This is a genomic window from Microbispora hainanensis (assembly GCF_006874475.1).
Taxonomy (GTDB): domain Bacteria; phylum Actinomycetota; class Actinomycetes; order Streptosporangiales; family Streptosporangiaceae; genus Microbispora; species Microbispora hainanensis.
The window spans coordinates 57,672-112,256 of record NZ_VIRM01000008.1 but is presented as its reverse complement, the minus strand read 5'-3'; the positions used below and the strand labels follow the sequence as shown (position 1 = coordinate 112,256).

The following is a 54,585-nucleotide window of genomic DNA, read 5'->3' as shown; positions in this document are numbered from 1 at the left end:
GTGACCGGCCGTACGGTCACTGCGCCGGTCGCGCTGGAACGCGAGCTCGCGGCCATCCGCGGCGAGGGCGCGGGGTACGCGCGGGAGGAGTTCGCCGAGGGGGTGTGCTGCGTCGCCGCGCCCGTCTTCGGCCCGGACGGCGGAGTGTGCATGGCCGTCGGGGTCGCCGCGCCGGTGGGGGCGGCGGCGCTGCCCCGCCTGGGCGCGGCCGTGCGCAGGACCGCCCGCCAGATCACCGGCGCTCTCCTCCTGTGACCCCCGATCAGGGGATTGGAGTCGCCGGGCTCGGGGAAGGCCTGACGGAGCCGAGCGGCGGGGCCTGTGCGTGTGCCTGTGTTCGGGCTTGGCCTGTGCTGTGTGCCTGGGCTTGAACTTGGGCCCGTGCCTTGGCTTGTGCTTGGGCCTGAGCCGCTCGGGCCGCCGGTGCGTCGGACCGGCGCAGCCGTCGTGGTCTCGGGGAGAGTCATGCGTCGAGGACCGTACGCGTCCCGCTTGATCGGCCGGGCGGGCCTCGTCGCCGTACCGGTGGCCGTGCTGCTCGCGGCGTGCGGGTCGCCCCAGCCGGAGACGCAGCCGCAGACGCCGGCGGGGTCGGTGGCCACGGGCGGCCCGGCGTCCACGCTGAACCCCGTCGCCGATCCGGCGGCCACCGTCTTCGCATCGCCCTCGCCCAGCCCGTCTGTCGTCTCGGCCTTCGACCATCCGGACGCGTGCCGGAACGCCGACTGCGAGGTGGCGGTCCGCCAGGGAGACCGGCTGCGGCTCGACCCGAAGACCGGCCTCGACGAGATCACGATCGCAGGGCTCGACCAGGGCGAGGTGCGGGTGCGCTTCGAAGCGGGCGCGGGCGCCTTCCACGTCGAGGGCATGAACACCGGCGTCAGCCAGAGCTGCTTCAACGGCCGCTGCCACACGGAGGGCGGGCTGACGCTGGCCATGGGACGGCCCGGCAGGATCGGCGGCATCCGCCTGCGGCTCGCGAGCGTGGCGCCCGACCACGCGGTCCTGGTCCTGTCGCCGGCGTGACCCAAGCCCGCGCGCAGTCGTGACCCCGCCCGGTGCGCCCGGCGTGACCTCGGCCGATGCGCCCGGCGTGTCCGTTTCGACTTCGGAAATCCCCAGCCTCCGTTAACCGCGAGGCCACCACGCCTGCCTACGGTCGCGGCCATGGCATGGAAGAGCAGGGTCAACGCCGCCGTGGAAGGGATGACCGGTTACGTCATCACACGAGCCAGGCCATCGGCCGCATCGGCCGCGGGGCCGAGAGACGAGCCGCGCCCGCCCACCGATCCCGCCGCCGACCGCCTGCTGCGCGCACCCGTCTTCGTGCTCTCACCCGTCAGGTCGGGCTCCACGCTCCTGCGCGTGCTGCTGAACAGCCACAGCAGGATCCACGCGCCGCACGAGCTGCACGTCCGGCGGATCGCCGTGATCTTCACCACCGATCCCGTACGGCAGGCCATGGAGGCGGCAGGACACCGTACGAGCGACATCGAGCACATCCTGTGGGACCGCCTGCTGCACCGGGAGCTGGTCCGGAGCGGCAAGGAGGTCATCGTGGACAAGACGCCCAGCAACGTCTTCGCCCACCGCCGCATCACGACCTGCTGGCCGGACGCCCGGTTCGTCTTCCTCCTGCGTCACCCCGCGTCGATCGCGCGGTCGTGGCACGAGGCGGATCCGCAGGCGCGGCCGATGGACGAGGCCGTACGGCACACGCTGCAGTACATGCGCCACCTGGAGGAGGCCAGGCGCCGCCACGAGGGCATCGACGTCCGCTATGAGCGGCTCGTCGACGACACCGAAGGCGAGCTGCGGCGGGTGTGCGCCTGGCTCGGCGTGGAGTATGAGCCCGCGATGGTCCGCTATGGCGACAAGGACCACGGCGACTTCGTGAAGGGCATCGGCGACTGGCGTGACAAGATCCGGAGCGGGCGGGTGCAGCCGGGCCGTCCGCTGCCCGCCCCCGACGAGGTGCCCGAGGCGCTGCGCGAGATCGCGGCCGCCTGGGGCTACCTGTGATTTCCGATCACCAGTGGAACCAGTGAATGCGCCGGCAACCGCTGCACACGAAGCAGGTGGCGTCGCGGTTGGCCCAGTCGAGATTCATGAACGTCATGCCCGTGGTCTGGAGTTTCCACCGGCGCATCTCGAACAGCTCGTTCTCGCACGTGTCGCATTTCAGGTTGCGGCCGTTGGGGAGCGCGACCGGCTGTGGCTCGTCCATGACTTCGATGCTAGGCGGGTTTGATCGGGTGTGGTCGTTCCGGTGATCGACCGGGTCGAACGGCCGTTACGGTGGCCGTTGTGGATGTCTATGGCGCCATCGCCTCATTCGCCGCCATCGTGCTGCTGCTCACGCTCACGCCCGGTCTGGACACGGCGCTGATCCTGCGTACGTCGCTGCTCGCCGGCCGGAGGCCGGCCTGGGCCGTGGTGCTCGGCATCCAGCTCGGCACCCTGCTGTGGGGCCTGCTCACGGCCGCCGGACTGTCGGCTCTCCTCACCGCCTCCCAGGTGGCGTACGAGGTGGTGCGGTGGGCCGGTGTGGCCTACCTGATCTGGATGGGCGGCAGGATGCTCTGGCACAGCCGTACGAGCGGGGCGGACGACGCGGTGCCGCCCGACCCGGCGGACAGCGGGTGGGGGCGGGCGTTCCGGCGGGGCCTGCTGACCAACCTGCTCAACCCCAAGGTGGGCGCCTTCTATGTCGCGGTGCTGCCCCAGTTCATGCCACAGGGGGTGTCGCACGCGCTGATGGGCGTGCTGCTCGCGGGCGTCCACGTCTGCGAGGGGCTGGTGTGGAGCGCCGTGCTCATCGGGTTCACCGGGATCTTGCGCGGCTGGCTGCGCAGGCCGTCGGTCAGGCGCGCCCTCGACCGGCTCACCGGCGTCATCGTCATCGGCTTCGGTCTGCGCCTGGCGGTCCAGCAGTCCTGACCGCCCCCTCGAATCGGTCGCCGACGCAGATGCTCTCTAATCCGGGCGCCCGGTGTAGTGGCCGATCCCGCACACCTCGGGGACGGCGCTCATCGGGACGTCCTCGGTGAGGGCGCGGACCAGCAGGGCCTCGACGCCGCGCAACATCGCCTCCGCGATCCCGGACGGCAGGTAGGCGGTGTCGACGATGAGGCTGAGCTTTCCGGTGTCGGGCGCCGAGACGACCGTGAAGAACGCCTTGAACCGGACACCCGGCCAGGCGTTCGTCACGTACGTCCTGGTCTTTTCGGTGAGGGGGGCCACATCCTCGTCGCGGCCGACGGGAGGCAGGCCCGGCCAGGTGCCGGAGGTCCGCCTGTCGTTGAAGAACGCGTCGAGGTCCGGCTCCTGGCCGCGGCGGCGGCCGATCTCCTCGCGCATGGCCTGCATCTCGAACGGGTCGTAGTGCGCGTTGCGGTACGCCCTGAGTGCCCCGCGCTGCGAGGCCCGGCAGGCGGCGGCGAAGTCCGTGTCGGGCAGGTCCAGCACGAACAGGCCGTCCTGTTCCACGGTGCCGACCATCGCGCGGGTGCGCGCATCACGGCGGTTGCTGTGCACGAGCTGCATGACCGCGCGCGGGCGGCCGCTCGCGACGGCCAGCACGGTGGCGCAGGCGGCGAGCAGCACGTTGGTCGTCCGCATCGTCCAGCGCTCCGCAAGCCGCTCCGCCGCGACGGCGAGCGCCACCGACTCCATGCCGACCTCGATGAACCGGGGGTCCTCCGCCTCATGCGGCGGATGGTCGAACACGTCCAGTGGTCCGTCCGCCAGCACGGAGTGCCAGTAGCGGACGGACTTGGCCGAGCGGGCGGGGTAGGGCTCCTCGCGCTCCGCGGCGGCCTGGTCCATCGGCTGCCACTCGGCGGGCGGCAGCTTCTCGCCGCGCAGCAGGGCCTTCCACTCCTCCGACAGCGTGTTCAATGCCTGGAAGTCCACCGCCAGATGGGAGAAGGCGAGCGCCAGCGCCGTCGGGCGGCCGTTCTTGAGGACGACGGCGCATCGCAGCGGCAGGTCGCGGTCGTGGACGAAGGCCGTCCGGCCCAGCTCGCCCGCGACCCGTTCGGCGACCCGCAGCGCCCGTTCTTCTCCCGCCTCCACCAGGTCCACGGTCAGCTCGCCGCCGCGGCCGACCCGCTGCACCGGCCCCTCCGGAGTGGGGGCGAAGGTCGTACGCAGGCTCTCGTGGCGTTCGAGCAGCACGCGCAGCGCGTGAAGGACGCTGCCGAGGTCGCGTCTGCCGTACACCGGGAGCACCCACGGGCAGCTCAGGAACGTCTGGCTGTCGCCCATCAGGTGGACCGCGCGCCACATGAGCCGCTGTCCCCAGGTCAGCGGCGCCCGGCCCTCCCGCCTGCCGCTGAACGTCACCGTCACCATGAGCGCGTCGTCCCTCGGAAGGCCGGCTCGTCACCGAGGCGGATCTCCCCACTGTCACCGAAAGGTTTCGACACGATGCTCGCTCCATGATCGGCACAGAAATGCCAGTTGGTCCGGTTTTGGTCACGCCGGAAAGTCGCCGTGCAACGGAAGAATAGGCAACGAGAGTCGACGGGCGACAGTGAAAGTCTAAAGTCTCCTGCCGAAAGCTTTCGACGCGTTTCGGGCGAAGCGCCGGCCTCCCTCGTGCCCGCGGAGAAGCAGCCTTGTCCGCGGAGAGGCGGCGCCCGGCATCCGCATGACTCCCGGCCGTGCTTCGGGTGCCCTCGTTCCCGGGCTCCGGTGCGGCCCGCAGAAGATCGTCTGTCGGTTCTGCCTCGTACGATGAGGCCCATGACCAGGCACGGCTTCACAATCACGGCGGAAGGCCCGTTCGACTTCGGCGCCACGTTGCGCTTCGTCGAGGACTGGCCCGTCACCGGCGGGCTGCCCTCCGATGGGAGGGCGCTGCGCTTCGCCTACTGCGCGGAGTCCGACTGGCTGCCGATCGGCGTGACCGTGACCGCCGCGCCTGACGGGGTCGCCGTCGCCACGACGCGGGCCGCGGGGCCGCGGATCCGGGCCGAGGTGGCGCGCATCCTGTCCCTCGACGTGGACGGCTCCGGCTTCGCCGCGGCCGGGGAGGCCGACCCGGTGCTCGGCGACCTGCAGCGGAAGAGTCCCGGCCTGCGCCCGCTCTGCTTCTGGAGCCCCTGGGAGGCGGCGTGCTGGGCGGTGATCGTGCAGCGGTCGTCGATGCTCATCGCCGCGCGGATCAAACAGCGCATCGCGGAGCGATACGGCGCGAAGGTCGTCGTTGACGGGGAGACCTACGCCGCCTTCCCTCCGCCCATGACGCTGCTGCAGGCCGGCGGTCTCGGTCTGCCCGCGCAGAAGGAGGAGTGGCTCCGCGGGCTGGCCCAGGCGGCGCTCGACGGCGTGCTCACCGCCGAGCACCTGCGCGCGCTCGACCCCCAGGAGGCGTTGGCGGAGCTCCGGGCGCTGCCCGGCGTGGGGCCGTTCTCCGCCGGCCTGATCCTGATCCGCGGCGCGGGCGCGCCGGACGCGTTCCCGGGCGACGAGCCGCGCCTGTTCGCGATCCTGCGCAAGGCATACGGCCTGCCGGAGGACGCCTCGCCCGCCGTCTACCGGAAGGTGGCCGAGGCGTGGCGGCCCTACCGTTCCTGGGCCTCCTTCCTCTTCCGCGCCTCCGGCTACGGAGCCGCGGACGAGGCCCGGCCTTGACCCTGACGCTGCGGGAGGCTCGACGATCGGGGGCATGAGCGAGTACATCAGTCCCGTTCCCATGCCCGCGCTCGACGCGACCGCCCCGGAGATCTACCGGGACTACTACGGCATGCCGATGTTCGTCACCATCCCCACCCGGGATCTCGCGGCGTCGACGGACTTCTGGACCCGCGGGCTCGGCTTCGTCGACCTGTTCTCCGTGCCGGATCGCCTGGTCCATCTTCGCCGCTGGGCCTTCCAGGACGTCCTGCTCGTGCCCGCGGAACACGTGGGCGAGGTCCCGGCGATGAGCGTCAGCTTCGCCTGCGTCCTCAGCCAGATCGACCAGGTCGCCGCCCGGTGCGAGGAACTCGTGCCGGGATGCACCACCGGCCCGCGAGAGATGCCGTGGAACTCCATCGAGCTGACGGTGGTCACGCCCGAGAACGCCCGGGTCGTGATGACGGCCGCCCAGCCGCTCGATCCGCACAGTGCGCGGGCGGACGACCTGCGGGCGATCGGCATCGAGATCCCCGCCGGGTGACGACCCCGTACGCCGGTCTCAGACCGTGGGCCTCCCGGCCCGATCGGCGATACTGGGCCGGTGACGAGCGCCCCCGAACGCGAACCGGCCGCCATGGGACCGGACGGCTCCGACGGCCTCACGGTCGGCCGGGCCGCAGCGCTCGTCGGCGTCAGCGTGAAGACGCTGCATCACTGGGACGCCATCGGCCTCGTATGCCCGAGCGAGCGCACCTGGGCCGGATATCGGGTCTATTCGAGCGACGACGTCGCGCGGATCCACCGCGTCCTCGTCTACCGGGAGCTCGGGTTTCCGCTCGCCGAGATCGGCCGGATCCTCGACGACCCCCGCGTCGACGCGCACGATCATCTGCGCAGGCAGCGAAAGCTGCTCGTGGAGCGCATCTCCCGCCTGCGCACGATGGTCGACGCGGTCGACCGCATGCTGGGCGTGTCGAGCACCGGCATACGGTTGACCCCGGAGGAACAGGTCGAGATCTTCGGCGACGACTGGCACCCCGACTGGGTCGACGAGGCCGAGGAGCGCTGGGGCGACAGCGCGCAGTGGGCGCAGTACGCCGAGCGGGCCGCCGAGATGACGCCGGACGATTGGAAGAGGATCGCGGCCGAGACCGAGGCCCTGAACGCCGACCTCGCCGCCGCGAAGCGGGACGGCGTCATGCCCGGGTCCGCCGGCGCGAACGCCCTGGCGGAGCGGCATCGCGCGTCGATATCGAGATATTTCGACTGCACCCACGCGATGCACGCCTGCATCGCGAGGATGTTCGCCGCCGACCCCCGGTTCGCCGCCCACTACGACGCGATCGAGCCGGGCCTGGCCGACTGGCTGCGCGACACGATCCGGGCGAACACCGAGGCGCACGGCGTCGACCCGGACTCCGCCACCTGGCAATAGCCCCCGGGTGTCACGGCCGCGCTTGAGGGTTCCGGCGGCCGCATCGGGTGCGACCGTGCTGTCACGCATCGGGAGGCTGTCTTGTCTGAGCTGGTGTACGGCCGGATCGAGCCGGCCACCGTCTCACGAAGGAAAGCCGATGAGCACCGATCACGCGCACGTCCACCACCTGGACAACGCCGACAAGAGCGGCCCGCCGCCGAAGATCGACCTGGTGGGCTCCGTGCCGGGGGCCCCGCTCGCGCCGGAGGGGGCCGAGGCGATGACGATCCTGGTCACGTTGCCGCCGAACAGCCCTGGCGCGCCCCCGCACCGGCACTCCGGGCCCGCGTACGGGTACGTGATCAAGGGAGCCATCGACTTCGAACTCGAGGGCGAGCCCGCACGGGTCGTCCGGGCCGGTGAGACGTTCTGGGAGCCCGGCGGGGACGTGATCCACTACCAGGACGGCAACCACCTCGCCGACGAGGAGTCGGCGTTCGTCGTGACGATGTTCTGCGCACCCGGGCAGCCGATGTTGACCGTGGTCAGCCCGGAGGAACTGGAAGCCCGGAGAGACCGGCGGGCGCCGCGGTCATGACCAGGGTCTCACTGGCCGCGCTCGCCCGTGACCTGCTCGCGCTCGCCCGCGCCGCGGACACCGGTCGCATCGCCACCACCGTGCACGGCGGGTGTGACCGTTCGCTGCGGCAGACCCTCATGGCTCTGCGGCAGGGCGAGCACATCCACGAGCATCCCGGTGAGGTCACCGTGCACGTGCTGCACGGGCGGCTGCGGCTCGTCGCCGGGCGCGACATGTGGGAAGGGCAGCCCGGCGACCTGCTGGTCATGCCGGAACGCCGCCACCGCATGGAGGCCGTACAGGACTGCGCGTTCCTGTTCACCACCGCTCGGTGAGAGCGAGGAAGGCGGGAACCGGCTTCGGTTCCCGCCTTCGGCCTTGGCGCCCGCCTCGCCCGCCTTGCCTTGCCGTGCCCGCTCGCCTCGCCGGGCTCCCGCTTCGCCGACTCGGCGGTCTCGGGCCGCCGCGAGCCGCCGTACACCCATGAGCCGGGCCAAGCGATGTGCGCGCTGCCTCCCCAGTCGTGGGCGCGGCCGTGCAGAGGCGCTCGTCAGCGTGACTCGGGCGGCACGTATGCGAAGGTGGGGCCGGCCGTGGTGCCGTCCCCGTCGGGCATCAGCAGCAGGGCGTCCGCCTGGGCCTTGACCGCGTACATCGTGCCGACGGCGGCCCCGAGCAGTTTCGGCTCGCCGTCGAAGGCCTGCTCCAGCTGGTTCAACAGCATGCAGTAGGTGCGGTTGAACTCGTCCTGCGCCGTGCGGATGGCGCTGCCCGGCGCGTGATCGGACAGCCGCGGATTGGGGCGCATCGGGCGTACGGCGGCCGGGTCCACCGAGACCGGCTCGCCGGTCGGCCCGGACTGCGGGGTGTCGCCGCGCCGGTAACGCCGGCCGAGCTGGAGCTCCCGGAAGCGGTAGTAGTGGGCGACCTCGTCCCGATCGGGATGGAAGACATCCTGGTCGCCGTCCCAGACCTCGCCCCGGGCCGTGCCCTCGCCCTGCTCGACGATCTCCTTCAGCGCCCCCAGCGCCGACTCCAGATCCTCCACCGCGAACAACCACCCCGCGGTGTGCCGGAAATGACCGCCGCTCACCTGCCGTGCGGGGTCGCCGCAGAAGACCTCCCGCTCGCCGAGCCGCTCGCACAGGTGGCGCAGGCCCTGCTCGATCGCGGCGTAGAACTGCCCGATCGTCTCGTAGCCGTCGCCCTCCGCCGGGGCGCCGGGCGGGGCCGGCCGTTCCAGGCGCAGGAACATCTCCAGGGCCTGCGGGCCGAACGGGAGCAACGACAGCTCCAGATCGCTGTGGGGCAGCCGCCGGGGGTACGGCGGCAACATCTCCGGCGCGTCGAGGCGCGGCCGGCCGCCGACGGCGTTGAGCAGGTTCGCGGCCAGCGCCAGGTGCAGCATCTCCTCGGCGAAGACGCTGCCCACCACCTCCACGGCCTCAGGGTTGCGCTCAGGATCCAGGGAGTACAGCGCGCACAGGTATGGAGGCAACGTCGCGTGTTCCAGTTCGACCGCCCACTGAAGGTGCTCACGCAGGCTGTCGAGGGTGTCGATCGGCGCCGGCCCGGGCGCGGCGACGGTTCCCTGCGGTTCCGATTCCTTCGTCAAAGTCCTACCTCTCCGGCGACCGTGCTGTTCGCGTCGCCTCCGGCGACCATGCTGTTCGCGTCGACGACCGCCCGGCGGCTCAGGGCAGGAGCGATGGTCGAACCCCTCGTGCCGGCCGGTCGCACGGTAAGACCGGACAGCCACCGGGCTTGTGACAGCCGCCGGGAGTCTCCGCGCGATCCACACAACTCCGCATCCGATCGACCCGTTGACGGACCGTGCCACATTTCGTACGTTCCGCGTAGGCCGCACCCCGGGCGACCCGGACCGGAAGGGGTTGCAGTGACCGCCGAGCTGGATCCGAACGGGACCGAGCCGACCGCCGAGCCCGTCATAGGGCCGGATATCGTGCCGGGTCCGCTGGGCACGCCACCACCGGAGTTCGCCCGCAGACGCGAGTGCGGGCCGCTGGATCCGGCGACCATGCCCAGCGGCGACCGCGTCCCGATGGCCGTCCGATATGAGGACGTCCGGGCCCTGCTGGCCTCGCCCACGTCCAGCCGCAACCTGCGCCTTCCCGGACTGCCGCGCTTCGTGAGCGGCGTCGGCATCGACGACGACCCGGACGCGCTGATCAACCAGGATCCGCCGGAGCACACGCGCTACCGGCGGATCATGCAGGGCACCTTCACCCCGCGCCAGACAGAGCCGTGGCGTCCGCGCATCGCGGCGATCGCCGGCGATCTCCTCGACGGCCTGGGCGACCGCTTCGAGCTGGTCGAGGATTACGCGCTGCGGCTGCCGGCCCACGTCATCTGCGAGATGCTCGGCGTGCCGGTGGACGACTACGAGCGGTTCGTCCAGTGGACGGACATGTTCCTGACCACCTCGACGGCCACCGAGCAGGCGCGCTACGAGGGCTACGGCGACTTCTTGGCCTACGCCGCCGAGCTGGTCGCCCAGCATCGCCGTTCGCCCGGCGACGACCTCATCGACCTGCTCATCCAGGCCAGGGACGCCGACGACCGGCTGACGGAGGGCGAGCTGGTCAACACGGTCTTCTCACTGATCACGGCCGGTTATGAGACGACCGCTTCGATGATCGCGCGTGGCGTGTTCCGGCTGCTCCTCCACCCACGCCAGTGGGACGAGCTGGTCGCGGACCCGAGCCTGACGGCCGTCGCCGTCGAGGAGGTCCTGCGCTTCGACGGGCCGCCCGCCAGCGCCTTCATGCGCCGCATCACCGAGGACACTGACCTGCCCGGCGGCTCGCTGCGCGCGGGGACGGTCGTCATGCCGAACCTCAACGCGGCCAACCACGACCCGGAGGCGTTCCCCGACCCCGGCCGGTTCGACATCCACCGTTTCACCGACCACCCGCCCAACCCGCATGTGGCGTTCGGTTATGGCGCGCACCGCTGCCTGGCCGCCAGTCTCGCCAGGGTCGAGCTCACCGAGGCCGTCAGAGCTCTGGTCACCCGCCGTCCCGCGCTCCGCCTGACCGGTTCGCCCGAGTCGGTGGCCTGGACCGACGGCCTGGTCCTCCGGCCGGTCGCCCTGCACGTCACCTCGGCGCCCGTGACCACCTCGCCGCCGGCCGCCGCACCCGGGTGAGCACGACCGGGCACCGGCGCCTCGTACGGACGTTCCTCTCCGCAGACCGGCGACCTCGCCGAACTGGAAGAACTGCCGGCCGCCGGTGTCGCCCGTCAGTCCGCGGCCCTGCTACGCGGCGGGGTCGCCGGGCCGGAGGTCGTCCTCCAGCACCTCGACCGCGGCGAGCAGACCCCGCAGGCCGATTTCCTCGCGCTCGGCGTCCGCCGGGTCGAACAGCCACTCGGTGACCGGCAGGTCGGCGGCGTCCTCGGGACGGCTGAGCTCGACCTGGACCACCTCCGCCTCGACCTCGATTTCGAGCTCGTGCAGGAATTCGTTGTCGTCGCCAGGAGCGATCATCGTTCTTCTCTCCGTGTCGTGGGGGGGACGGCCCGGCCGGGGCGGGACGCGATGGCCGCGCCGACCCGCGCGCCGCGGGCCCGCGGCGAGGGCGGACACCGGCGCGGCCATGCCGGTGACGGTGGTCATCGCGTACGCGCCCGGGGGATGAACGGCCTCGCCGGCCTACTTGCCGGTGGCGGCGTCGCCGAGCCAGTCGAGGTAGCGAATGGTGCCGAGGGAGGCGTCGCCGATCGGAACCAGGGAGTGCTCGCTCAGCTCGCTGCCGAAGTAACGCGCGTGCGGGTCGACGACCACCTCGCGCGGGTCGCCCCAGGCGGTCAGCGCCTTCCGGAAGAACTCGTCCATCCGGACCTGCTCGGGCCCGGCGATCTCGACCCTGCCGTTCAGCGGCGATCCCGTCGCGGCCCGGCCGACCGCCGCGGCGACGTCGTCACCCGCAATGGGCTGGAAGAGCACGGGCGCCATGTGCACCTTGCCGTCCACCGTGGCGTCGTCCGCGATGCCGCGGGCGAACTCGAAGAACTGGGTCGAGTGCACGAGCGAGAACGGGATGCCCGACTTCTCGATAAGCTGCTCCTGGGCGATCTTCGCCGCGAAGTAGCCGTTCTCCGGCATCCGCTCGGTTCCCACGATCGATACCGCGACGTGGTGACCCACGCCCGCGTCGGCCTCGGCCGCGAGCAGGTTGCCCGTGGAGGTCTCGAAGAAATTCAGCACCGCGGCCCGCTCGAACGACGGCGAGTTCGACACGTCGACCACCACGTGCGCACCCTCCAGCACCTCGGCCAGCCCCTCGCCGGTCAGGGTGTTGACGCCGGTGTTCGGCGAGGCCGCCACCGCCTCGTGGCCGTGCTCGCCCAGCTTCTTCACCAGCTTCGACCCGATCAGGCCGGTGCCGCCGATAACCACGATCTTCATCGCGCTCTCTTTCTGTCCGCCGGGCCACCTGGTCGCCGCCCGGTCGCCAGCTAAGACCGGACAGCCTCCGGGGTTGTGACGGCGGCGGCGAAGTTCAATTCGATTCGTCACCGGCCACGTGACTCATGTCACGCGAGCGGGACCTGAGGGCCGCCGTCCAGATCGTGACCGCGACCAGCACGACGCAGACGGCCGCGATGGCCGCGACCGTGCCGGCCACGCCGATCCAGGGCGTCGCGAGCGGCACCGACAGGACGATGACGATGGACGCCACAACCGCGGCGGGGGACATGACGCGCTCTCGGACGACGAGCACGTGCACCGCCCACAGCAGGGCGAGACAGACCCCTACCGGGACGGCGACCGCGTAGCCGAGTGCCGGCGACGACGCCGCGAGGCCGTGCCCGTTCTGCTCCACGGCCACCTCGAGCCCGGCGCCGAGGGCCGCCAGGGCCGCGAAAATTCCGTAGTGGCCATATCCCCACAGGTAGGACCGATGGCGGCGGTCGGTGAGACCGTCCCCGGCAGGCCCGAGGAAATAGAGCCACCACAGAGCGAACAGCAGGATGAGACCGGCGATGGCGATCACGACGAAGGAGCCGCCGACGGCGTCCGCCTCCAGTGCTCGTCCGACCCCTCTGCTCGCGGCCAGCACGCTCTCCCCGAGCAGGATGATCGTGAACAGGCCGTACCGCTCGGCGATGTGGTGCGGGTGCCAGTTGGTGGCCCTGGCCCGCTCCGCCCACCACGGCACGGCGAGTTCCAGGGCGGCCAGGCAGACGAAGTACGGCAGGCCGGAGGACGAGGGCAGCACTCCCGTCTCCACGAGGACGAGCCGCGACAGCCAGCCCAGCTGCAGGGCGGCGATGCCACCGGCGTAGCGGAACGCGGTGCGCCGCCGCGCCGGGTCTTCGAGACCGGCCCGCAGCCATTGGGCGACGAGGCCGATCCTCATCACGAGGTAACCCAGGGTGATGACGCCATATTCGGAGCGGCTCGCCGCGGCCGGCACCCCGGCGGCGAGCACCAGCACGCCGGCCATCTGCACCATTGTCAACAGCCGGTAGGCGACGTCGTCGGTGTCGTAGGACGAGGCGAACCACGTGAAGTTCATCCACGCCCACCAGATCGCGAAGAACACCTGGAGGAACGGCACAAGCCCGGCAAGGCCGTGACCCTCGGCGATGTCGTGGGCGAACTGCGCGGTGACGGCCGCGACCGCGACCACGAAGGTGAGGTCGAACAGCAGCTCCAGCTGACTCGAAACGCGGTGCGGCTCGTCGATGGCACGGGCGCTCATCCGGACCCGGATCCGGATCGTGGTGCCTGATGGTGGCAAGGTCCTGCTCCTGTCGCTGGCAACGTACGGTCGCCTCGAAGACAGGGCAGAGTATTCGATCTGTGACAACGCGGGGCAGAAGCGCGCGCCGGCGGGTCAGCGCGCGAGCCACTCCCGATAGGTGGTCGTGGCGATGACGGCGCCGTCCTTGGCAAGGAGGGCGCGGCCCGGCGCCGCCGCGTACATGCCCGCGCCGTCGTCGGTGACGACCGTACGGTGGTCGCCGCGGGCGGCGAGGGTGATCCTGCCCAGCTCGTCGAGCGCGAAGACCTCGGGGCCCGCGATGTCGAGGGTGCCGCCCAGCGGGACGCCCACGCTGACGTCGGCCACGGCCCGGGCGACGTCGTCGGCCGCCATGGGCTGCATGAGAGTGGAGGGCAGGCGGACGGTGTGCTCGCCGGAGGTCCAGGACAGCACCGTGTCGACGAACTCGAAGAACTGCGTGGAACGCACGATCGAGTAGGGCACCGGGCCCGCCTTGAGCAGGTCCTCCTGCAGCACCTTCGCCTGGTAGTAGACCAGGCCGGGCACCAGATCGGCGCCCACGATCGACAGGATGACCACGTGCCCGACGCCGGCCGCCTCGGCGCCGGTCAGCAGGGTGTCCATCGTCCTGCGGAAGAAGGCGGGCGAGGCGTCGTCGAAGCGCTGCGGCTTGGTCAGGTTGACGACCACGTCGGCGCCTGCCAGCGCCTCGGGCAGGCCCTGGCCGGTGAGCAGGTCCACGCCGGTGGACCTCGAATGGGGCACCGCCTCGTGCCCGCGCGCGTTCAGAATCCTGACCAGCCGGGATCCGATGAGGCCGGTTCCCCCGATGACGGCGATCTTCATGTCCTGGCCTTCCTGCTCCTCGGACACGACGATATGCGCCGGCTCACCTCCGTACGCGGCAGGTCCCCCTCGCCTCCCGGGACCGGAAAAGCGCCTTGGCCCCTCCGATCCCGATGTCACGGCTTGGGGTGACCGTGTTCAGCGAGTACTACGCCGCCAGCAGCGTGGTGATCAGCACGAAGGCGGCGAAGGCGGCGACGACGACCACGAGCCCGGTCAGGAACCGGGACATTCCCGGCGCCTTCATGCCGGGGGCGGACACGTCCACCACGACGGTCCCGGCGACGACGTCGTGCAGGCACCGTCGCCGGGGATCAGCAAAGATCCACAGGGCGTCGACGAGGTAGAGAACCGATCCGAGATACGGGACCGCCGAGCTCAGGAAGGGGTGCACGAGCGTCCGGACCCCGACCTGACGGCGGGTGGGCATCGCTCCCGTCGCGGCCGACACCACCTTCAGGCGATACAGCCGCTTACCGAGCGTCTGGCCCCACAGCGCGTGTTGCACCCAGAAGTAGGCGGCGCCCACGACGGCGATCGCGATCTGCAGCGGCCAGTCGGTGTCCGCGTACGGATTGAGCAGAGTGGTGAGGTAACCCGGATCGTCGGCCCGGGGCTGAGCAGGCGGCTTCAGCACCAGCCCGATCAGCGCGTTGGCCGCGAGAAGGATCAGGTTGTCGACAAGGAAAGCGGCGAAACGGTGGCGCCGTGCGGCGGTGGTCCACGTCGCCGCCTGGGGGGCGATTGTCATGCCCGCAAGTGTGGCCCCCGCGGTCCGGTTGTGAGGAACGCCCGACTCCTCGGCGTTCGGCACGGAGGGCTCGGCCGTCGCCCCGCTTCCGTCAGGCCCCCATGGGGAGGGGCCGGTGACCTCGCCGGAGTGCGGCCATGCTCCGGCGAGGTGGTCACCGCGTCGCGCCGCTCAGCCGGCGGCGACGAGCGGAGAGGCCGCGGCCGGCGACGGCGCGGCGGCCCGCGGCCGGGTGTAGCCGGCGGGCCGCAGCGGGCCGGGGTCGTCGTGCGTCACCGGCAGCAGCGGCATCACCTGCTCGCCGAACCGGTACGTCTCCTCCAGCAGGGGATTGCCCGAGACGATGAACGAGTCGATCCCCAGGGCGTGATACTCGCGGATGCGCGCGGCGACCGACTCGGGGCTGCCGACCAGCGCGATGCCGGGGCCTCCGCGGATAAGGCCGAAGCCCGACCAGACGTTCGGGTAGACCTCGAGCTCCTGGGCGAAGCGCGGCTTGACGCCCTTGTGGAAGGCGAGCTGCCGCGCCTGCCCCACGGACTCCTGCTTCGCCGACTCGGCCTGCACCCGCGCGACGACGCTGTCGTCCACGTGGTCGAGCATGTCCTGCGCCGCCGCCCAGGCCTGCTCGTCGGTGTCGCGGACGATCAGGTTCAGCCGGATCCCGAAACGGATCGAGCGGCCGTGCCTCGCGGCCCGGGCGCGTACGTCCGCGATCAGCTCCGCGGTCTCGGCGGGCGGCTCGCCCCACGTGAGGTAGTTGTCGATGTGCTTGGCCGCCACGTCGCGGGCGATCGGCGAGGCGCCGCCGAACCACAGCGGCGGGTACGGATCCTGCCGCGACAGGAACGCGGCCTCCGCCCCCCGCACCTTGAGGTGCTTGCCGTCGAAGTCGACGCGTTCCCCGCGCATCAGCGCCCGGTAGGCGGTGAGGAACTCGTCGGTGTGCTCATACCGCTCCTCGTGCTTGAGGTGCACGCCGGCGGCCTCGAGCCCGATGTGGCCGCTCACGATGTTCAGGATGACCCGGCCGCCGGAGTTCTGGTCGAGCGTCGTCGCGAGCTTCACCAGCGACGTCGGCGTGTACACCGCGGGGTGCACCGCGATCACGAACTTCATCCGGCGGGTGGTGGGCACCAGTGAGGCCGCCGTGATCCAGGGGTCCATGCCGCCGGTCGGCTGGGTGGCGAGCAGCGCGCCGTAGAAGCCGTTGACGTCGATCGACTTCGCCCATGCCTGGACGTACTCGAAGTCGACCGGCCGCTTCCATTTCGGGTCCCACGGATATCTGCCGTCGTTGGCGACCAGATACCAGAGGATTTCCAGCCTGCGTTCCGGGAGCGGCGGGAGAAGGTCGGTCTCGGTCATCGGCGCGCTCCGTCGGTCGTACTCATGCTCATGGTCGTCGTCGTTCTCACGGGACGATCGGCTTCGATCCGCCCAGGGCGGCGGCGTGGATCTCGAGGGTGGCCGCCTCCTCGATCGTGGCGACGAGGCGGGCGGTGCTCATCGGGCCGTCGTCGAAGGCGAGCAGCCCGTGGTTGGCCAGCAGGACGGCCTTGGTGTCGGGGTGCTCGGCCAGCAGGCCGGCGATGGACGCGCCGAGCTCGCCGTTGTTGCGCGCGCGGTAGGGCGCGCAGGGGATGTCGCGGGTCTGCCCGCGGTTGACCAGGGGCTCGTAGTTGGCCGGGATCGGCCGGTGGGCCAGGGCGAACGCGGTCGCGTGCGTCGAATGCGTGTGGATGACGGCGTTCACCTCCGGACGGGTGTAGGCGAGGATGTGCATCTGGAGCACCTGCCGCACCCCGGGGCCGAGCCTGCCCGCGACCAGGTCGCCGTCCAGGGTGATCACCCCGAAGTCCTGCTCGCCGATGTCTGCGGGCAGCCCCTTGGCGTTGATCAGCAGGTGGCCGGGGGAGTCCGGCAGCCGGACGCTCGCGTTCGCCGAGTAGGGATTCTGCAGCGCGCCCAGCTGGTGCAGCACGCGCACCGCCTGGACGAGCTCGGCACGTACGGCCGCGTCGGCAGGGGTCAGAACGGGCTCACCGGCCTTCAGCCACTCGCCCTCGCGTACGGGGGCGGTCAGGGTCGAGGTCATGGTCTTCCTTCGTCTCGCAGGTCGGGCAAGTCGTGAGTCGGGGTCAGTCGGGAGGAGGAGGGGATCAGTCGTGGGTGCGGGTCGCGCCGAAGTGCCAGTGCAGGACCCGCCGTTCGACGAACAGGAACGCGGCGTTGAGGGCGTAGCCGAGCATCGCGATGGTGACCGCGCCGACGATCAGGTCGGTCACCTGGAAGCTCTGCTGCTGGATCATCAGGAGGTGTCCGAGGCCGTCGTTGCCGGCGATCATGCCGACGACGACCGAGATCACCAGCGAGGCGGCGAGCGCCGAGCGGAGCCCCACGAAGATCGAGGGCGCGGCGGCCGGGATGACGATCTCGGCCATCGTCTGCCGCCAGGTCAGCCCGAAGGTGCGCGCGGTGTCCATCATCGTGCGGTGCGTGGAGCCCGCGCCCGAGTAGGCGTTGAGCAGGATGTGGAAGAACGCCGCCAGCGCCACCACGCTGATCTTCATCGCGTCGTCGATGCCGAGGTAGAGGATCAGCAGGGGGATCACCGCCGAGATCGGCATCGGCCGCAGCAGTTCGAGCGGTGGTTCGAGCAGCACGTAGACGAGCCGCACACGGGCCATGAGCACGCCGATCACCACGGCCAGCACGGCGGCGACGCCGTAGCCGATCAGCATCGTGCGCAGGGTCTGCAGGGTCGCCGTCAGCAGCGGCCCGCCGAGGATCTGGTCCCACCACTGGACGGCGACGTCGGTCACGGTGGCATACCTGGGCGAGGGGTTCGCCGTGGCGTACCGCTGCCAGGCGACCAGGGCGGCGGCGAACACCAGCCAGCCGAAGGCCCTGCTGCGCAGCGCGCGCAGGATCCACGGGCGGCGCTTCGGCGCCCCCGCCGTCCTGGAACTCTCGTTGGAGATCGCATCGGGTGTCGCGGGGAGCGGCACCGCGCCGGTGGTCCTCGTCACTGTGGGGTTGGTGGTCATTCGCCGGAGTCCTCTCAGTCCAGGACCAGCTGCAGCAGTTCACGCCGGTGGTGCAGGAACTCCGGCAGCTCCCGCGTCGTCACCTGGCCGCGCGGGCGGGGCAGGCCGGTCCGTACGTCGGCGAGCACGCCGCGTCCTTCGGGATGCAGCACCACGACCCGGTCGGCCAGGTAGACCGCCTCGTCGATGTCGTGGGTCACGAACACCACGGTCAGCCCCTCCTCGGCCCAGGCGTGCAGGAGGACGTCCTGCAGTTTGGCTCGGCTCAGGGCGTCGACGCCGCTGAACGCCTCGTCCATGAACAGCAGTTGCGGCCGCGCGGCCAGCGCGCGGGCGATGGCAGCGCGCTGCTGCATGCCGCCGGACAGCTCCCACGGGTATCGGTCGGCCGCGTGGCCGAGGCCCACCAGGTCGAGGTAGTGCGCCACCCGCTCGTCGTGACCGCCCTCGGCCGGTTCGTACGCGTGCCGCAGCCCGAACCGGACGTTGCCCGCCACCGTCTTCCACGGCAGCAACGACTGGGCGTAGTCCTGGAAGACGCAGCGCGCCTGGCGCGGCGGCCCGTCGATCGGCTGCCCGGCCACCCGGATCTGCCCCGCCGTGGCGGGGAGGAGACCGCTGAGCAGCCGCAGCAGCGTGGACTTGCCGCATCCGGACCGCCCGACGAGGGCGACGAACTCCCCGGCGCCGATGTCCAGGGACAGCCCGCGCAGGGCGGTCACCTCCCGCCGGCGGGTGCGGTAGGTCATCGCGACGTCGTCCGCCGTCAGCAGGGTCGCGGCGCTTCCGGTCGCGCTGTGCTCGGTCCCGGCCGCGGTGGGCGCGGCTGATGTCGCCATCGAGGCTCCCGGCGTTCGTGAGGTCAGGGGTTGGCGGTCGTGGCGGTGGGCCACAGGTAGGGCGTGAGGTCGAAGGGCTTCTTCAGCGCGCCGAACCGTGCGCCCGTCTCGATCCACGCGTTCTCGGCGGCCACGTCGAACGGGCCGCTCAGCTCGCCGCTGGTCGCCGCCGACGCCTTGTCGAGCGCGCCGGGGTATTTGGCCTCCAGCTTCGTGACGTCAGCGCCGCCGTACTTCACCAGCAGCGTGTTCTGCTCCAGCGGAGTGGCCGACTGGAACACGGTCACGCCCTGCCGTACGGCCCGGACGAAGCGCTGGACCAGGTCCGGGTGCGCCTCGGCCCAGCTGCGCAGCGCGCCGTAGCCGGACGTCGCCGCGCCCTCGGGCACGCCGGAGTCGAAGGTGCCGGCCACGGTGAGGCCATACTGCGCCTCCCACGCGGTGACGTACGCGCCGCTGGTGGCCGCGGCGTCGAGCGTGCCCTGCGCCACCAGGCCGCCGGAGGTGGTGCGGTCCTGCACGGTGGTGTAGTTCGGGCCGTTCGGGTCGAGGCCCTGGTCGGCGAGCCACTTCTTGATCTGTACGGTGGTCAGCGCCTGCGCCGGCACCCCGAGCTTCTTGCCGGCGAGGTCCTTCGCCGAGGTGATGCCGCTGCCCGGCTTCGTCACGATGACGTTGACCGGCTGCCCGGGCTTCAACGCGTTGGCCGGGTTGATGATCGTCAGCTTGAAGCCCTGCTCGATCGCGGCCGCCCAGGCGAAGATGTCGGCCCACGCGATGTCGATGGAGCCGCCCTCGGTGGCCGCGACGAGCGCGGGGCCACCGCTGAGCGTCACGAGCTCGACCTTGATCCGCTGCTTGTCGAAGAACCCGTTCTCGATCGCGGAGTAGACACCCGGGGGCGAACCTGCGATGACGCCGACGCGGACGGTGTCCACGCCCTGCGCGCCGGACTCGTCCTCCGACGACGCCGCCGATGTGCCGCAGGCGGCCAGCAGCAGCGCGCCGACGGCGGCGACCGCGGTCAGGAACAACGGACGGCGGACGCGAGCACGACCGGCGGGCCGGGCCGAGGGGCCGCGGCCGCCGGAGGGGGATGTGCTGATCAACTCAGGGCCTTTCGACATGGCAAGGGGGGCCTGCGGGCACGGACGGCTCACGCGGGCGTGGTGATGAGAAACGACGGGCGGCCGGGGGTCAGCGCCGCGCGGCCAGCCGCTCGTACGCGAGCCGCAGCGGCTCGGGGTCGATCCACGAATCGAGGTCGAAGTCGGCGCTCAGGAAGCCGTAGCGCAGCAGGAACGCCTTCTGGACGCGCAGCAGGTCCACCCGCTCCTCGTCCAGCGTGGGGTGGAGCGTGCGGTGGAATCCCTCCCGGTAGGCGAGGAGCACGCCCTCCGCGCCAGAGCCGGTCTCGGCCGCCAGCACCTTGCGTACGCCGTCGAGGTCGCCCGCCGCCCAGTCGGCCGCGCGCAGCGTCTCGACCAGGAACTCGACCACCAGTTCGGGGTGCGACCGCAGCAGCTCCTCGTGCACGGTGATCGGCCGCGGGGTTCCGTTGTTGACCCTGGACCGCCGCCAGGGCACCGCGTCCAGGTCGATGCCGACCACCAGATCGCGGGCGCGGGCGGCCTCCAGCGCCGCGGCGCCCTTGGCGTAGACCGCGTCGACCCGTCCGGCCGCCAGCGCGTCCAGCTCGCGGAACCGTGGCGCGGCGCGCTCGGCGCGTACGCGGCCCGGGGGCACGACGCGGAGTTCGTCGAGCGGCACCTCGACGAACTCCACGTCGTCGAGAGTCAGCCCGGCGAGCCCGAGCGCGCCCTTGAACCCGTGCAGGGCCATGGCGCGCGCGTGGCTGGTGTCCCTCGTGGCGGCCCAGCCGGGTACGGCGATCCGCGCACCCCGCAGGGCGGCCGGCGACGTGATCGGCGAGTCGGGGCGGACCACGATCGACTGTCCCTCGTCGATCCAGGTGAGCCCTACCAGGCGGGTCCTGGCGCCCTCGGCCCGTGCCGCGATGGCGGGCACATTGCCCCCTTCGCGGATCAGGCCGACGAGGTCGTGGTCGTAGTGGTGCCGGGCGATCTCCAGCGGTGCGTCCTGGAGGATTCCGATCTCGACGCCCAGGTCCGCGTACCGCGTGGCCAGCCGGCCGAGCGCGTAGGCGAGCCCACTGGCCGTCGGGACGGGACAACGGGTGAACCAGATGGTGTCCACGGACTCGGCCGTCGCGGGCATGCTCCGCCCCTTTCCGCACCGTCTCCAGCGAAACGGTGCGTATTCCTAGTAACTCTGTAGGAATAGTAGGAGACGTACACGAATGGGGCAAGGTCCTGTGACGCGCGTCACGATCAGGCGCGGGCCCGGTCGCCGGGTTCGGGGTCAAGGGCGTCCTCCTTCCGGCGGACGGCGATCGCGATCAGGTTGTGCGAGCCGCCGACGGCGGCCACGAACGCGACAGTGCTGTCGACCGCGTTGGCGTGATCGCCCTGACGATCAGCATCGAACCGGTCACGCTGGAGGCATGTATGCGAGGGATATGGGGCGCTCCGCCCTTACGCCGTTTCCGCGACTCTGGAAGAGCTCACCGGGCTGGTGGAGGGCGTCGTCGTGCTGCCCACACATCTCGACTGGGGGCCGGAAGCTCTCGCCTATTTGGTCGGCCATGAAGACTGCGCTTCCCGCGCTTTCTGGCCAGTGATGCATCGCAGCTTCCAGCGCGTGTGCGCGATCTTCAAGGTAGACGGCGACTACTTCCGGAATGCCGCGCAGACGATCCAAGATGGTCCGCTTCTGATTGGCGGTTATTCCACCGGTCATGCGGCCCGCACATACCTCGATCGAGGAGTTGCCGCACAAAGTCACTGCCACATTTGCCTTGCCCTGCCTGTGTTGACGGGCACCACGCCTACGTGAGGATCTACTTCCCCAAGCACCTGAGCCGGTTCAATGATGGCGGCTGGCCTATCGATTTCATCATCGAGATCCTCGACAGCACTGCCCCTGGATGGGACATCCGTTGCCACTGATCGCCGCATGACCGGGGGCGGCCGGCGCTCTCGGGGCGGCTCTCATCCCGCAGAGTCACGGAAGCGGTGCGACGAGTTCACCCGCACCTGCGACTGGCTGAACGTTCGGCCCGGAAGGCTCTGACCGCCAGGACTGAGGGAATCGGGTTCCTGAGCGGCTCGGTCACCCGGTCGATGTCCAGTCCTGCGCCGATGAACGCGTTGATCAGGTCGGGCAGTGGCACGTGGCTCATGCCGACCCGGTCGCGGACTCCGCCCTCGCGCCACCATGGGGAGCGCTTGTGCCAGCCGCCCAGACGGTATGTGGGGTGAATGATCACCGCTCCGTCCGGGCGCGGCTCGATGTGAGGGCCGTTGAAGCACGGGTGCACGCCGTAGAACAGCAGCATCCCACCTGGCAGCAGCACCCGCGCGGCTTCCTTCACCAGGCCTGCGAAGTCATCGATGTCGGTGGAGACCCACAGCGCGGTTACCGTGGCGAAGGTGCCTGGGGCGAACGGGAGCACCGTGGCGTCGGCCTGTAGAAGTGGAGCGTGGTCCCTGTTGCGGGCTCGGCGTAGCTGGTCGGCCGAGCGGTCCAGGCCGATGACGGTGCGGCCGGTGGAGCGGATGGCCTGAAGATACAGGCCGGTACCGCAACCGATGTCCAGGCACAGACCGTCCCCAGGCCCGAGAAGATCGACGATCCAGGAGATGTTGGTGCTGGCGCTGGGCCCGATGTAGTCGTCGTACCATTCGGCCTGGCCGTCATATCGGGCGGTCACGATTCATTCATACACGCGATATGTAGGCTTCGCGTGGCTTTGGCGTTCCTGAGCGGGAGCACACCTATGGCATAAAACGCTTCACGGCCGGGCTGGGGCATTGCGGTGAATCTACGGCGGCCCTCTGCTACTCCTCGCACGGTCCACCCTCGGTCGAGGCTGCTGAGCAGTTCCCGAACCAGTCTCCGTGCCTGTGCGTCGTGCTCTGCGATGGTAGGCCTGCTCTCGGCTGCTTGCTCTACTCGCTCCATGATGGCGGGGACGACCTCGACTCGACGTTCGCCCTTAAACCAGGCGTCTATTCGCTCTGAGCCGGCTTCCGCATTGTCTCGGGACTCACGTAGTGGTGCAGCAAAGCGTTTTCGCCTGCTGCGTTCAGCCACTCGGCGCGGGTGGTTGCCACACGTTGCCATCCGGCGCGTTCGTAGAGGGTGATGGCCCCGTGGTCGTCGTCGGACACGTCGAGCACGAGAGGTATTCCCAGATCGGCGGCCTTCTTCGCGACCACGTCGAGGAGGCGGGTGGCGTGGCCGTGGCCTCGCCCCGGAGGAGTGACGAAGAGCCGGGTGAGCGATCCGACCGGACCGGCCGGCATGCCGATGGCCTGGGCGAGGAGTGGTTCCAGCGTTGCCGCGTCCGGCTGTGAGAGTCCCACGTGTCCGAGGACGTCAGCGCCGTTGACCACCACCCAGGCTGCAACAAGGTTGGAAGGTGTGAGCCATCGCCCGGGATCGGCGGGCCAGTTCACCGGGTAGCGATCGGAAGCATGCACGGTGGCGAGAGCATCGACGCAGGCAGGCAGATCCTCGATGGTTCTCGGACGGATCAGGGGGCTCGTCACCCGGCGATTTTCTCAGGGAGTGCGCTTGATCAAGTATCGCAGGTAGGCGGCCCTGGGTCTGTGTCGGTGGGGAGTTCCTCGCCGTGCGGGGCGCACATGGGGCGGCTCGCTCGCGCTAAGCGCCGATCTGCTGGAAGTTGAGGCGGGCCTGGGTGAGGCTCAGTCCATGGTTGGGGCCGCCGCGCCGGATCTCGTCGGCATCGTGGTCGTCCTGCCCGTCGTCCTCCCAGAAGCAGACGGGGCAGATCTGATACCAGCCGCGCGAGTCGAGCGTGAGATATCCGCAGCAGGGACAGGCGTGAGGACCGCTTCCTTCCGGAGCGTGTACCGAGCGGTTGGCGCCGACTTCGACGTACTCCTCGAACGTCTCAATACCCCGCTGGACTTCCTCGGGAGTCGGTTCACGTCGTCCACGAGCGGAGATGATCTCTCTCCCCGGCGGCGCGGCCCAGCTCGGTCGCCTCGTCGGGCGGGTCAGGCGGACGCTGCCGTTGCAGGGGATACATGACTGCTCCTCGTCGTACGACGTATCGCTGCTCGTACGCTGTAGCGGCTGGACGAGTGACGGCCGCAAGCGCCTCCGCTGCCGCCGGCCCGGGGCCTGCGGCAGGCCTGCTCATGCGGAGACGCGTCTCCGCCGCCAGTAGGAGAGGGTGAGAGCTCCGAGCAAGGGCCCCCACAGCAGCAGTGGCGCGTAGGCGGCGATGGCCAGCACGCCAGTCCAGTCGCCGAATCCCAGAGGGAAGTCGGCGGGCAAGGCGTGCCCGTGGATCGTGCGACCGCGGGCTACGGAGAGTCCGGCCCATGTGCACATGAGCGTCAGCACGATCGCCCCGAGCGCCGCGGGGATGACGGCGGACGGCGTCGGCACCCTACGGCCACGCAGGCCCGGTATCCAGCGCGGGAACACCTCGCCCCACCTGGCTATCAGGCCGATGGCGGTGAACGCCGCCACCTCCGAGAGGATCGACAGCAGCACCACGTAGAGCTCCATCGGAAGCCACGGCGGCACCTCCCCGCTGCCGTGCCCGCCCCGGGTGATCGGCAGGTGGAAGGTCACTCCCGCGATCCGCCAGAGGCTCGCCGGCAGCGCGGTGAGCGGGACGGCGTAGGCCGCCCACCGCGCCCACCGCGGCACACCGGGAACGGGCGCGTGCGCGGCCGTCCATGCGGCCCGCAGCCGGCTGGTGGCGGGAGAGGTGTCCGCGAAGCTCATCATGGTGATTCTCCGAGTCGGGGTGGGGGAGCTTGACCAGGACGAGGATCGCGCGGTCGTCGGACCCGAACATCACTCCGAAGAGGGAGCCGGCCCCATGAGTCCCGGCGCTGAGCGCCCACCGCGACGGCCCAGCCGATGTAGCCGAGTGGCGCATGCCGTGCGCCGGGGCACGCTTGCCGGACCCGATCTCCCCGTCCCGGCCATCGCCGCCGAGGTGGGCCTGTCGGCGGCGCGGCTACGCACCTTGGTCCGCACGTCGGTGGGGGTGCCGCCGGCCCGGCTGCGTCGATGGGGGCGGTTGTGGGCGGCGATCACCGTCCAGCCCGGCCGGTCGGTGGCCGTGGCCGCGGCCGACGCGGGCTTCGCCGATCAGGCCCGTCTGACCAGGACGGCACGCGGCCTGCTCGGACGCACACCGCTGTCCCTGACCACGGGCGCGCCGACAGCGCGGCATGGCCATCGCCGCGCCCATGATGCGCGACGGTCAGGTCACCAAGGACAAGGGCCCGCCGGCATGACAGGCCCTCCGGCGCCGGGGAACAGCAGGCCGAGCTCGTAGGCGCGGACCGCGGCCTGGGTGCGGTCACGGGCACCCAGCTTGTCGAGCACGTGACGAACGTGCGTCTTGACCGTCTCGATCGACACGTAGAGGCTCGCCGCGATCTCGGCGTTGCTCTGCCCGTACGCGATGTGCCGCAGCACGTCCAGCTCGCGCGCGGTCAGCTCGATCGGTATGCGCGGCTTCGAGACGCCGTGATGGGGGCCGGCGATACGACGCAGCGCATCGGGGAAGAGCACCGCGTCGCGGGAGTGCACGAGCCGTACGGCGTCCACCAATTCATCGGCGGGCGCGCGTTTGAGCACGTACCCCGCGGCGCCCGCGCGCAGCGCGCCCCAGACCAGCTGGTCGTTCTCGAACGTCGTCACCACGACGACCCGCGTCGCGGGGGACCGGCGGGCCAGCTCCTGGGTGGCGGCCAGGCCGTCCAGCCGGGGCATGCGGATGTCCATGAGTACGACGTCCGCGCCCACGCCGGCCGCCACGGCTTCGCGGCCGTCGGCCGCCTCGCCCACGACCTCGATGTCGTCGTGCAAGGAGAGCACCGTCGTCCACCCCGAGCGGATGAGCTGCTCGTCGTCGGCCAGGACGACGCGGATCACAGCGGCAGCGTGGCCTGGACGCACCACCGGCCGTCCACCTCCTTCTGTACGCACTTCCCGCCGGCCAGGCGGGCCCGCATACGCATTCCGGCCAGGCCACGCCCCTCCGCGCCGGGGCGCGAGGCGACGCCGGTCACCGTTCTGTTCTCCACGGTGACCACCAGGTCGTCGCCGGTGGCGATGTCGATGGTGATCGGCCCTTCCCCATGGCGCAGTGCGTTGGTCAGCGCCTCCCTGGTGATCGCGAAGGCCGCCCGCGAGGAGGCGGCCGGGACCCGGTGCAGGCGGCCGACGCTCGCGCGCACGTCGAGGCCGCCGATCAGCGCGCCGAGCGAGTCGAGGGTGGGGGCCTGGGCCGCGCCGTCGTCGTCGAGCACCCGGAGCAACACGTCAAGGTCCTGCTGCGCGTCCCGGGCCGTGCTCACCAGATGGCCGAGCGACGCGTCGGCCTCGGGCGCGCGCGATGCCCGCAACGCCGCCTGCGCGGCCATCGCCTGCACCAGGACCACGCTGAGAGCGTGGCCGACCGAGTCGTGCAACTCCAGCACCAGGCTTTGGCGGTGGCCGAACTTCTCGATCACCCGGGACGGCTCGGCCCGCAGCAGCCGGCGCGCCGCCCAGCGCTGGCCCAACCCGCCCGCGACCATTGCGGTGAGCACGGCCACCGTGAGGACAGCCACCTCGACCAGCTCGCCGGGAGCCGCCCGCCAGCGGGCCGCGTCACCCAGCCGGACCAGCCCAGGAGACAGCAGAAGCACGCCGGCGCCGAGGGTGGCGCCGCCGTGCAGATGGAGGCTTGTCAGCACGATCAGGTAGAGCCGATCGGCCCGCGCGGGCACCTCGATGCCGAGCAGTTCGGACAGTGCGGCCTTCTCCAGACGCCGCATCAGCGGCATCGCGGCCAGCAGGACGGAGGCGGGCAGGCAGGTGGCCCACAGCACGAGCACGCGCGCCGGGGTCGGCTCGGCCAGGATCAGCAGGCCAAGGGCCACAGCCGCCGGGGTCAGCAGCGCGGCGCCCAGCAGTAGGTAGACCCCGGCCTTGACGGCGCGAGCGAAACGGCCTTGCACGAGGATCGACGGTAGCCGACGAGGCCACGCATGGCCTCCCTCCGGCGAGGGAGACGACGGTCCCGCGCCGCATGCGCCTGGAGTGATCACGCATGTGCGAGGTCCGGGTCCGTCGAACAGCATGGGGACTCTCCTGGTCCGCGCCTCACGAAACCGTGCCGGGGAAAGGCAGATAGGTGGCCCGTGACGGCGGGCTGCGGTCATGATCAGCCTCGGCCTGACGATCACCGGTGGACACTCGGGGTGATCACGCACGGCTGCCAGACGGTGATCTTCCACGTCATGCACTGGCGCCGGAACCGCAGCGCGACCTTGGCAAACGCGACCAACGTCATGGCGCGTACATCCCGTGACTGGCGACAAGCGGCGGCTCGCGGCGGCGTACGGCTGCGCATGCGATTACAGCGCGATCAAGGAGAAGCCCAGGTCAGAGGCCGAAGAGGCTGAGGAGAGGAGCGCGCCCTGAGGGATTCGAACCCCCGACCGTCGGATTAGAAGTGGATCGCCGTTTCTTGACTCGATGGCACGCTGACCTGCTGCTGATCTCTCGGTTCTCGCCGTCAGAGGGAAGATCATTCCGAGTATGTTCCGGATCTTCTCCTGAACGACATCAGGGAAGGATCACGTCTACCCCAGCCGCGCTCACGATCCAAGGTCCGCCCTGGGTTCCATTGTCTGTGACCCGTCCTGAACAGGGCGGCACGGCCTGGTACTGCAACGTGGACTGCAACCGTCGCTCGGCGGCAGGGTGATCACCGTCGTGATGATCTACGGCACGCTCGTCGAAGCAGGAGGCTGCTCCAGGACCAGGCTGACGCGCTCATCCACCGAGAGCAAGGTTCGGCGACACACCACTGGCCTCCGGTTCGGAGATCCGCGAAGCCACAAAGTCGGTGAACCGGCCCGTGTCCGCGAAGTAGTTCGGGTACGCGTCGCGCAGCTGGCTGATCCGCGCGATGTTGATGAGCACCGCGTCTAGGTTGTCGTCGTCCTGGGCTTCCAACTCGGTCAGCCGTGCTTCGGCCTCGGCCAGCGTCTCGTGGACCGTCACCGTCAGAAGGCCTTCACTCCGCCGGAGTTCTAGCGTCAGGGTGTTGCGGCGGTCCGTCTTGGAGTGCTCGCTAACGATCGAGGCGTAGCCGCGCAGCCGATCTAGGACGCCAACGCTGGCCTCCAGCCGTCGCAGCTCATCGGCTAGCTCCTCGGCTGACCCGTGGGCGCCAGGCACCGGGGCGGTCTCCTCCTCGTAGGCCATGAGAGAGCCGACCAGGACGAAGAACCGGAGAACATCTGGGTCGCCCTTGCCGTACTTCAACTCGCTCCCCGAGAACAGGTCCATCGTCTCGACTGCGGTCGCCCAGGCGTGCTGCAGCAGCGTGCGCACCTGCAGTTCGATCCGGAGGCCCTGGTACTCCATCTTCGAGGCCCCGTACTCGTACACCAGATGGATACCCCGATAGCCGGAGTTGCGCGGTCCCGGCTCGTCGCGCAGGTAGTCGTAGACCCGCTTGACACGGTTCTTGCTCCTCGGGAGGTCACGCAGGATGCTAACCAACTCCTCGACTTCAGCAACACTCTCGAGGACCACGCGGCACCCTCCAAGGTCCTGCATGGTCGTAACGCTCATCGTGGGGTGGCGCCTGAGTTTGTCGAGGATGGTAGGAAGTCGCTTGCGCCGCTCAGCGACGACGGCGTTCGGGTTCACATTGAGCGCGCGCTGCCGCACGGTCACGGTCACGGCATTCAGGGGGAAGGCATGCGCGAGGCGGTAGTTACTCAGGATGTCCCGCGCCGCCTGGATCTCTTCGGGCGAGCCCGTTCCCTTGCCGATCGTCCGACTCGCCCGCTGGACCGCCTTATTGGAGTGCTCCGGGATCACCCATGTCTTCATGGCGTGACCGTATCGGACCCCACCGACGGTTTGGTCAATCATGATCGTTCCGGATTTTGCTCCCTGACCAACTCGGCCCGTCAGGGCATGCCACCTCGCCTGATCGTCCCGTCGTCGTCGCCCACCCGAAGGGAAAGCGGGCCGTGAGGAGGGCGCCAAGGTGGAGCGCCCTACTGGACGAACGACCTTGGCGCCCTCCTCACGGTCTGCTAGGGCTTTGTCCTGGGCGATGGCGGCGGGACGATCAGGTCCCCACCCCAGCCGACGCGGACCGAAGCTGTTGGGGATCATCCCGGAGTCCGAGCCCCCTCCGGAGGATGTCTATCTCCGAAGAGGCTGCAGGAGCGGTGGCGCGTCGCTGACGACGGCGAGTGCGATGAGTACGGCGGCCATGCCGGTCGGTGAACGGCCCGGGTCGCCGTCGGCCGGGACCGGCGCCCACGCCGCACGCCCGGCCGGCGTGCGGCAGAGGGCCGGGTACGGCGGCGCGCCGCGCCGCCGCTTGATCCCTATGAGACCAATTCAGCAACAGAAGCTATTCGCCAAGCATCTCCGTTACGATGCTAGCGATTTCCTCGGCGTAGCTTCCAGAGGCAAGAGCTTCGCGGGCCTTCCTTCGAAGAGTGACAAAGTTGCTCTTCTCGTCAAGATCCAGGCCAGCAACCAAGTTCGCTTCCGCTCTCCCCAGTTCTGTAAGGCGTTGATGAATAGGGTTATCAGCGTTGTAGAGCGGGATGGGTAGCTTCCATAGATGCTTGTCGATGTCCCGTTCGTCTTTGCCATAAGACATCAAGGGCCTTACTAGCTGCGTAAGTACTGGGCTGTTAAGTATTGCGCACAGATAAAAGCCCTCTGCTTTACTGGCAACTGCGGCCCAGTAGAGCTTGTGTTCGCATACGGCGAATTGGTCCTCTACAAGAGCCGCTACCACATGCATACCTGAAGCTCCATAGACGAGACGGAGCGGAGAAGGCGGAAGTTGCCCAGTCAATCCTCTGCGGAAGTCAATCCGCTCTCGCAGAGTCATCCGTTCACTGGATCGATGTTGTTCCCACTGCTGTTCCACACCTCTCCACCACTCTGCGACTCCGGGATATAGGTCAAGTCGCGGATTCGCCGAGTCCAGCAGCTGATTTCCCTCAATCGGCAGGACGGCTTCACATGCGGGGAGGACTCGGTAAGGAAGGATGCTTTCACCGAGCAGCACGGGTCGCACGAATTCGCTTTCTACAACTCCAGTCATGTCGGGAAGATTCTTCCAGGGTTTTTTCTCAGTGCTGCTGCGCTTCGATTGAAGAGCGCGCCGTCCCGCGCCGAACCCCAACGGGCTAGAGGGCTGCGACTCAACAAAGAACAGGACCTTCGGGAAGATTGTTGCGCCAGCGGAGAAGCGAGGTCCATAGGGCGACGGTCCCTCAGCTTCGATGTTGCTGATTGCCAAGACGGCCGGTTCGCGATTGAGATGAGGTGCAGCGGATTCCCAGGAGTGAGCAGTACGCGGAAGAGTCCCCGTCCAGCGAATCGTCTCAGAGGAGAGTGCATGGGGGGCATTTTCGGTTCGTTGGCCGAATACTACGGCTCCACCTCGTGGGAAGAAGTGCGGCCGGATGCGGCGCAGATCCCACGATCCGGTAAACGTCGCCGTAACCTCCTCTGAGCCATCGGAGAATTTGCCTGATCGGAATCCGGCGAAGTAACCACGATCAAGCGCAGCGTTGGGTAGGACGAATGCAAACGTTCCGCCGAGCTTGAGGTATTGCTGAACTGCCCTGGCAACGAATAGACCGGACAGGTCCTGATGGGTAGCAACGGTCTTTCCATGCCACAGCCCACGCGCCTCGGACATTTCGCGGAAGACGTCTTGCATTTCGGCGGGCATGTGTCGATAGGAGAGCCACGGTGGGTTACCCACCAAGACGTCAACACGGTTTTCCCCACGCCCGAGCCAGACGGGCCGCACGAGGTTGCGGATGTAGTAGCTCCAGATATGGTTCCGTTCTTCGTCCTGCAAGCGGCAGAGCACGTCGAAACTATCTTTGATCGCTGGCTGGTCGGCCTCAGCGATGGCAAGTCGCTTGAACAAGGCTGTGAGGGGTGGGACTGTGCCAGGGGCGCGGTCCCTGCTGGCCAGGGAAGCCAATTCGGAAATGAGCCGGTCGAAGCGTGCAGCGTTGGAAAGAAGGTGGTCCGGGAAGCGTAGTTCGTCTTCAAAGAGCTGACTACCGGTTCCGGTGGAGATGAGTAGATGACCTTCGGTGAAGAGGTCGACTCGTTGGGTCCATTGGACGCTATCGCCAAGGTAGACCGGGACCGTAATCGGGCCTCGCCGCGAATCAATGAGTCGGTCTCGGCCTATGGCAAGTAAGTAGGTGACCCTGGCAAGCGCGACCGCCACCGGGTGCAAATCGATGCCTAGGACGTGGTTGGTTAGGCCGGACAGTGCGGTGGCGAGTGGGACACCGGCCTCATCGGCTGCTGAGAGATGGCGGCGGACCGCGTGGAACAGGAAGGTTCCGGAACCGCATGATGGGTCAAGGACACGCTGATTAAGCGGGTCGGTTACGGCCTCAGCAACGACTTGATCAGCAAGCCAATCAGGGGTGTAGTACTCGCCGAGCTTCTTCCGAGTCTCGGTCCCGATGACAGACTCGTACAGTACCTTGAGAACGTCGTGTTCCACGTCGGCCCAGTTGAACCGGGCGAGACGACGAGCGAGGGTCCGGATAAAGGAGTCCCCATCGGGAACCTCTAGAACCCAGTCGAAGAAGTCCGCTTCGACCACACCATAGATCTGGGCAAGGTCGAAGCGCTGGCCGCCAAGAAGGCTGGCGGGCTGCATGTCGGTGACATCGAGGCCGAGGACGAGATGCGCGATCACCTCCGCACTGTTGACGAGCAAGGTGTGTTCAAGGAACAGTTCGTCATCGTCGGCGAACTGCGTTCCGAGGGCGCTGCGCAACAACTTGGACCAAAGCTCACGCTTGAGCTGAACTGTGGGCGCATCCCGGTTCTCGGCATACAGCGCCCCCAGTACCGCCCGATCGAGGGCATATGAAGCGCTATCAGCGCCGAGGCGAGCGGCGATCTCGCTGGGGGTTGGAGGAACGCCCTTGCGGGTGGCGAGCACACCTTCGAGCCAGGCCAACAATGAGATCAGGTCAGGACGGGAGGGCTTTAACTCGAAACGTGTGGCTTCGTTCAGTTCGTCGTTGTGCAGGTGGTAGGCATGCCATACGGCACCGTCTGTGAGGACACCGACGTAGCGCTGTCCAGTCTGCTGGCTTCGGGTCCTGACATAGCCGGCGAGCTGCTTTTCGGCGGTCTTGAGGACTGTGGCGCTGCGGAGGTCCTTCTTGACTTCGATGACGGTGAAGCCGAGCTCGATGTCTATGCGGCGACGGTCACCGACCTGGGTTTCCAGTTCGACATCAAGATCGTGATCGGCGAGTCCAAGGCCCCCAGTGAGCAGTAGTTGCCGGATGTCGGATTGGAGGGTTGCCTCGCTTCGCACTCGATCGCGGTTGGCAAGTCGGCCGAGGAGATCCTCAAGCTGGTTCTCGATCACTGAATCAGACGCCACCCCAGACATCTATCACGCCAAGCGCAGGTAAGCGGCTTGACGACATCGCGCTCAGGTCTCGGTTATGCACCGGAGAGCCCGGATGACCGCGAGGTTCCCGTGTACGTGGGTGATGTTGGGCGGTAGCTTCGCTGTGTGGCTACCAACGAAGAGCGGTCGCGGTGGGTCGTGCATGGTGAGCGGCTGATCTATGACAACCGGTGGATTCGGCTGGGCTTGGTGGACGTCGAGATCCCGGACGGGGAGCGGTTCGAGCATCACGCGGTGCATCTGGACCGGGCGGCCATCGCTGTGGTGGTCGACGAGCACCAGCGGGTGCTGATGATGTGGCGGCACCGGTTCCTGTTCGACCGGTGGGGTTGGGAGCTGCCTGGCGGCCTGGTCGACGCGGGGGAGGACCCGATGGAGACGGCGGCCCGTGAGGTGGAGGAGGAGACCGGGTATCGAGTGAAGGAGATCGAGCACCTGGTGACATATCAGCCGATGGCCGGCATGGTCGACTCCGAGCACAACTTGTTTCTTGCCCGCGGTGCCGAGCTGGTGAAGGAGCCCAGCGGGGAGATCGAGGCAGACCTGATCGAGTGGGTCCCGATGAAGGAGATCCCGGACATGATCGCCCGAGGTGACATCTGGACCTCGGGAACCTTGGTCGGTCTGTACGCAGCCCGAGATCGCCTCAACGCAGAGCGCGGGTAAGTCGTCGGCTGAGTTCGTCGATGCGCTTGCGCTGGCGGCGTGAGCCGGTCATCGTCGCCAGGTGCTTCGCGCGCTGGATGTGTGGTTGGGCGGCCTCCGGGTCGCCCAGGGCCAGCAGGGCATGCCCCAGATCGCAGCGAAGTGCGGCTTCGGCGCGGTTGTACGTGCCGTCCATCCCGGCCAGTGCTGACCGTAGGTCCTCGATGGTGCCGGGGTCACCGAAGCGGACGAGGCAGTTGCCGCGCCACCGGGCCAAGTGGTGAATGTCGAGCGACAGATACGGCATGTCCGGGTCGCTATTCCCGTCCGGGAGTAGCGCGGCGGCCTGGTCGAGTGCGGCCCGGCAGGTCGCCTCGTCGCCGAGGACTGCGGCGGCTTCGGCTTCGGCCGCTGACAGCCACGAACGCAGCCGGCCGGGGATGCGGTCGCGGTGGGTGGCATGGACGTACTGAAGGAGTTCGGTCGCCTGCGCGGGCTGTCCCAGGTCCATGAGGACATATGCCTGTTCGGCGGAGACGTGGGCAATGACGGCCGGGTCATCGGCTTCGCGGGCGGCGGCCTTGGCGTTCTCGTAGTGGTTCCAGGCGTCGTTGAGGGCGCCGGTGTTGATAGCCTGCCATCCGGCCAGTGACTCCGTTTGCGCGAGGACGTGGGCGAGCTGCGCGCGTATGCCGGGCCGTACGGCATGACGCTGTGCGCGTTCTATTTGGGTGATTTGGGCGCGCATTTTGTCGGCGATGGCGGCGCTGCCGAGTCGGCGGTCCAGTAGGCGCAGATTGTTGGTGTCGGTGTTGAGGATCATCACCATCGTGGGGTCGATGGCGGCGGCGGCCTCGATGCGGGCGGTGAGTTCCTCGGTTTGCTCCTGGTGCTCGTCGCCGTGGTCGCCAGTGGGCGAGGCGATGTCGAGCGGGGCCAGGCCGAGCAGCATGCGGGCGTGGTCGGGCAGGGCCAGGCCGGCGGCGATGCGCTCGTAGACTTCAAGGTCGCTGACCTGGCGTTGGCCGCGAATGTGCTGGCTGATGCGGCCCTGGGCGATGCCGGTGGCGGCGCTGAGGCGGACCTGGCTAGCTCCGGCGTACTTGACAGCGAGGTTGAACAACCCCGCCATGTCGCGCTTCTTTAGGATTTCGCGGCTTTCATCGCGGTCCCACACCCATGCGGGCATCTGGATCGGTTCGAAAGCGTTCCCGTGCATTCCGGCCTCCGGTCGTTTCCCCAGGCTGGTGGTGCATGGCTCCTGCTGAGAACTCTATATCTCACAGTGATATATCCAGAGGGAATAGGACTGGATTCGTCTGCGATCCATTCTTTCCGGCATGACCACACCAGTTAAGTGCACCGCGTGCGACGGTCGCGGCTGGAAGATCGTCACTCGACGCGGGCAGGTTGCCGCCGTGGCGCTCGGCATGGAGACCTCCTCACGGGAGGACTGCCTGTATTGCGACGGCGGACAGGTGCTCGTGGAGATGTTCGAGTGGGAGGTCTTCGTCACCGCTGACGGGACCGACGAGCTCGGGCCGTGCGGGACCAGCGCCGGACAGGCCACCTCGATGGACGAGCTGCGCAAGGCGCTGCGCCGGATGGACCCGGCACGGCAGCCGTGGGGGAGGATCACGCACCGGGTCTACGACTTCGGCACCGTGCCGGATGACTGGTCCCGCCGGATCATCTTCCGCGCCATCCTCGACGCGGCCGGACAGGTTCGCTTCGAACGGACAGACCGGTGAGCAACAGGACCCCGGCATGGGGCGGACCGTGCCCATCCCCGCATCTCCCACCGTTGCAGAACGGGGCCAAGCCGCTCGACTGGCACAAGCCGGGGCGGTTCGCCTGGTCGCGGGTGCTGGCCTGGACCTGCCACGAGCACCGCAACACCTGGTACGAGTTGTGCGCGGCCGGCGGCCTGGCCTACATCCGCCGGTTGAAGGGGGATGAGTTGAAGCCGGAGGTAGCGCACACCCATGCCTGGCGGGTGGCCGAGGCGCGGGCGGTGTGGCTGGCGCTGCTGTCTGGGCGAGCTCAATAGCCTTCCCGCTGGTGGCTGAGGTCCTGACAGGCCTGTGCTTAGCCGCTACTGTGCTTATGCAGACAAGTGGAAAAGTGATTGGGCGCTTAACATGAGCATGGACTTCGCCCCGCCGAAGTACGCCCAGGTGATGACGGCGATTCAGCAGCGTATCCGGGACGGGGAGTACGCGCCCGGCGACATGCTGCCCTCGGAGACACAGCTCGTCCGGGAGTTCGGCGTCGGCCGTACAACGGTGGTCCGCGCGCTTCAGACCCTTGCCATGCAAGGCTGGATCGAGCGCGAACACGGCCGCGGGTCGTTCGTGAAGGGCCGCCCGGAGAGCCCGGCCGAGCGCGTGCGGCCCGGCCTGTCGACGGCTGAACATCCCGAGAGCGCCGAGAACATTGTCAGCGTTGCCCGGGTGCCGGCCCCCCGGCATGTCGCCAAGCTGATGGGCGTCGACGAGCGAACCCCCGTGATCGCTCGTCACCGCGTGACCAGACAGGGCGACCGGGTCTCGGCGGCCGAGACTCTGTGGTTCCCCTTGGAGATCGCCCTCGGCACTGACCTGGACAAGCCCGATCCGCTTCGGCATGGCGTGCGTCAGCACCTCCAAGCGGTCAAGCATCTGCGGATCGACCACGTCACTGAGCGCCTGACCGCACGGAAGCCGACCAAGGAGGAAGCCGAACTCCTCGGCTCCTCCTCCCCGGTGCTGGGTGTGCTGGCGACCGTCCATGACCCGGCGGGGAGCGTGCTCCTGGTGCTGAGCGTGGCCCTGCCCGGTGACCTGCACGAGCTTGAGGATGTCTATCAGGTGAGCTAAGTCTTACCCCGCTCGTTTCGCTCGGTTACTTGTGCGGACGAGTGGGCAAGACTTACAGTAGAACTCAATCGGACAAGTGGACGAGCGCATGAGATGCTCGTCCTGAGAGTAAGGATCACGCCTCATGGCCATTGCAGGACCCATCCCGATCGCCTTCGAGCACGTCTTCCCGCACGGCTGCTACCTGGTGGGGGAGGTGGAGCAGGTCAAGGACTTCACCGCCTCGACCGGCGGGCGCACCGTGTTCGCCAAGGACAAGACCACCGGCGAACTGGTCTGGCAGGTCGCCGTCATGGACGCCGACCCGGCCGCCAAGCTCGCCCAGAAGACGGTCGCGGTGAAGATCATCGCTCCGGTGCAGCCGGTCCCGCCGCCCTCCACGCCCGGCCTGCCCATCACGCCGGTCGAGTTCGAGCAGATGACGGTCACGCCGTATGTCCACCAGACCACCGGACGCCTGGCCTACTCCCTCCGGGCGAGGAGCATGCGCGCTCCCCGCACCGTCGCCGCCTCGACCAAGCAGACCGGCGCGGCCGGTAAGGAGGTAGCGGCCTGATGCTCCGCGACCCCTACACCTACGTCACGCTCTCGCTCAGCCCCGGCAACCCGGCCAACGTCGGCATCTCGTTCTACTCGCCCGAGCTCCGGGCCGGGGCCTCGGTGCTCGACTCCGGGCGGCCCTACTTCGCCATCACCAGCCCGAGCGTGGACGTGACCGTCTCGACCACCGCAGCCGGGCCGGTCACCCCCAGGGACGTCGAGATCGCCCGGCAGATTTTCCAGGCCGCCTCGCGCTACCTCGCCGACTGCGAACGCCTGGTCACCCAGCAGCCGGCCGACTCCGACCAGCTCGCCCTTCCCGGCGTCGACGGCTCGGCGGCCTGACACGCAAGCGGGGCCGCTGGAAGCGGGAACTTCCGGCGGCCCCTCGGATCTCCCACGCACACCGAATGCTTGAGAGGACTCCAGCCTAATGCTGAGAAGACTGCCCGGAGACGAGGCACGTAACCTCGTCTCCACCACCCCGGACACGGCCGTCGTCTTCCGCCCGGCCGTCATGCAAACCCCCGCCATCGTCACCATCGTGATCTGGCTGGCCCGCCTGCTGCGCGGGCTGGTCCGGATGGTCTGGCGGCACCCGATCGCCTGCACCGCCGCCCTGGCCCCGGCTGTGGTCACCCTCGTCTACGGCTGGCGCATGGCCGTGGTCCTGGCCGGTTTCCTGCCCACGGTGGGCCTGTCGTGGGTGCTGCTGGAGCGGGATTCGTTCCTGCGCGTGGTCGGCTGGCCGCTGCTGGCCTGGTGGCGACTGGTATGGGTCTACCGGCGGCACTGGCAACCAGTGATGATCGTCTCCGGTCTCGGTCGGCACCTGCGCGGCCGGGACTACCTGCCCCGCCTGGTCAAGGTGCGGTGCACCTCGTGGGCCGACCTGGTCACCGTGAAGATGCTCAACGGGCAGGCGGTCAAGGACTGGACCGACCGGGCCGACCACCTCGCCCACGGCTTCGGCGCCCGAAGTTGCCGGGTGTCGATCGCGCGGGCCGGTCGCCTCGTGCTGACCCTGCCCCGGCATGACCCCCTCGCCGAGCCGTTGCCGGCCGTTCCCATCCCCGAGACGCCTTCGGCGGGGCCAGTTGAGATCGGCAGGTGTGAGGACGGCACGCCGTACCGGCTCAAGGTCCACGGCACGCATGTGCTGATCGCGGGGGCCACCGGGGCGGGCAAGGGCTCCTACCTGTGGTCGGCGATTCGCGGCCTGCTCCCCGCGATGTGGGCGGGCCTGGTGCAGGTGTGGGCGCTCGATCCGAAGCGGATGGAGCTGTCCTTCGGTCGGGCGCTGTTCGGCCTCCGCTATGCGGCGACCCCGGCCGAGTGCGTCGACCTGCTGGAGGCGGCCGTCTCGGTGATGCAGGAGAGGGCCGACCGGTTCGGCGGCAATCAGCGCTCCCACACACCCACTGTGGCGGACCCGTTCGTCCTGGTCGTCGTCGACGAGGTCGCCTTCCTGACCGCCTACCAGTCCGACAAAGGCCTCCGCGAGCGAACCAAAGCGGCCCTCGCCACGCTCACCACGCAGGGCCGGGCGGTCGGGGTCGGTGTCATGGCCGCACTCCAGGACCCGCGCAAGGAGGTCATGAACATCCGCAACCTGTTCCCCGACAAGATCGCGCTCCGGCTCGACGAGTCGGAGCAGGTGGACATGGTCCTCGGCGACGGCGCACGCGACCGGGGCGCGCTCGCTGATCACATCTCACCAGTCCCCGAACTCGGCGCGGGCATCGGCTACGTCCGGCTCGAAACCTCACCCGCCCCGATCCGCGTGCGCGCCGCGTACGTCTCCGACGAGGACATCCGCGCCATGGTCGCCACCTTCTCGACCGGCAGGACGGGGGCGGGCGCCCGTGGTTGAAATCTCCCACCTCCTGGACGAGCTCACCTGCGCGGCCTGCGGCACCCGCAACGCGCTGTGGCTCTACCCAATCCGGGGCGTCATCGAATGCCGCGAGTGCGGCGAGAAGGCAACCGTGATCGTCGAGCCCTCCGGCGGTGACCAGTGACAGTCGCCAACGACAGGGCTACCCCTCGCGCCGTCCGCATGGCGATGCCACTCGCCCGGGACGTCGTCGAGGAGATCGCCAAGCAGTACGGGGTGTGCATCCGCCCGGTTCCGCTCCGGCGGCAGGACATCCTCACCGGTCAGGTTGAGGTCATCGACGTCCCGTGCGGGGCCACCTTGGAGAGCAAGTGCCCGCCATGTGCCAAGCGCAATCGGCAGCTTCGGCGGGCGCAGTGCCGTGAGGGCTGGCACCTCGACCACGAGCCCGTGAACCTGCCCGACAACGCCGACGACTATCAGCGCCACCTCGTGGAACTGCGGGCCGACGCCCAAGCCTGGCGGGATGAGGTCGAAGTGGCCGGCGGCGACACCACCGACCTGGACGCCGCGATCGAGGACCTGGAGGAGGAGATCAACCGGGCGGGCGTGCGCGGCAACGTCCTCGGCCGAACCTCCGGCAAGCGCACGCGGTCCACCAAACGGCGGCAGGACGCCCCGGATCTGCCCAAGCGGCAGATGACCAAGACCACGCTCGGGCGGACCTTTACCGGATCCGACGGCAAGGTCTACCGGCCGTCGATGTTCGTCACGCTCACCCTGCCGTCCTACGGGCGCGTGTTGGAGGGTGCGCCCTTGGACCCGGATCGGTACGACTACGGCCGGGCGGCTCGCGACGCGCTGCACTTCTCCAAGCTCGTCGATCGCTTCGTGCAGAACCTCCGCCGGGTCGCCGGGTATGACGTGCAGTACTTCGCCACCGTCGAGGCTCAGAAGCGGCTCGCGCCGCACCTGCATATGGCGATCCGCGGCACCCTGCCCCGTGCGGAGCTGCGGCAGATCATCGCCGCCACCTACCACCAGGTGTGGTGGCCCTCGACCGACGCAATCCGGTTCGAAGGTGACCACCTGCCGGTCTGGGAGAACGGGGCCGGCTACCTCGACCCCGACACCGGCGAACTGCTGCCGACCTGGGAACAGGCCCTCGACGCTCTCGACCAGGACGACGAGGCCGAACCCCTGCATGTGCTGCGCTTCGGCGACCAGATGGACGTCAAAGGCGTGCTCGCTGGGACTCCGGACGCTGACCAGCTCATCGGGTACCTGTCGAAGTATCTGACCAAGTCTCTCGGCGACGCCCTCGGCACCGACGACCCACGCCGCAGGGCACACGCCGAACGGCTCCTCGACGCCCTGCGGTTCGAGCCCTGCTCGCCGACCTGCCCGAACTGGCTCCGCTACGGCGTGCAGCCCAAGGGCGCCAAACCGGGGTTGGCTCCGGGCCGGTGCAAGGGCAAGGCGCACAAGCCCGACCACCTCGGCTACGCGGGCCGCCGCGTCCTCGTCTCAAGGAAGTGGTCCAACAAGACCCTGACCGAGCACAAGCAGGACCGCCGCACCTGGGTCCTGGAAGCCCTCGGCGTCGAAGACGAGCCGGTCGACCCCCACCGCTACCTCTGGAAGCCCGTCAAGCCCGGTGATCCCGACCTCGCCCCGATCGGCGTACGGCTCCTGCGCTCGATCCACGAACGCCAACGCTGGCGCAACCACCTCGACCGGCTCCAGGCCGAGGCGGACGGACAAGTTCTTTCGGCAACTGAAGGGAGGGCGGCATGAGAAGGGACGACAAGCTGATGACGGTCCCCGAGATCCTCGACGAACTCGGCGTGTCCGTCCGCACCTTCTATCGGTGGCGCGAGATCGGCAAGGCACCCCAGGGCTTCAAGCTCCCCAACGGCGAGATCCGCATCTACCGCAGCGAGTTCGCCGCCTGGTTGGAAAGCCTCCGGGAGGCGGCGTGAACCCGACCTACAACGTGAAGTTCTGGGAGATCCGCGCGAACAAGACCTCCCAGGGGCCAGGGAAGCCGAAGCGGGTCGTCTCGCACACCGTGCGGTGGACAGTGGACACCCGCGAGAAGTCTTCGACGTTCCGAACGAAGGGCCTGGCCGAGAGCTATCTGTCGGACCTGCGGCAGGCCGCGAAGCGCGGGGAAGCTTTCGACCTGGAGACCGGGCTCCCTGAATCCATGATCAAGGCGAAGAACGCTCGCACGTGGTTCGCCTTTGCCGTCGCCTACGTTGAGACCCGCTGGCCTCACTCGGCGGCGAAGAGCCGGGAGGGCATGACAGACGCGCTGGCCAACGTCACGCCCGTGCTCACCAGCGACCGGCCGGGCCGACCCGATGACGAGACTCTGCGGCGCGCTCTCCGAGAGTTCGTGTTCGTGCCGGCCGACCGTCGTCCGGCTCCTACGCCTGAGATCGCGGGCGCGCTGCGCTGGCTGGAAGCGGCCTCGTTGCCTCTCACTGCCTTGGAGGACGCGAAGCACGCGCGGGCGGCCCTGGAGGCTCTTGCGCTCCTCCTCGACGGCTCCGCGGCGGCGGCCTCGACCTACCGGCGCAAGCGGGCCGTGTTCCATCACGCCCTGGACTATGCCGTAGAGCTGGAAGAGCTTTCGGCAAATCCGCTCGACAGGGTGAAGCTACGCCGTCCCAAGTCGACGGATGAAATCGATCGGCGCGCGGTGGTGAATCCCGCCCAGGCGCGCGAGCTGCTGACGGCCGTGACCTACTGCGGCCGGACGCGGGGGCTGATGCTGGCCGCGATGTTCGCCTGCATGTACTTCGGCGGCCTGCGACCGGCTGAGGCGGCTGGGCTGCGTGAGAAGGACTGTCGCCTTCCCGAATCCGGCTGGGGCCTGCTCACCCTGGAGAAGACCAAGCCGCAGAGCAACAAGCGCTTCACCGACTCGGGCAAGACCCACGACGATCGCGGGCTCAAGCACCGCAGCGAGAAGGACACGCGGCAGGTACCGATCCCGCCCGAACTGGTCGCCTTCCTCCGCGAGCACATCGAGCGGCACGGCGTCGGTGACGACGGACGGCTCTTCCGTACGAGGACGGGTGGTCTCATCTCCGGCTCGGCCTACTCGAAGGTCTGGAAAGAGGCACGGAGCTACGCCTTCACGCCCGAGCAGGTCGCCTCGCCCCTGGCCGCTCGGCCGTACGACCTGCGACACGCGGCCGTCTCGTTGTGGCTGAACGCAGGAGTCCATGCGCCGGAAGCCGCCGAGCGGGCCGGCCATGGCATAGACGTGATGCTCAGGGTCTACGCCAAGTGCATCGACGGCCAACGCGACGTCGCCAACCAGCGCATAGAGAGCGCGCTCGTCGGGTGACCCTGTCAGTCGCCGTCCAGATGAAGCTCCAGCGCGGGATTTGCTACGCACTCTCGGGCAAGGTCCTCGAACTCCCGGATCACCCGGACGTCTTCCGCTGTCACGGCGAAGGCTCGAAGCCGAGCAAGCTCTTCAATGAACTGCGGCATCTCGGCCGATGTCAGGATCACGCTCCCGTACGGGTCGATCCTCTCCAGCATCGGATTCACGCTGCGCCCACGGATCTGATCGACGAGGCGAACGAACGAATCACTGTGATCCAACGCCACGGCAGCAGGCGTAAGCCTCCTGCTCTTGGGGCTGGACCCTGGTTGTTCCACCTGCATCAGCACGGCGTCGACGCCCATGATCACACATTACTCCGGGCCCGGTTCCCCGCCGGGCCCTTCGGCGTGCCTGGGCCTCGGGATCGTTCCGGAGAGCGGCGGAATCCGCCTGGCGACCTGCGGAAACTCGGCCAAGATCATTCCGGATATATTCCGGGAGTGGCCGCCTGGGGCTGCATCTGGTGGCGTCCGGCTGCATCCTCGGCGAGAGCCCGATCATGTGAAAGCCCAGCTCAGAGGGGAGATGGGCTGATGAGGGGAGCGCGCCCTGAGGGATTCGAACCCCCGACCGTCGGATTAGAAGTCCGATGCTCTATCCAGCTGAGCTAAGGGCGCTCGTGCCTAATTCTGCATGATCTGGGGACCGGGTACACACCCGGTTTCCCGGACATGGGCTGGCGCATGCCTCGTACGGGCCTGCGGGCCTGGTCACCGGGGCCGCCCGGCCTGCGTCGATGCCACTCAGGCACGTGCCCGTGCCTCCTTTGATCGACCACTCCTCACGTGCAGGAAGCCACGACATCGCCTGGCTTCTCGTCAGGTGGACGATCGTCCGTCTGGCGAGACGTTTTCCTGTTCTTCGTGCTTTCCGGCGGAAATGTGATCGCCTGCAGGGCTAAACTCCTGCGCCATGTCCGTACGCGAGATCCCGCTCATCGGAGACGTCTCCGAGGGGGTCGTACGGGTGGGGGCGACGGTGCGGCGGCCGATGCGTCCCACGTCGCCGTCGGTCCACGCGCTGCTGCGGCACCTGGAGGGCGCAGGGTTCGACCGGGCGCCGCGGGTTCTCGGCACCGACGAGCGGGGCAGAGCGATCCTCACGTACGTCGAGGGCGTGGTGCCGGGGCATCCCCTGCCGGCGTACGCGGTGAGCGACGAGGCGCTGACAACTCTCGCCCGGCTGCTGCGGCGCTTCCACGATGCGGCGGCCTCGTTCGTCCCGCCTCCCGGCGCCGTCTGGGAGAACGGCTCGGCGCCGGAGGGCCCCGCCGAGCTCGTGGGCCACTGCGATGTCACCCCGGCCAACGTCGTCTTCCGGAAGACAGGGCGGGATCTCCTGCCGTACGCGCTGATCGACTTCGACATGGCCAGGCCGACGACGCGGCTGTTCGACGTGGTCACCACGTTGCGGCACTGGGCCCCGCTGGCCGATCCCCTTGACCGCGACCCTGCGCAGCGGTCACTGGACGCGGCGGCCCGCGTGCGGGCGTTCTGCGACGCGTACGGCCTGCCGCTGCGGGACCGGCTCAGGCTGGTGGACACGGCCAGGATGCGGTTCGGCCGCTCCTACACACTGATGCGCGACCGGGCCAGGACGCTCGGCGGCGGCTGGGCGCGCATGTGGGACGACGGCGCGGGCGGACGGATCAGGCGCGCCGCCGCCTGGCTCGACGCCAACGAGGACGCGATCCAGAGCCGCCTCCTCGGCTACGAGGGCTACGAGGGCTACGAGCCCATCCCATGACAGATGGGCACGTACGGCAGAATGCCTGCGTGACCCGGATCATGGACGGTGCCACGGCGGCGGGGCTGCTCGCCGGGGCCGTGATCGACGCGGCGGTGGGAGATCCCCGGCGCGGCCATCCCGTCGCGGTGTTCGGCAGCCGGGCCGCCGCCCTCGAAAAGCGCATATATCGCGACTCGCGGTTAGCGGGCCTGGCCTACACCGCCGTCTGCGTCGGCGCGGCGACGGCCGCGGGGCTGCTCGCCGAGCGGGTGACCCGGTCGAGCCCGATCGCACGGGCCGCGGTCACCGCCGCCGCCACGTGGGCGGTGCTCGGCGGCACGACGCTGGGCAGGGAGGGCATGCTGATGGCCCGCTCGCTGGAGGAGGGCGACCTGGCCGCTGCCCGCGCCCGCCTGCCCCACCTGTGCGGACGCGACCCGTCCGGCCTGGACGCCGCGGAGCTGGCGCGGGGCACGGTCGAGTCCATCGCGGAGAACACCTCGGACGCCGTCGTGGCCCCGCTCGTGTGGGGCGCGATCTTCGGCGTGCCCGGCCTGCTCGGCTATCGCGCGGTGAACACGCTGGACGCGATGGTGGGCCACCGGTCGCCGCGCTACGCGAGGTTCGGCTGGGCCTCGGCGCGGCTGGACGACGTGGCCAACTACGTGCCGGCCCGGCTGACGGGGCTGCTCACGACGGGTCTCGCCGGTCTGGCGGGCGGCTCTCCCCGCCGCGCGGCCGCCGTGTGGATCAGGGACGGGCACCGCCACCCCAGCCCCAACTCCGGACGCTGCGAGGCGGCCTTCGCCGGCGCTCTCGGCGTACGGCTCGGCGGGGCCAATGACTACGGCGGCAGGGTGGAGCACCGTCCGGAGCTGGGCGACGGCCCCCGCCCGGCCGTCTCCGACATCCCCAGGTCCGTACGGCTCGCGCGCGCGGTGTCGTACGCCTCGGTGGGCATGGCCGTCGCCGCACGCCTGATCAGAGGACGGGCGCGCCTGGTCAGCGGCCGGGCACGCCGGAGGGATCGGCCATGAGCGCGCTCATCCTGCTGCTGGCGGTCGCGGTCGTCTTCAGTTTCGCGGTCGCGGTGATCCTGCTCGTCGTGCTGGCGGTGCGCGCGTCACGACGGCCCGCGCCACCACCACCACCACGCGACCGGAGTGATCCGTCCCAGGATCGGTAGGTTCGACAGCATGGGCCAAGAAAACGCAGAGAACCGGGTCCTGCTGGTCTTCGACGGCGACTGCGCCTTCTGCCAGGCGTGCGTGGACGCCGGGCACCGGTTCCTGCCGTACATGCCCTCGGTGCGGACCTGGCAGGGCGTCGACCTCCACGCGGCCGGCCTGACGCGCGAGGAGGCAGAGACGTCCGTGCGGCTCCTCGGGCCCGACGGGCTGCGCGCCCACGGTGCGCGCGCCGTGGCGCTGCTCCTCGCCCTGCAGCCGTGCGCGGTCTGGCGCGCGGCCGGCCGGGTGATGCTGACGCCGCCGGTGAGCTGGCTGGCGGAGGCGGGCTACCGGCTGGTCTCGCGCTACCGCCACCTGCTGCCCGGCTCCGCCGACTGCGGCACTTGACCCCCGCTTTGCCGAAGGTGCGAACGAACACGACCGGCAAGTGTCCGGAAGCGGGCATACCCCGCGCCTGACGGGAGCGCCACCATTGCGGCATGACAGCAGTGGTGGAGACCGAAGGACTGACGAAGTTCTACGGTGCGAGACGGGGTCTCGAAGACCTCACCCTCGAAATCCGGCCGGGCGAGGTCTTCGGCTATCTGGGCCCCAACGGCGCGGGCAAGACGACGACGATCCGGCTGCTTCTCGGCGTGATCCGGCCGACGTCCGGCCGGGCGACCGTCTTCGGCGCCGACACCCGCGATCCGCGTGTACGCGCCCGGATCGGCTACCTCCCGGGCGAGCTGGCCCTGGAGGGCAGGGAGCGGGCCCGCGACTACCTGCAGTTCCTCGCCGACGTGCGCGGCGGGGTGAGCCGCGGCAGGATCGACGACCTGGCCGAGCGGCTCGACGCCGACCTGTCCGTCAGGATGGGGGAGCTGTCGAAGGGCAACAAGCAGAAGGTCGGGCTCATCCAGGCGTTCATGCACGAGCCCGAGCTGCTCATCCTGGACGAGCCGACGAGCGGGCTCGACCCGCTGGTGCAGCAGGAGTTCCTGGCCATGGTCAGGGAGGCGCGCACGGCCGGTCACACCATCCTCATGTCGTCGCACGTGCTCGCCGAGGTGGAGCACGTGGCCGATCGGGTGGGCATCGTGCGGGCGGGCCGCCTCGTCGCGGTCGAGGACATCGCCGCGCTGCGCGAGCGGGCCGTACGCCACGTGGAGCTCCACTTCGACGCGCCCGTCCCGAAGGAGTCGTTCGAGGGACTCCCCGGCGTACGTGACCTGGTCGTGCAGGGGGCGAGCCTGCGCTGCACGATCGATGGCAGGCCCGACGCGCTGATCAAGGCGGCGGCCCGCTACACCGTGGTCCACATGGTCAGCGCGGAGCCGGACCTGGAGGAGATCTTCCTGACCTACTACAGCGAGGAGGAGGGCCGTCATGCCCACGCTGGTGCGTAAGACCCTGGGAGAGTATCGCCGCGCCCTCATCGGGTGGACGGTCGGGCTGTGCGCGTTCCTCACCATGTACATCTCGATCTACGCGAGCATGATGAAGGACCCCGAGACGTTCAGCGCGCAGGCGATCGCCAAGTATCCGGGCGCGTTCCGGGACCTGATGGGCGGCATGTCCGACATCGCGACCGGGCGCGGCTACCTGCACGCGGTCGCCTACCAGCTCCTCGGCCCGCTGCTGTTCACCATGTGCGCCGCGATCCTCGGCAACCGGGCCATCGCCGGCCCGGAGGAGGCCAGGACGCTGGAGCTCACGCTGACGCTGCCGATCGACCGCAGGCGGCTGCTCCTGGAGCGGTGGGCCGCGCTGGCGCTCGGCCTGCTCGCTGTGGCGCTGGTGACGCTGGCACTCGTCGCCGGAGCGTCGTCCGCCGCCGACATGGAGGTGCCGTTCGGTGACATCCTCGCCGCTCACACCGGGCTCTTCCTGCTCGTGCTGTTCTTCGGGACGCTGACGCTGTGCGTGGGCGCGGCGTTCGGGCGCAAGCAGGTCGCGCTCGCCGTGACCGGCGTGTGGGGCGTCGCCGGATACATCGTGGAGACGATGGGCAGGAACCTCGACGCGATCTCCTGGCTGCGCTGGGTCTCGCCCGTCCATTACTACCTCGACGGCAGGCCGCTCTATCAGGGCTGGCCGTACGGTGACTACCTTGTGCTGCTGGGTGCGACGGCCGTCCTCCTCATGACGGCGCTGCTCGCCTTCGAACGGCGTGACGTAGGAGTCTGATGGACAGCGTTCTCGCTCGCGTGAGCGAGGCGACCGGGGTGCCCGCCGACTTACTCGGCGGGTTCCTGTCGGTTCTGGCCGCGTCGGCCGCCACCGGCAGGCTGCCCGCCCGCGCCGACATGGACGCCCTGCGCGAGTGCGGCGCCCTCGCCGCCGAACGCGGCATCCCGCTGCGGGTGCTCGCCGACGCCTGCCTGCACGCCGCCGAGATCACCGCAGGCGGGGCCTTTGGCGCCGTACGCCGCGGGATGGCCGCCTACATCGAGGGATACGAGGAGGCCCAGCGCGCCGCGCTCCGGCAGGAGGAGGAGGCCCGCCGCCTGTTCGTCGACGACCTGCTGCAGGGCAGGGCGGACGCCGAACGGGCCGAGCACTTCGGCCTGCGGCTCGCCGGGGCGTACGTCGTGACCGTGGCCAGGCCCGGAACCCCGGTGGCGGCGGGGGACCCGCTGGCCGGGAGGATCGAGCAGGCGCTGGTGGCGAGGTTCGGCTCGCACAACATCCTGGTCACCGTCCGCGACGGCCTGCTGGTGTGCGTGGCCCCGGGCGCGCTGACCGCCGCGAGCGGTGAGTTCACCCACCACGTGCGCTCCGCGCTCACGGACTGGCGGGCCGGGGTGGGCCGCCCCCACCAGGGCCCCGGCGGCATCGTCACGTCCTATCGCGAGGCGGTCAACGCGATCGAGCTCGGCGAGCGGCTCGGCCTGCGGGCCCAGGTGCTCAAAGCCTCCGATCTGCTGGTCTTCCCGGTTCTGCTGCGGGACAGGGACGCGATCGTCGACCTCGTCTCGACGGTGCTCGGGCCGCTTACCTCCGCCCGCGGCGGCCCCGAGCCGCTGCTGGAGACGCTGGAGGCGATCTTCGCCTCGCAGGGCAACCACACGGCGGCGGCGCGCAGGCTCGGCGTCAGCACCCGGGCGATCACCTACCGGCTGGAGCGGATCAGGAGGCTGACCGGCTTCTCGCCGAGCGATCCCACCCAGCGGTTCACGCTGGAAACGGCCGTGCTCGGGGCCCGCCTCCTGGAGTGGCCGGCCCACCCGCTCGCCTGATCTGCTCCCGTGCCCGTCTGGGGACAGGCGCCGGCGCACCCGACCGCCGCGCCGACCGCCGGGTCGCTGGCCGAGGCTCTCGGCCGGGCTCTCCACCCCGGCGTGTGGCGGCCCGCGCCGCGTCCCTCGCGGGCGGGATGCGCACCGACGGCGCCGCGATCGCGGCGCAGCGCCTGATCGACCGCATGGCCGCCTGAGGACGGCTCATCGGCAGGTCAGGGGATGAGCAGCAGCTTGCCGGTCGTCCGCCTGCCTTCCAGGTCGTCGTGGGCGCGCCGGGCCTCGGCGAGCGGGTAGCGCTGCGAGATGTGCACCTTCACGGCGCCGGAGGCGACCCAGCCGAGCAGGTCGTTCGCCCGCGACAGCAGCTCCTCGCGGGTGGCCGTGTAGTGCCCCAGCGTGGGCCGGGTGAGGAACAGCGAGCCGCCCGCGTTGAGCCGCTGCGGGTCGAACGGCGGGACGGGACCGCTGGCCGCGCCATACAGCGCCATCATGCCGCGGGGCCGCAGCGACGCGAGCGACCCGTCGAACGTGGCGGCGCCGACCCCGTCGTAGACGACGTGCACCCCGGCGCCGTCGGTGATCTCCTTGACGGCCTCGGAGAAGCCCTCGTAGCCGACGACCTCGTCGGCCCCCGCCTGCCGGGCCAGCTTCTCCTTCTCGTGGCTGGAGACCGTGCCGATCACGCGGGCGCCGCGGAGCTTGGCCATCTGGACGAGCAGCAGGCCCATGCCCCCGGCCGCCGCGTGCACGAGCACGTCGTCGCCCGACCGGATCGCGTACGTGGAGTGGGTCAGGTAGTGCGCGGTCAGCCCCTGGAGCAGCACCGCCGCCGCGAGATCGGGCGCCAGCCCGTCGGGCAGCCGGACCACCTTCTCCGCCGGGATCACGGCCTTGCTCGCGTACGCGCCGACCGCGGCGGCGGAGCCGACCCGGTCGCCGGGCACGATGTCGGTCACGCCGGGCCCGACGGCCGTGACGGTCCCGGCCGTCTCCGAGCCCGGGATCAGCGGAAGCGGCAGCGGATAGCGGCCCTCGCGGTGGTAGACGTCGATGAAGTTGACGCCCGTCGCCGCGACGTCGACCAGCACCTCCCCGGGACCGGGCTCGGGGTCGGGCCGTTCGGCGTACTCCAGCACGGAGGAATCACCGTAAGTGGGGACGACGATGGCATGCATGCGCGACTCCTGGTGTTCTTGGGCTCGGTTCCTCTCGTCCCCAACCGGTCGCGCCGCATCCGTTGTTCCCGCCGGAGAAGGGTTGTTCAGAAGCCCGTGAGGGTGATCTTGCCGATCGCGGTGCCCGATTCGACGATCCGGTGGGCCTCACGCAGGTTGGCGGCGTTGACCGGGCCGAGGTCGCGGGTGGCGGTGGTCGTGAGGACGCCGGAGTCCACGAGCCGGGCGACCCGGTCGAGGATGCGGTGCTGGTTCACCTGGTGCGGCGTCTTGAACAGCGAGTGGGTGAACATGAGCTCCCAGTGGAACGCGATGCTCTTCGGCTTGAGCACGCCGATGTCGAGGGAGTCGTGGTCGTCGATGGCGACGATCGCGCCGAAGGGGGTGAGCGCCTCGGCGTAGGCCGTGAGGTTGCGGTCGGTGCCGATCGTGCTGAAGACGTGGTCGACGCCGCCGGGCGCGACCTCGGCCAGTTGCTTCGCCAGCGGCGCCCGGTGGTCCACGATGTGGTGGGCGCCCATCCGGCGGGCGAACTCCACCGTTTCGGGCCGGGAGGCCGTGCCGATCACGGTGAGCCCGGTCAGGGCGCGGGCGAGCTGCACGGCGATGGAGCCGACGCCGCCCGCGGCCGCGGTGATCAGCAGCGTCCCGGTCTGGTCGAGCGCGTCGCCGCGCAGGCCCAGCCGCTCGAACAGGCCCTCCCACGCCGTGAGCGAGGTCAGCGGCAGCGCGGCGGCCTCGGTGAAGGACAACGTGGCGGGCTTGCGGCCGACAATACGCTCGTCCACGGCGTGGAAGCGGGAGTTCGCGCCGGGCCGGTCGAGCGCGCCGGCGTAGTAGACCTCGTCGCCGACCTCGAACAGCTCCACCTCGTCGCCCACGGCGACCACGGTGCCCGCGGCGTCCCAGCCGAGCACCTTGAGCTCGCCGCCCGGATCGCTGTTGCGCCTGACCTTGTAGTCCACCGGGTTCACGGCGACGGCCTCCACCCGGACCAGCAGGTCGCGCGGTCCGGGTACGGGCACCGGCAGCTCCACGTCGAGGAGGCTTTCCGGGTCGTCGATGGGCAGGCTGCGCCGGTAGGCGACGGCGGGCATGGTCCCGTTCGGGTTCTCGGTCATGTCTGTCCCTTGCGCGTTCGTCACGAATCACGTGCCGAAGCCGGTCGTACGGCTCGGCGGCATGACCTGCACGGTAGCCACCGGCGCCTGGTTACCCGCAAGGGACACGAGTATCCATCGGGAACCATCCAGGTGAAGGGCCTACTCCGAACCGGGGAAGCGGCCGATGTTGCGCTCCACCCACGTCCGCAGGTGGGCGAGCGGGACGTTGGCGTCGCGGCCGAGCGGCGTGAGGCTGTATTCCACGCGCAGCGGCACCTCGGGATACACGTCGCGGTGGACGAGGCCGTGGTCCTCCAGGCGGCGCAGGGTCTGGGTGAGCACCTTGGGGCTGACGCCCTGGAGCCGGGCGCGCAGCGCGCCGAAACGCTGCGGCCCGTCCTCCAGGGCGCCCAGGGCCAGCGCGCTCCACTTGTTGGCCAGCAGGTCGAGCATGTTGCGGCACGGGCAGGCGGCCGAGTAGACGTCCTTGGGATCGTCGCAGGTGTTCATGACGTGCATGCTGCGACGATACCCAAGGGGAACTTAAGTCCGCGAAGTTACCAGCCGAGGCTCACGGCGTTCACTGAGATGCGCAGATGACCAGCCGGCGCAGCAGCGGCAGGTCGATGCTCTCCAGCGTCGGCACCGCCGTCACCCCGTCGGTTCCGCTCACGCCGCTCGTCTCGTTCGTCGTGCCGGACGGGCCGACCACGATGACGGCGCACCCGGCGGACCGGGCCGAGGCGACGCCGGTCGGGCTGTCCTCGATCGCCACGCACGCGGCCGGGTCGACGCCGAGCCGCGCGGCGGCGGCCAGGTAGGGATCGGGCGCGGGCTTGTTCCTGGCGCTGTCGCCGGCGGCCACCGACAGCCGGAAACGGTGCCCGCCGACGGTTTCGAGCACCAGGTCCACGACGGGCCGGGGGGACGCGCTGACCAGCCCCGCCGGGATCCCGGCCGCGCGCAGGGCCTCCAGCAGCGCGACCGCGCCGGGAAGCGTGGTCACCCCGTTCTTCAGCCGGCCGGTGAACGCGCCCGTCAGCATGGCCTCGACGGCCGCCGCCCCCGGACCTCCGGTGATGTGCACGGCGGCGTCCTCGACCGACAGGCCGAACAGCGCCTCGCGGTCGGCCTCCCCGAGAGGGGAGCCGAGGCCGTCCGCGACCTCCACGCAGGCGTCCCACCACAGGTCCTCGGTGTCCACCAGCGTGCCGTCCATGTCGAACAGGACCGCCGCAGGGCACGCCCTAGACGACATCGGGTTCGGGGACCGCCGCCGCGGCTCCGGTCTCCGAACGGGCCGACACGAGCACTGGCCGCTCGACCAGCCCGATCCGTACGGCCGTGCCGGGCGCGAAGCGCGCCGAGTCGTGGCCGGGGACGTCGGCCAGCACCTCGGTGCCGTCGCCCAGGCGGATCCGCAGGCGGGCGGTGGAGCCGCGGAACGACGACACCATGACGATCCCGTCGCCCTCGGCGTCCGGAGTGACCAGCACGGCCTCGGGCCGCACCAGCACGTCCGCCTGCGCCGCGTCCGGAGACGGCCCCTCCACGGGCAGCGTCTGCCCGAGGACGGTGACCCCGTCGCCCGACACCAGGCCGGGCAGGTGGTTCATCGCGCCGACGAACTCGGCGACGAACGCGGTCGCCGGCCGGTCGTACAGGGTGGCGGGGTCGGCGACCTGCTCCAGGCGGCCGTCGCGCAGCACGGCGACACGGTCGGCCATCGACAGCGCCTCCTCCTGGTCGTGCGTCACGAAGATCGTCGTGATGCCGAGGGAGAGCTGCAGGCGGCGGATCTCCTCGCGCAGCGTGACCCGCACCTTGGCGTCGAGCGCCGACAGCGGCTCGTCCAGCAGCAGCACCCTGGGCTCCAGGGCGAGCGCGCGGGCCAGCGCCACGCGCTGCTGCTGGCCACCGGACAACTGGTGGGGGTAGCGGTCGCCGACGGAAGGCAGGCCGACCAGTTCGAGCAGCTCCTGCGCGCGGGCGTGCCGCTTGGCGGCGGGCGCCTTGCGCACCCGCATGCCGAAGCTCACGTTGTCGCGCGCGTTGAGGTTGGGGAAGAGGCTGTAGGACTGGAAGACCATGCCCGCGTCGCGCCGGTTGGCCGGCACGCGCGTGATGTCGGCGCCGTCCACCAGCACCTCGCCCTCGTCGGGCTGCTCGAAGCCGGCGAGGCAGCGCAGCGCGGTGGTCTTGCCGCACCCCGACGGGCCGAGCAGCGCGATCAGCTCGCCGGGCTCCACCGTGAGGTCGAGCCCGTCCAGCGCGACCGTGCTGCCGAACCGCCGCCGCAGGCCGCGGAACTCGACCCGGGCGCTGTTCATGATCCACTCCTTTGCCTCGCACCGGCGGACGACAGGGCGAGCAGCAGCAGCCAGGTGATCAGCAGGCTGAACACCGAGACGGCCACCGACACCTGCGCCTGTGAGCCGGAGATCCGGTAGATCCAGTTGGGGAAGGTCTCGAAGCTGAGCAGCCTGGCGATCGTGAACTCCCCGAGCACCAGCGCCAGCGTGAGGAACGACGCGCTCGCCATCGCCGACCGCATGTTGGGGATGATCACCCGCAGCAGCACGTGGGGCCACGACGCCCCGAGGTTCCTGGCCGCCTCCGACAGCGTGCGCACGTCGATCGCGCCCAGGCCCGCGTCGAGCGAGCGGTAGGCGAACGGCAGCGCCAGCACGACGTAGGCGAGCACGAGCACCACCGGGAAGTCGGGGTTCTGCACCGCGATGATCGTCTGATAGAGGGGCGTGGTCGCCAGATAGTCGGGCCCCCACCGCAGCACGGTGCTGATCCCGGCCACGAACGTGATCGGCGGCACCACCAGCGGCAGCGTGCAGACCACTTCGAGCACCGGGCGCAGCCGCGGCGCGCCGAGCCGTACGGCCACCGCGGCGGGCAGCGTCAGCAGCAGCACGAGCACGATCGTGGCGACCCCGAGCCCGAGCGACAGCAGGAGGCTGCCGCCGAAGCCCTCGGCCGAGAAGATCTGGCCGTACGCGTCGAGCGAGAAGCCCTGGTCGGGCACCTTCACCGTGAAGACGAACGACGCGATCAGCGGGACGAGGAAATAGACGGCGGCGAGCACGAGGACCACCCCGCGCCACACCCGGGACCGTGCTGCCGTCGCGCCGCGTTGCCGCGGCCGGCCGCCGCGCGCGGGCGCCGTTCCGGTGGCGGCCTGCGTGGTCACCTGAGGGGTCACCTGGGGGGTCAGCGAAGCCATCGGGCGCTCCTTCGCTGCAGCGGGAGGTAGACGGCCATGACCAGGCCCGCGACCACGATCATGTCGAGGCTGAGGGCCAGCGCGACGTTCTCGTGGCCGATCAGCACGTTGCCGGTGAGCGCGTCCGCGATCTTCAGCGTGACCAGCGGGACCGTGGACCCGACCATGGCCTGCGCCGTGGCGTAGGCCGAGAACGCGCCGCCGAACAGCAGCACGACCCCGCCGAGCAGCGCCGGGGTCAGCACCGGAATCCCGACATAACGCCAGAACTGCCAGGTGCTCGCGCCGTTGTTCTGCGCGGCCTCGCGCCACTGCGGGCGCAGCCCGTCGAGCGCGGGCACGACCGTGAGCACCTGGAGGGGGATGGAGAAGTACAGGTAGACCAGGGTGAGACCCCAGAAGTTGTACAGGCTCCACCCGTGCTGGCCGAGGCCGAGCGTGGTGGTGACGACGCCCGAGTTGCCGAGCGTGGCGATCCAGGCGAAGGCCAGCGGCACGCCGCCGAAGTTGGCCAGCACGCCGGAGGCGGTCAGCACCGCCTCGCGCAGCGCACGGAACCGGGAGGTCACCACGGCCTGGGCGAGGAAGGTGCCGAGCACCCCGCCCAGCACCGCCACCAGCGCCGAGAGCTTGACGCTGCCGAACAGGGCGGTCAGGTACGCGCCCTGGAGCGACTCGGTGAGGTTGGCGGTGCTGAACGTGCCCTCCTTGGTGAACGTGCCACCAAGGAGGACCAGCATCGGCACGCCGAAGACGATGACGACGAAGACCAGCAGCGGCACGGCCGCCCACCGGCTCTTCGATCGCGTACGGCTGTCGCGCACGATCTCAGCCCGAGACCGCCGCGCCCCACCCGCTCGCCAGGACTTCCTTGGCCTTGTTGACCTGGTCCGGAGTGGGGAAGGAGGGGGTGCCCTCGACCTTGGGGAGCTGGGCGACCATCGTGGCGTCCGCGCTGCCGTCCTCCTGCATGGAGGGCAGCAGCACCGGGCGGGCGTAGCCCTTCAGCCACAGGTTCTGGCCCTCGGCGCTGTAGAGGAACTCCTGCCAGAGGCGGGCGGCGGCGGGGTGCGGCGCCCACTTGTTGATCGCCTGGGCGTAGAAGTTGGCGTACTGGCCGTCGCCGGGGATGGCGATCTGCCAGTCCACGCCCTTGGAGGAGAACTCCTTGGCGTAGCTGGCCTGCAGGTAGTCC

General features: G+C 69.8%; 62 protein-coding genes and 1 tRNA gene (2 of these 63 running past the window's edge). 30 read left to right on the top strand and 33 right to left on the bottom strand.

All coding sequences use genetic code 11. The annotated features are described in order from the left end of the window. From FLX08_RS09290 to FLX08_RS09280, 3 genes are all read left to right on the top strand, one after another. Positions 1-255, top strand: partial view of an IclR family transcriptional regulator gene (locus tag FLX08_RS09290; RefSeq protein ID WP_167530335.1) — the 3' portion only. The gene continues 543 nt to the left of window position 1, outside the view; the window shows 255 of its 798 coding nt (coding positions 544-798); its start codon lies beyond the left edge, outside the window; it ends in the stop codon at positions 253-255. A 210-nt stretch (positions 256-465) separates the two neighbouring features. Further along, a complete protein-coding gene (locus FLX08_RS09285; RefSeq protein WP_142617849.1) occupies positions 466-1,026 on the top strand; it encodes a hypothetical protein in 561 nt (186 codons plus the stop codon). Positions 1,027-1,167: 141 nt separating this feature from the next. After that, positions 1,168-2,022 (top strand): sulfotransferase family protein, encoded by an 855-nt coding sequence (locus FLX08_RS09280; RefSeq protein WP_142617848.1) that lies wholly within the window; start codon positions 1,168-1,170, stop codon positions 2,020-2,022. Positions 2,023-2,029: 7 nt separating this feature from the next. Here the strand turns inward: FLX08_RS09280 and FLX08_RS09275 are convergent, their stop codons facing one another. Continuing rightward, positions 2,030-2,227 carry a hypothetical protein gene (locus FLX08_RS09275; protein WP_142617846.1) on the bottom strand — a complete coding sequence of 66 codons (198 nt, stop codon included), beginning with the start codon at positions 2,225-2,227 and terminating at the stop codon, positions 2,030-2,032. A gap of 80 nt (positions 2,228-2,307) precedes the next feature. Here FLX08_RS09275 and FLX08_RS09270 point away from each other — a divergent pair, with 80 nt between their 5' ends. Then, complete coding sequence (locus tag FLX08_RS09270; protein WP_167530334.1) at positions 2,308-2,940, top strand: LysE family translocator; 633 nt, start codon at positions 2,308-2,310, stop codon at positions 2,938-2,940. A gap of 36 nt (positions 2,941-2,976) precedes the next feature. Here FLX08_RS09270 and FLX08_RS09265 read toward each other — a convergent pair whose 3' ends face one another. Beyond that, positions 2,977-4,356 (bottom strand): condensation domain-containing protein, encoded by a 1,380-nt coding sequence (locus tag FLX08_RS09265; RefSeq protein ID WP_142617844.1) that lies wholly within the window; start codon positions 4,354-4,356, stop codon positions 2,977-2,979. 393 nt (positions 4,357-4,749) lie between these two features. On the opposite strand from FLX08_RS09265, the gene FLX08_RS09260 reads away from it, so the two are divergent. The 5 genes from FLX08_RS09260 (at position 4,750) to FLX08_RS09240 (ending at position 7,957) form a co-directional block, all read left to right on the top strand. Further along, on the top strand, positions 4,750-5,640 hold the full coding sequence (locus tag FLX08_RS09260; protein ID WP_142617842.1) for a DNA-3-methyladenine glycosylase family protein: 891 nt from the start codon (positions 4,750-4,752) through the stop codon (positions 5,638-5,640). Positions 5,641-5,674: 34 nt separating this feature from the next. Continuing rightward, positions 5,675-6,166 (top strand): VOC family protein, encoded by a 492-nt coding sequence (locus tag FLX08_RS09255; RefSeq protein ID WP_142617840.1) that lies wholly within the window; start codon positions 5,675-5,677, stop codon positions 6,164-6,166. Between the two features lie 60 nt (positions 6,167-6,226). Further along, the gene (locus FLX08_RS09250; protein WP_244312514.1) at positions 6,227-7,060 is read left to right on the top strand and encodes a MerR family transcriptional regulator; all 834 of its coding nucleotides are present in this window, start codon (positions 6,227-6,229) and stop codon (positions 7,058-7,060) included. Positions 7,061-7,199: 139 nt separating this feature from the next. Continuing rightward, the gene (locus FLX08_RS09245) at positions 7,200-7,640 is read left to right on the top strand and encodes a cupin domain-containing protein (protein WP_142617838.1); all 441 of its coding nucleotides are present in this window, start codon (positions 7,200-7,202) and stop codon (positions 7,638-7,640) included. Then, on the top strand, positions 7,637-7,957 hold the full coding sequence (locus FLX08_RS09240; RefSeq protein WP_142617836.1) for a cupin domain-containing protein: 321 nt from the start codon (positions 7,637-7,639) through the stop codon (positions 7,955-7,957). Before FLX08_RS09245 ends, FLX08_RS09240 begins: the two co-directional genes overlap by 4 nt. A 215-nt stretch (positions 7,958-8,172) precedes the next feature. On the opposite strand, the gene FLX08_RS09235 is transcribed toward FLX08_RS09240, so the two are convergent. Beyond that, positions 8,173-9,237 (bottom strand): ferritin-like domain-containing protein, encoded by a 1,065-nt coding sequence (locus FLX08_RS09235; protein ID WP_142617834.1) that lies wholly within the window; start codon positions 9,235-9,237, stop codon positions 8,173-8,175. 282 nt (positions 9,238-9,519) lie between these two features. Here FLX08_RS09235 and FLX08_RS09230 point away from each other — a divergent pair, with 282 nt between their 5' ends. Continuing rightward, positions 9,520-10,791 carry a cytochrome P450 gene (locus FLX08_RS09230; protein ID WP_244312513.1) on the top strand — a complete coding sequence of 424 codons (1,272 nt, stop codon included), beginning with the start codon at positions 9,520-9,522 and terminating at the stop codon, positions 10,789-10,791. Positions 10,792-10,902: 111 nt separating this feature from the next. Here the strand turns inward: FLX08_RS09230 and FLX08_RS09220 are convergent, their stop codons facing one another. The 11 genes from FLX08_RS09220 to FLX08_RS09170 form a co-directional block, all read right to left on the bottom strand. Then, on the bottom strand, positions 10,903-11,133 hold the full coding sequence (locus tag FLX08_RS09220) for a hypothetical protein (protein WP_142617830.1): 231 nt from the start codon (positions 11,131-11,133) through the stop codon (positions 10,903-10,905). A 165-nt stretch (positions 11,134-11,298) separates the two neighbouring features. Further along, a complete protein-coding gene (locus tag FLX08_RS09215; protein ID WP_142617829.1) occupies positions 11,299-12,054 on the bottom strand; it encodes an SDR family oxidoreductase in 756 nt (251 codons plus the stop codon). Between the two features lie 94 nt (positions 12,055-12,148). Then, entirely contained in the window at positions 12,149-13,354 is a 1,206-nt protein-coding gene (locus FLX08_RS09210) for a low temperature requirement protein A (protein ID WP_142617827.1), read from the bottom strand. A 135-nt stretch (positions 13,355-13,489) separates the two neighbouring features. Beyond that, positions 13,490-14,251, bottom strand: coding sequence for an SDR family oxidoreductase (locus FLX08_RS09205; RefSeq protein WP_244312512.1), 762 nt, complete (start codon positions 14,249-14,251; stop codon positions 13,490-13,492). Between the two features lie 121 nt (positions 14,252-14,372). After that, positions 14,373-14,975, bottom strand: a complete 603-nt coding sequence (locus tag FLX08_RS09200) for an RDD family protein (protein ID WP_142617825.1) — start codon at positions 14,973-14,975, stop codon at positions 14,373-14,375. A 171-nt stretch (positions 14,976-15,146) separates the two neighbouring features. Continuing rightward, positions 15,147-16,343: an LLM class flavin-dependent oxidoreductase gene (locus tag FLX08_RS09195; RefSeq protein ID WP_142617823.1), complete on the bottom strand. Its 1,197-nt coding sequence runs from the start codon at positions 16,341-16,343 to the stop codon at positions 15,147-15,149. A gap of 46 nt (positions 16,344-16,389) precedes the next feature. Then, a complete protein-coding gene (locus FLX08_RS09190; protein ID WP_142617821.1) occupies positions 16,390-17,073 on the bottom strand; it encodes a class II aldolase/adducin family protein in 684 nt (227 codons plus the stop codon). A 64-nt stretch (positions 17,074-17,137) separates the two neighbouring features. Continuing rightward, a complete protein-coding gene (locus FLX08_RS09185; protein ID WP_142617819.1) occupies positions 17,138-18,025 on the bottom strand; it encodes an ABC transporter permease in 888 nt (295 codons plus the stop codon). Positions 18,026-18,039: 14 nt separating this feature from the next. Further along, positions 18,040-18,864: an ABC transporter ATP-binding protein gene (locus tag FLX08_RS09180; protein ID WP_244312511.1), complete on the bottom strand. Its 825-nt coding sequence runs from the start codon at positions 18,862-18,864 to the stop codon at positions 18,040-18,042. 23 nt (positions 18,865-18,887) lie between these two features. Next, complete coding sequence (locus tag FLX08_RS09175; protein WP_142617817.1) at positions 18,888-19,973, bottom strand: ABC transporter substrate-binding protein; 1,086 nt, start codon at positions 19,971-19,973, stop codon at positions 18,888-18,890. A gap of 88 nt (positions 19,974-20,061) precedes the next feature. Then, the gene (locus FLX08_RS09170) at positions 20,062-21,102 is read right to left on the bottom strand and encodes an ABC transporter substrate-binding protein (RefSeq protein ID WP_142617815.1); all 1,041 of its coding nucleotides are present in this window, start codon (positions 21,100-21,102) and stop codon (positions 20,062-20,064) included. A 357-nt stretch (positions 21,103-21,459) separates the two neighbouring features. On the opposite strand from FLX08_RS09170, the gene FLX08_RS09165 reads away from it, so the two are divergent. Beyond that, a complete protein-coding gene (locus tag FLX08_RS09165) occupies positions 21,460-21,780 on the top strand; it encodes a hypothetical protein (protein ID WP_142617813.1) in 321 nt (106 codons plus the stop codon). Positions 21,781-21,970: 190 nt separating this feature from the next. Here FLX08_RS09165 and FLX08_RS09160 read toward each other — a convergent pair whose 3' ends face one another. From FLX08_RS09160 to FLX08_RS41985, 4 genes are all read right to left on the bottom strand, one after another. After that, positions 21,971-22,657, bottom strand: a complete 687-nt coding sequence (locus tag FLX08_RS09160; RefSeq protein ID WP_208761345.1) for a class I SAM-dependent methyltransferase — start codon at positions 22,655-22,657, stop codon at positions 21,971-21,973. Positions 22,658-22,955: 298 nt separating this feature from the next. Beyond that, complete coding sequence (locus tag FLX08_RS09155) at positions 22,956-23,498, bottom strand: GNAT family N-acetyltransferase (protein WP_142617809.1); 543 nt, start codon at positions 23,496-23,498, stop codon at positions 22,956-22,958. Between the two features lie 115 nt (positions 23,499-23,613). After that, positions 23,614-24,072 (bottom strand): CPCC family cysteine-rich protein, encoded by a 459-nt coding sequence (locus FLX08_RS41260; protein ID WP_208761344.1) that lies wholly within the window; start codon positions 24,070-24,072, stop codon positions 23,614-23,616. Positions 24,073-24,114: 42 nt separating this feature from the next. After that, on the bottom strand, positions 24,115-24,714 hold the full coding sequence (locus FLX08_RS41985) for a hypothetical protein (protein ID WP_244312510.1): 600 nt from the start codon (positions 24,712-24,714) through the stop codon (positions 24,115-24,117). 1 nt (position 24,715) lies between these two features. Here FLX08_RS41985 and FLX08_RS43355 point away from each other — a divergent pair, with 1 nt between their 5' ends. After that, entirely contained in the window at positions 24,716-25,276 is a 561-nt protein-coding gene (locus tag FLX08_RS43355) for a helix-turn-helix domain-containing protein (RefSeq protein ID WP_425280618.1), read from the top strand. Here FLX08_RS43355 and FLX08_RS09135 read toward each other — a convergent pair. The 4 genes from FLX08_RS09135 to FLX08_RS09120 all read right to left on the bottom strand — a co-directional run bounded on the left by FLX08_RS09135 (position 25,207) and on the right by FLX08_RS09120 (position 32,404). Further along, complete coding sequence (locus tag FLX08_RS09135; protein WP_142617805.1) at positions 25,207-25,878, bottom strand: response regulator transcription factor; 672 nt, start codon at positions 25,876-25,878, stop codon at positions 25,207-25,209. The two genes, FLX08_RS43355 and FLX08_RS09135, sit on opposite strands and share 70 nt — an antisense overlap. Beyond that, positions 25,875-26,948 carry a sensor histidine kinase gene (locus FLX08_RS09130; protein ID WP_167530333.1) on the bottom strand — a complete coding sequence of 358 codons (1,074 nt, stop codon included), beginning with the start codon at positions 26,946-26,948 and terminating at the stop codon, positions 25,875-25,877. The genes FLX08_RS09135 and FLX08_RS09130 overlap by 4 nt, the downstream gene beginning before the upstream one ends. Before the next feature lie 820 nt (positions 26,949-27,768). Further along, entirely contained in the window at positions 27,769-28,839 is a 1,071-nt protein-coding gene (locus tag FLX08_RS09125; RefSeq protein WP_142617801.1) for a RelA/SpoT domain-containing protein, read from the bottom strand. Between the two features lie 535 nt (positions 28,840-29,374). After that, positions 29,375-32,404, bottom strand: coding sequence for an N-6 DNA methylase (locus FLX08_RS09120; protein WP_208761342.1), 3,030 nt, complete (start codon positions 32,402-32,404; stop codon positions 29,375-29,377). Positions 32,405-32,554: 150 nt separating this feature from the next. Between FLX08_RS09120 and FLX08_RS09115 the strand changes: the two genes are divergently transcribed. Further along, positions 32,555-33,115, top strand: a complete 561-nt coding sequence (locus FLX08_RS09115) for an NUDIX hydrolase (RefSeq protein ID WP_142617797.1) — start codon at positions 32,555-32,557, stop codon at positions 33,113-33,115. On the opposite strand, the gene FLX08_RS09110 is transcribed toward FLX08_RS09115, so the two are convergent. Next, complete coding sequence (locus FLX08_RS09110; RefSeq protein WP_142617795.1) at positions 33,096-34,313, bottom strand: NsdA family TPR-like regulatory protein; 1,218 nt, start codon at positions 34,311-34,313, stop codon at positions 33,096-33,098. The two genes, FLX08_RS09115 and FLX08_RS09110, sit on opposite strands and share 20 nt — an antisense overlap. 121 nt (positions 34,314-34,434) lie before the next feature. Between FLX08_RS09110 and FLX08_RS09105 the strand changes: the two genes are divergently transcribed. The 10 genes from FLX08_RS09105 (at position 34,435) to FLX08_RS09065 (ending at position 41,690) form a co-directional block, all read left to right on the top strand. Continuing rightward, complete coding sequence (locus FLX08_RS09105; protein ID WP_244312509.1) at positions 34,435-34,845, top strand: hypothetical protein; 411 nt, start codon at positions 34,435-34,437, stop codon at positions 34,843-34,845. 53 nt (positions 34,846-34,898) lie between these two features. After that, positions 34,899-35,144 (top strand): hypothetical protein, encoded by a 246-nt coding sequence (locus FLX08_RS09100; protein WP_244312508.1) that lies wholly within the window; start codon positions 34,899-34,901, stop codon positions 35,142-35,144. A 91-nt stretch (positions 35,145-35,235) separates the two neighbouring features. Then, on the top strand, positions 35,236-35,952 hold the full coding sequence (locus FLX08_RS09095; protein ID WP_142617791.1) for a GntR family transcriptional regulator: 717 nt from the start codon (positions 35,236-35,238) through the stop codon (positions 35,950-35,952). A gap of 124 nt (positions 35,953-36,076) precedes the next feature. After that, entirely contained in the window at positions 36,077-36,508 is a 432-nt protein-coding gene (locus FLX08_RS09090) for a plasmid replication, integration and excision activator (RefSeq protein ID WP_142617789.1), read from the top strand. Continuing rightward, positions 36,508-36,837 carry a 4a-hydroxytetrahydrobiopterin dehydratase family protein gene (locus FLX08_RS09085; RefSeq protein WP_142617787.1) on the top strand — a complete coding sequence of 110 codons (330 nt, stop codon included), beginning with the start codon at positions 36,508-36,510 and terminating at the stop codon, positions 36,835-36,837. The genes FLX08_RS09090 and FLX08_RS09085 overlap by 1 nt, the downstream gene beginning before the upstream one ends. An 88-nt stretch (positions 36,838-36,925) precedes the next feature. Next, the gene (locus tag FLX08_RS09080; protein ID WP_142617785.1) at positions 36,926-38,365 is read left to right on the top strand and encodes an FtsK/SpoIIIE domain-containing protein; all 1,440 of its coding nucleotides are present in this window, start codon (positions 36,926-36,928) and stop codon (positions 38,363-38,365) included. Continuing rightward, on the top strand, positions 38,358-38,513 hold the full coding sequence (locus tag FLX08_RS40490) for a hypothetical protein (protein WP_167530332.1): 156 nt from the start codon (positions 38,358-38,360) through the stop codon (positions 38,511-38,513). The genes FLX08_RS09080 and FLX08_RS40490 overlap by 8 nt, the downstream gene beginning before the upstream one ends. Positions 38,514-38,551: 38 nt before the next feature. Next, entirely contained in the window at positions 38,552-40,126 is a 1,575-nt protein-coding gene (locus tag FLX08_RS09075) for a replication initiator (protein ID WP_244312507.1), read from the top strand. Beyond that, entirely contained in the window at positions 40,123-40,311 is a 189-nt protein-coding gene (locus FLX08_RS09070; RefSeq protein WP_142617781.1) for a helix-turn-helix transcriptional regulator, read from the top strand. The genes FLX08_RS09075 and FLX08_RS09070 overlap by 4 nt, the downstream gene beginning before the upstream one ends. Then, on the top strand, positions 40,308-41,690 hold the full coding sequence (locus FLX08_RS09065; protein ID WP_142617779.1) for a tyrosine-type recombinase/integrase: 1,383 nt from the start codon (positions 40,308-40,310) through the stop codon (positions 41,688-41,690). The genes FLX08_RS09070 and FLX08_RS09065 overlap by 4 nt, the downstream gene beginning before the upstream one ends. 5 nt (positions 41,691-41,695) lie before the next feature. Here the strand turns inward: FLX08_RS09065 and FLX08_RS09060 are convergent, their stop codons facing one another. Continuing rightward, complete coding sequence (locus FLX08_RS09060) at positions 41,696-42,037, bottom strand: hypothetical protein (protein WP_142617777.1); 342 nt, start codon at positions 42,035-42,037, stop codon at positions 41,696-41,698. A gap of 241 nt (positions 42,038-42,278) precedes the next feature. After that, positions 42,279-42,352: transfer RNA gene (locus FLX08_RS09055), tRNA-Arg, on the bottom strand. A 295-nt stretch (positions 42,353-42,647) separates the two neighbouring features. On the opposite strand from FLX08_RS09055, the gene FLX08_RS09050 reads away from it, so the two are divergent. The 7 genes from FLX08_RS09050 to FLX08_RS09025 all read left to right on the top strand — a co-directional run bounded on the left by FLX08_RS09050 (position 42,648) and on the right by FLX08_RS09025 (position 47,874). Further along, a complete protein-coding gene (locus FLX08_RS09050; RefSeq protein ID WP_142617776.1) occupies positions 42,648-43,481 on the top strand; it encodes a phosphotransferase enzyme family protein in 834 nt (277 codons plus the stop codon). A gap of 41 nt (positions 43,482-43,522) precedes the next feature. Further along, positions 43,523-44,500, top strand: coding sequence for a cobalamin biosynthesis protein (locus tag FLX08_RS09045; RefSeq protein ID WP_142617974.1), 978 nt, complete (start codon positions 43,523-43,525; stop codon positions 44,498-44,500). Further along, positions 44,497-44,649 (top strand): hypothetical protein, encoded by a 153-nt coding sequence (locus FLX08_RS40485; RefSeq protein ID WP_167530331.1) that lies wholly within the window; start codon positions 44,497-44,499, stop codon positions 44,647-44,649. Before FLX08_RS09045 ends, FLX08_RS40485 begins: the two co-directional genes overlap by 4 nt. Positions 44,650-44,659: 10 nt before the next feature. Continuing rightward, positions 44,660-45,040, top strand: coding sequence for a thiol-disulfide oxidoreductase DCC family protein (locus FLX08_RS09040; protein WP_142617775.1), 381 nt, complete (start codon positions 44,660-44,662; stop codon positions 45,038-45,040). Between the two features lie 92 nt (positions 45,041-45,132). Further along, complete coding sequence (locus tag FLX08_RS09035) at positions 45,133-46,041, top strand: ABC transporter ATP-binding protein (RefSeq protein ID WP_142617774.1); 909 nt, start codon at positions 45,133-45,135, stop codon at positions 46,039-46,041. Next, a complete protein-coding gene (locus tag FLX08_RS09030) occupies positions 46,022-46,822 on the top strand; it encodes an ABC transporter permease subunit (RefSeq protein WP_142617773.1) in 801 nt (266 codons plus the stop codon). The genes FLX08_RS09035 and FLX08_RS09030 overlap by 20 nt, the downstream gene beginning before the upstream one ends. Further along, positions 46,822-47,874, top strand: a complete 1,053-nt coding sequence (locus tag FLX08_RS09025; protein WP_142617772.1) for a PucR family transcriptional regulator — start codon at positions 46,822-46,824, stop codon at positions 47,872-47,874. Before FLX08_RS09030 ends, FLX08_RS09025 begins: the two co-directional genes overlap by 1 nt. A 215-nt stretch (positions 47,875-48,089) precedes the next feature. On the opposite strand, the gene FLX08_RS09020 is transcribed toward FLX08_RS09025, so the two are convergent. From FLX08_RS09020 to FLX08_RS08985, 8 genes are all read right to left on the bottom strand, one after another. Beyond that, positions 48,090-49,052 carry a quinone oxidoreductase family protein gene (locus FLX08_RS09020; RefSeq protein ID WP_142617771.1) on the bottom strand — a complete coding sequence of 321 codons (963 nt, stop codon included), beginning with the start codon at positions 49,050-49,052 and terminating at the stop codon, positions 48,090-48,092. Between the two features lie 86 nt (positions 49,053-49,138). After that, complete coding sequence (locus FLX08_RS09015; RefSeq protein ID WP_142617770.1) at positions 49,139-50,173, bottom strand: zinc-binding alcohol dehydrogenase family protein; 1,035 nt, start codon at positions 50,171-50,173, stop codon at positions 49,139-49,141. A 141-nt stretch (positions 50,174-50,314) separates the two neighbouring features. Continuing rightward, positions 50,315-50,674: a winged helix-turn-helix transcriptional regulator gene (locus tag FLX08_RS09010; RefSeq protein ID WP_142617769.1), complete on the bottom strand. Its 360-nt coding sequence runs from the start codon at positions 50,672-50,674 to the stop codon at positions 50,315-50,317. Positions 50,675-50,735: 61 nt separating this feature from the next. Next, a complete protein-coding gene (locus FLX08_RS09005) occupies positions 50,736-51,413 on the bottom strand; it encodes an HAD family hydrolase (protein WP_142617768.1) in 678 nt (225 codons plus the stop codon). Further along, the gene (locus FLX08_RS09000; protein ID WP_142617767.1) at positions 51,403-52,485 is read right to left on the bottom strand and encodes an ABC transporter ATP-binding protein; all 1,083 of its coding nucleotides are present in this window, start codon (positions 52,483-52,485) and stop codon (positions 51,403-51,405) included. The genes FLX08_RS09005 and FLX08_RS09000 overlap by 11 nt, the downstream gene beginning before the upstream one ends. Continuing rightward, entirely contained in the window at positions 52,482-53,390 is a 909-nt protein-coding gene (locus FLX08_RS08995; RefSeq protein WP_142617766.1) for an ABC transporter permease, read from the bottom strand. Before FLX08_RS08995 ends, FLX08_RS09000 begins: the two co-directional genes overlap by 4 nt. Then, positions 53,378-54,214 carry an ABC transporter permease gene (locus tag FLX08_RS08990; RefSeq protein ID WP_244312505.1) on the bottom strand — a complete coding sequence of 279 codons (837 nt, stop codon included), beginning with the start codon at positions 54,212-54,214 and terminating at the stop codon, positions 53,378-53,380. Before FLX08_RS08990 ends, FLX08_RS08995 begins: the two co-directional genes overlap by 13 nt. Before the next feature lie 4 nt (positions 54,215-54,218). Then, positions 54,219-54,585: the 3' end of an ABC transporter substrate-binding protein gene (locus tag FLX08_RS08985; protein ID WP_244312504.1), read on the bottom strand. 785 nt of this gene lie beyond the right edge of the window; the window shows 367 of its 1,152 coding nt (coding positions 786-1,152); the start codon falls outside the window, past its right edge; it ends in the stop codon at positions 54,219-54,221.

Excerpts from the sequence above, each read along its gene's own strand:
- FLX08_RS09170 (WP_142617815.1), bottom strand. The coding sequence starts at position 21,102 with ATGCCCGCGACGGCCGAGTCCGTGGACACCATCTGGTTCACCCGTTGT.
- FLX08_RS09005 (WP_142617768.1), bottom strand. The coding sequence starts at position 51,413 with ATGTCGTCTAGGGCGTGCCCTGCGGCGGTCCTGTTCGACATGGACGGC.
- FLX08_RS09040 (WP_142617775.1), top strand. The coding sequence starts at position 44,660 with ATGGGCCAAGAAAACGCAGAGAACCGGGTCCTGCTGGTCTTCGACGGC.
- FLX08_RS09010 (WP_142617769.1), bottom strand. The coding sequence starts at position 50,674 with ATGCACGTCATGAACACCTGCGACGATCCCAAGGACGTCTACTCGGCC.
- FLX08_RS09215 (WP_142617829.1), bottom strand. The coding sequence starts at position 12,054 with ATGAAGATCGTGGTTATCGGCGGCACCGGCCTGATCGGGTCGAAGCTG.
- FLX08_RS09125 (WP_142617801.1), bottom strand. The coding sequence starts at position 28,839 with ATGAAGACATGGGTGATCCCGGAGCACTCCAATAAGGCGGTCCAGCGG.
- FLX08_RS09245 (WP_142617838.1), top strand. The coding sequence starts at position 7,200 with ATGAGCACCGATCACGCGCACGTCCACCACCTGGACAACGCCGACAAG.
- FLX08_RS09020 (WP_142617771.1), bottom strand. The coding sequence starts at position 49,052 with ATGCATGCCATCGTCGTCCCCACTTACGGTGATTCCTCCGTGCTGGAG.
- FLX08_RS43355 (WP_425280618.1), top strand. The coding sequence starts at position 24,716 with ATGGTGATTCTCCGAGTCGGGGTGGGGGAGCTTGACCAGGACGAGGAT.
- FLX08_RS09025 (WP_142617772.1), top strand. The coding sequence starts at position 46,822 with ATGGACAGCGTTCTCGCTCGCGTGAGCGAGGCGACCGGGGTGCCCGCC.
- FLX08_RS09255 (WP_142617840.1), top strand. The coding sequence starts at position 5,675 with ATGAGCGAGTACATCAGTCCCGTTCCCATGCCCGCGCTCGACGCGACC.
- FLX08_RS09030 (WP_142617773.1), top strand. The coding sequence starts at position 46,022 with ATGCCCACGCTGGTGCGTAAGACCCTGGGAGAGTATCGCCGCGCCCTC.
- FLX08_RS09015 (WP_142617770.1), bottom strand. The coding sequence starts at position 50,173 with ATGACCGAGAACCCGAACGGGACCATGCCCGCCGTCGCCTACCGGCGC.
- FLX08_RS09280 (WP_142617848.1), top strand. The coding sequence starts at position 1,168 with ATGGCATGGAAGAGCAGGGTCAACGCCGCCGTGGAAGGGATGACCGGT.
- FLX08_RS09095 (WP_142617791.1), top strand. The coding sequence starts at position 35,236 with ATGAGCATGGACTTCGCCCCGCCGAAGTACGCCCAGGTGATGACGGCG.
- FLX08_RS09265 (WP_142617844.1), bottom strand. The coding sequence starts at position 4,356 with ATGGTGACGGTGACGTTCAGCGGCAGGCGGGAGGGCCGGGCGCCGCTG.
- FLX08_RS09185 (WP_142617819.1), bottom strand. The coding sequence starts at position 18,025 with ATGACCACCAACCCCACAGTGACGAGGACCACCGGCGCGGTGCCGCTC.
- FLX08_RS09275 (WP_142617846.1), bottom strand. The coding sequence starts at position 2,227 with ATGGACGAGCCACAGCCGGTCGCGCTCCCCAACGGCCGCAACCTGAAA.
- FLX08_RS09000 (WP_142617767.1), bottom strand. The coding sequence starts at position 52,485 with ATGAACAGCGCCCGGGTCGAGTTCCGCGGCCTGCGGCGGCGGTTCGGC.
- FLX08_RS09110 (WP_142617795.1), bottom strand. The coding sequence starts at position 34,313 with ATGCACGGGAACGCTTTCGAACCGATCCAGATGCCCGCATGGGTGTGG.
- FLX08_RS09190 (WP_142617821.1), bottom strand. The coding sequence starts at position 17,073 with ATGACCTCGACCCTGACCGCCCCCGTACGCGAGGGCGAGTGGCTGAAG.
- FLX08_RS09090 (WP_142617789.1), top strand. The coding sequence starts at position 36,077 with ATGGCCATTGCAGGACCCATCCCGATCGCCTTCGAGCACGTCTTCCCG.
- FLX08_RS09075 (WP_244312507.1), top strand. The coding sequence starts at position 38,552 with ATGGCGATGCCACTCGCCCGGGACGTCGTCGAGGAGATCGCCAAGCAG.
- FLX08_RS09195 (WP_142617823.1), bottom strand. The coding sequence starts at position 16,343 with ATGACCGAGACCGACCTTCTCCCGCCGCTCCCGGAACGCAGGCTGGAA.
- FLX08_RS41985 (WP_244312510.1), bottom strand. The coding sequence starts at position 24,714 with ATGAGCTTCGCGGACACCTCTCCCGCCACCAGCCGGCTGCGGGCCGCA.
- FLX08_RS09105 (WP_244312509.1), top strand. The coding sequence starts at position 34,435 with ATGACCACACCAGTTAAGTGCACCGCGTGCGACGGTCGCGGCTGGAAG.
- FLX08_RS09220 (WP_142617830.1), bottom strand. The coding sequence starts at position 11,133 with ATGATCGCTCCTGGCGACGACAACGAATTCCTGCACGAGCTCGAAATC.
- FLX08_RS08995 (WP_142617766.1), bottom strand. The coding sequence starts at position 53,390 with ATGGCTTCGCTGACCCCCCAGGTGACCCCTCAGGTGACCACGCAGGCC.
- FLX08_RS09180 (WP_244312511.1), bottom strand. The coding sequence starts at position 18,864 with ATGGCGACATCAGCCGCGCCCACCGCGGCCGGGACCGAGCACAGCGCG.
- FLX08_RS09070 (WP_142617781.1), top strand. The coding sequence starts at position 40,123 with ATGAGAAGGGACGACAAGCTGATGACGGTCCCCGAGATCCTCGACGAA.
- FLX08_RS40485 (WP_167530331.1), top strand. The coding sequence starts at position 44,497 with ATGAGCGCGCTCATCCTGCTGCTGGCGGTCGCGGTCGTCTTCAGTTTC.
- FLX08_RS09200 (WP_142617825.1), bottom strand. The coding sequence starts at position 14,975 with ATGACAATCGCCCCCCAGGCGGCGACGTGGACCACCGCCGCACGGCGC.
- FLX08_RS09050 (WP_142617776.1), top strand. The coding sequence starts at position 42,648 with ATGTCCGTACGCGAGATCCCGCTCATCGGAGACGTCTCCGAGGGGGTC.
- FLX08_RS09210 (WP_142617827.1), bottom strand. The coding sequence starts at position 13,354 with ATGAGCGCCCGTGCCATCGACGAGCCGCACCGCGTTTCGAGTCAGCTG.
- FLX08_RS09045 (WP_142617974.1), top strand. The coding sequence starts at position 43,523 with ATGGACGGTGCCACGGCGGCGGGGCTGCTCGCCGGGGCCGTGATCGAC.
- FLX08_RS09240 (WP_142617836.1), top strand. The coding sequence starts at position 7,637 with ATGACCAGGGTCTCACTGGCCGCGCTCGCCCGTGACCTGCTCGCGCTC.
- FLX08_RS09035 (WP_142617774.1), top strand. The coding sequence starts at position 45,133 with ATGACAGCAGTGGTGGAGACCGAAGGACTGACGAAGTTCTACGGTGCG.
- FLX08_RS09085 (WP_142617787.1), top strand. The coding sequence starts at position 36,508 with ATGCTCCGCGACCCCTACACCTACGTCACGCTCTCGCTCAGCCCCGGC.
- FLX08_RS09260 (WP_142617842.1), top strand. The coding sequence starts at position 4,750 with ATGACCAGGCACGGCTTCACAATCACGGCGGAAGGCCCGTTCGACTTC.
- FLX08_RS09080 (WP_142617785.1), top strand. The coding sequence starts at position 36,926 with ATGCTGAGAAGACTGCCCGGAGACGAGGCACGTAACCTCGTCTCCACC.
- FLX08_RS09285 (WP_142617849.1), top strand. The coding sequence starts at position 466 with ATGCGTCGAGGACCGTACGCGTCCCGCTTGATCGGCCGGGCGGGCCTC.
- FLX08_RS09060 (WP_142617777.1), bottom strand. The coding sequence starts at position 42,037 with ATGGGCGTCGACGCCGTGCTGATGCAGGTGGAACAACCAGGGTCCAGC.